The organism is Paraburkholderia sp. J94 (genome assembly GCF_905220285.1).
Taxonomy (GTDB): Bacteria; Pseudomonadota; Gammaproteobacteria; order Burkholderiales; family Burkholderiaceae; genus Paraburkholderia; species Paraburkholderia tropica_A.
In genome coordinates, this window is record NZ_CAJMZH010000020.1 from 1 (window position 1) to 56651 (window position 56651).

At 64.0% G+C, this 56651-nt stretch carries 51 protein-coding genes (1 of these 51 running past the window's edge); 34 read left to right on the forward strand and 17 right to left on the reverse strand.

The window, feature by feature from the left end; genetic code table 11:
• The 5 genes from U4Y88_RS32455 to U4Y88_RS32475 form a co-directional block, all read left to right on the forward strand.
• Positions 1-1426: DUF2345 domain-containing protein (locus U4Y88_RS32455; protein WP_321788946.1), on the forward strand; the 1426-nt coding region annotated here is incomplete at its 5' end.
• Between the two features lie 80 nt (positions 1427-1506).
• Entirely contained in the window at positions 1507-2307 is an 801-nt protein-coding gene (locus U4Y88_RS32460; RefSeq protein ID WP_321788948.1) for a hypothetical protein, read from the forward strand.
• A 3-nt stretch (positions 2308-2310) separates the two neighbouring features.
• Positions 2311-2559, forward strand: coding sequence for a PAAR domain-containing protein (locus U4Y88_RS32465; RefSeq protein ID WP_321788950.1), 249 nt, complete (start codon positions 2311-2313; stop codon positions 2557-2559).
• Between the two features lie 47 nt (positions 2560-2606).
• Entirely contained in the window at positions 2607-3662 is a 1056-nt protein-coding gene (gene tssG, locus U4Y88_RS32470) for a type VI secretion system baseplate subunit TssG (protein ID WP_321788952.1), read from the forward strand.
• Positions 3659-3937: a hypothetical protein gene (locus U4Y88_RS32475; RefSeq protein ID WP_321788954.1), complete on the forward strand. Its 279-nt coding sequence runs from the start codon at positions 3659-3661 to the stop codon at positions 3935-3937. Before tssG ends, U4Y88_RS32475 begins: the two co-directional genes overlap by 4 nt.
• Positions 3938-4266: 329 nt before the next feature.
• Here the strand turns inward: U4Y88_RS32475 and U4Y88_RS32480 are convergent, their stop codons facing one another.
• The gene (locus tag U4Y88_RS32480; RefSeq protein ID WP_321788956.1) at positions 4267-4557 is read right to left on the reverse strand and encodes a hypothetical protein; all 291 of its coding nucleotides are present in this window, start codon (positions 4555-4557) and stop codon (positions 4267-4269) included.
• Positions 4558-5187: 630 nt separating this feature from the next.
• On the opposite strand from U4Y88_RS32480, the gene U4Y88_RS32485 reads away from it, so the two are divergent.
• A complete protein-coding gene (locus tag U4Y88_RS32485; protein WP_321788958.1) occupies positions 5188-6555 on the forward strand; it encodes a sugar efflux transporter in 1368 nt (455 codons plus the stop codon).
• A gap of 111 nt (positions 6556-6666) precedes the next feature.
• On the opposite strand, the gene U4Y88_RS32490 is transcribed toward U4Y88_RS32485, so the two are convergent.
• Positions 6667-8172 carry an MFS transporter gene (locus U4Y88_RS32490; protein ID WP_310633420.1) on the reverse strand — a complete coding sequence of 502 codons (1506 nt, stop codon included), beginning with the start codon at positions 8170-8172 and terminating at the stop codon, positions 6667-6669.
• A 186-nt stretch (positions 8173-8358) separates the two neighbouring features.
• The gene (locus U4Y88_RS32495) at positions 8359-8838 is read right to left on the reverse strand and encodes a hypothetical protein (protein WP_224014925.1); all 480 of its coding nucleotides are present in this window, start codon (positions 8836-8838) and stop codon (positions 8359-8361) included.
• A gap of 799 nt (positions 8839-9637) precedes the next feature.
• On the opposite strand from U4Y88_RS32495, the gene U4Y88_RS32500 reads away from it, so the two are divergent.
• The 5 genes from U4Y88_RS32500 (at position 9638) to cyoD (ending at position 15438) form a co-directional block, all read left to right on the forward strand.
• A complete protein-coding gene (locus U4Y88_RS32500) occupies positions 9638-11212 on the forward strand; it encodes an NADH-quinone oxidoreductase subunit M (RefSeq protein ID WP_321788960.1) in 1575 nt (524 codons plus the stop codon).
• A gap of 356 nt (positions 11213-11568) precedes the next feature.
• On the forward strand, positions 11569-12456 hold the full coding sequence (gene cyoA, locus U4Y88_RS32505; RefSeq protein WP_224015216.1) for a ubiquinol oxidase subunit II: 888 nt from the start codon (positions 11569-11571) through the stop codon (positions 12454-12456).
• 7 nt (positions 12457-12463) lie between these two features.
• Entirely contained in the window at positions 12464-14497 is a 2034-nt protein-coding gene (gene cyoB, locus U4Y88_RS32510) for a cytochrome o ubiquinol oxidase subunit I (protein ID WP_224014921.1), read from the forward strand.
• On the forward strand, positions 14497-15108 hold the full coding sequence (cyoC, locus tag U4Y88_RS32515) for a cytochrome o ubiquinol oxidase subunit III (protein WP_224014919.1): 612 nt from the start codon (positions 14497-14499) through the stop codon (positions 15106-15108). Before cyoB ends, cyoC begins: the two co-directional genes overlap by 1 nt.
• Complete coding sequence (gene cyoD, locus U4Y88_RS32520; protein WP_310631508.1) at positions 15109-15438, forward strand: cytochrome o ubiquinol oxidase subunit IV; 330 nt, start codon at positions 15109-15111, stop codon at positions 15436-15438.
• Positions 15439-15594: 156 nt separating this feature from the next.
• On the opposite strand, the gene U4Y88_RS32525 is transcribed toward cyoD, so the two are convergent.
• Positions 15595-16245 (reverse strand): SGNH/GDSL hydrolase family protein, encoded by a 651-nt coding sequence (locus U4Y88_RS32525; RefSeq protein ID WP_224014915.1) that lies wholly within the window; start codon positions 16243-16245, stop codon positions 15595-15597.
• 187 nt (positions 16246-16432) lie between these two features.
• On the opposite strand from U4Y88_RS32525, the gene U4Y88_RS32530 reads away from it, so the two are divergent.
• From U4Y88_RS32530 to U4Y88_RS32545, 4 genes are all read left to right on the forward strand, one after another.
• Positions 16433-17035, forward strand: coding sequence for a TetR/AcrR family transcriptional regulator (locus tag U4Y88_RS32530; protein WP_310631509.1), 603 nt, complete (start codon positions 16433-16435; stop codon positions 17033-17035).
• Between the two features lie 207 nt (positions 17036-17242).
• Entirely contained in the window at positions 17243-17926 is a 684-nt protein-coding gene (locus U4Y88_RS32535) for a type 1 glutamine amidotransferase domain-containing protein (RefSeq protein WP_321788962.1), read from the forward strand.
• A 242-nt stretch (positions 17927-18168) separates the two neighbouring features.
• Positions 18169-19263 (forward strand): NADH:flavin oxidoreductase/NADH oxidase, encoded by a 1095-nt coding sequence (locus U4Y88_RS32540; protein ID WP_321788963.1) that lies wholly within the window; start codon positions 18169-18171, stop codon positions 19261-19263.
• Positions 19264-19325: 62 nt separating this feature from the next.
• Complete coding sequence (locus U4Y88_RS32545) at positions 19326-19625, forward strand: putative quinol monooxygenase (protein ID WP_321788965.1); 300 nt, start codon at positions 19326-19328, stop codon at positions 19623-19625.
• Positions 19626-19722: 97 nt separating this feature from the next.
• Here the strand turns inward: U4Y88_RS32545 and adhP are convergent, their stop codons facing one another.
• On the reverse strand, positions 19723-20751 hold the full coding sequence (adhP, locus tag U4Y88_RS32550) for an alcohol dehydrogenase AdhP (RefSeq protein WP_224014905.1): 1029 nt from the start codon (positions 20749-20751) through the stop codon (positions 19723-19725).
• Between the two features lie 328 nt (positions 20752-21079).
• Here adhP and U4Y88_RS32555 point away from each other — a divergent pair, with 328 nt between their 5' ends.
• The 4 genes from U4Y88_RS32555 to U4Y88_RS32570 all read left to right on the forward strand — a co-directional run bounded on the left by U4Y88_RS32555 (position 21080) and on the right by U4Y88_RS32570 (position 31190).
• Positions 21080-23473: a tetratricopeptide repeat protein gene (locus tag U4Y88_RS32555; RefSeq protein WP_321788967.1), complete on the forward strand. Its 2394-nt coding sequence runs from the start codon at positions 21080-21082 to the stop codon at positions 23471-23473.
• Positions 23474-23680: 207 nt separating this feature from the next.
• On the forward strand, positions 23681-29680 hold the full coding sequence (gene uvrA, locus U4Y88_RS32560; protein WP_415774529.1) for an excinuclease ABC subunit UvrA: 6000 nt from the start codon (positions 23681-23683) through the stop codon (positions 29678-29680).
• 299 nt (positions 29681-29979) lie between these two features.
• Entirely contained in the window at positions 29980-30210 is a 231-nt protein-coding gene (locus U4Y88_RS32565) for an H-NS histone family protein (RefSeq protein WP_224014899.1), read from the forward strand.
• 401 nt (positions 30211-30611) lie between these two features.
• Entirely contained in the window at positions 30612-31190 is a 579-nt protein-coding gene (locus U4Y88_RS32570) for an NnrU family protein (protein WP_224014897.1), read from the forward strand.
• Between the two features lie 212 nt (positions 31191-31402).
• On the opposite strand, the gene pcaG is transcribed toward U4Y88_RS32570, so the two are convergent.
• On the reverse strand, positions 31403-31993 hold the full coding sequence (gene pcaG / locus U4Y88_RS32575) for a protocatechuate 3,4-dioxygenase subunit alpha (protein ID WP_310633512.1): 591 nt from the start codon (positions 31991-31993) through the stop codon (positions 31403-31405).
• Entirely contained in the window at positions 31993-32697 is a 705-nt protein-coding gene (pcaH, locus tag U4Y88_RS32580; protein ID WP_224014895.1) for a protocatechuate 3,4-dioxygenase subunit beta, read from the reverse strand. Before pcaH ends, pcaG begins: the two co-directional genes overlap by 1 nt.
• A gap of 141 nt (positions 32698-32838) precedes the next feature.
• On the opposite strand from pcaH, the gene pcaQ reads away from it, so the two are divergent.
• Positions 32839-33876, forward strand: coding sequence for a pca operon transcription factor PcaQ (pcaQ, locus tag U4Y88_RS32585; protein WP_321788970.1), 1038 nt, complete (start codon positions 32839-32841; stop codon positions 33874-33876).
• Positions 33877-33910: 34 nt separating this feature from the next.
• Here pcaQ and U4Y88_RS32590 read toward each other — a convergent pair whose 3' ends face one another.
• The gene (locus U4Y88_RS32590; RefSeq protein WP_321788972.1) at positions 33911-34585 is read right to left on the reverse strand and encodes an XRE family transcriptional regulator; all 675 of its coding nucleotides are present in this window, start codon (positions 34583-34585) and stop codon (positions 33911-33913) included.
• Positions 34586-34923: 338 nt separating this feature from the next.
• On the opposite strand from U4Y88_RS32590, the gene U4Y88_RS32595 reads away from it, so the two are divergent.
• The 4 genes from U4Y88_RS32595 (at position 34924) to U4Y88_RS32610 (ending at position 37975) form a co-directional block, all read left to right on the forward strand.
• Positions 34924-35127 (forward strand): DUF6900 domain-containing protein, encoded by a 204-nt coding sequence (locus tag U4Y88_RS32595; protein WP_224014890.1) that lies wholly within the window; start codon positions 34924-34926, stop codon positions 35125-35127.
• 300 nt (positions 35128-35427) lie between these two features.
• Positions 35428-35559, forward strand: a complete 132-nt coding sequence (locus U4Y88_RS32600) for a hypothetical protein (RefSeq protein WP_321788974.1) — start codon at positions 35428-35430, stop codon at positions 35557-35559.
• A gap of 88 nt (positions 35560-35647) precedes the next feature.
• Entirely contained in the window at positions 35648-36154 is a 507-nt protein-coding gene (locus U4Y88_RS32605; protein WP_321789114.1) for a hypothetical protein, read from the forward strand.
• A 321-nt stretch (positions 36155-36475) separates the two neighbouring features.
• Positions 36476-37975, forward strand: coding sequence for an aldehyde dehydrogenase family protein (locus U4Y88_RS32610; RefSeq protein ID WP_321788976.1), 1500 nt, complete (start codon positions 36476-36478; stop codon positions 37973-37975).
• A gap of 110 nt (positions 37976-38085) precedes the next feature.
• Here U4Y88_RS32610 and U4Y88_RS32615 read toward each other — a convergent pair whose 3' ends face one another.
• The 4 genes from U4Y88_RS32615 to U4Y88_RS32630 form a co-directional block, all read right to left on the reverse strand.
• Positions 38086-38592, reverse strand: coding sequence for a metal-dependent hydrolase (locus tag U4Y88_RS32615; RefSeq protein ID WP_224014885.1), 507 nt, complete (start codon positions 38590-38592; stop codon positions 38086-38088).
• Positions 38593-38704: 112 nt separating this feature from the next.
• A complete protein-coding gene (locus U4Y88_RS32620) occupies positions 38705-39058 on the reverse strand; it encodes a sugar ABC transporter ATPase (RefSeq protein ID WP_224014883.1) in 354 nt (117 codons plus the stop codon).
• Positions 39055-39426, reverse strand: a complete 372-nt coding sequence (locus tag U4Y88_RS32625) for a hypothetical protein (protein WP_321788978.1) — start codon at positions 39424-39426, stop codon at positions 39055-39057. Before U4Y88_RS32625 ends, U4Y88_RS32620 begins: the two co-directional genes overlap by 4 nt.
• A 38-nt stretch (positions 39427-39464) precedes the next feature.
• A complete protein-coding gene (locus U4Y88_RS32630) occupies positions 39465-40631 on the reverse strand; it encodes a porin (protein ID WP_321788980.1) in 1167 nt (388 codons plus the stop codon).
• 765 nt (positions 40632-41396) lie between these two features.
• Between U4Y88_RS32630 and U4Y88_RS32635 the strand changes: the two genes are divergently transcribed.
• On the forward strand, positions 41397-41921 hold the full coding sequence (locus U4Y88_RS32635; RefSeq protein WP_224014879.1) for a hypothetical protein: 525 nt from the start codon (positions 41397-41399) through the stop codon (positions 41919-41921).
• A gap of 116 nt (positions 41922-42037) precedes the next feature.
• Here U4Y88_RS32635 and U4Y88_RS32640 read toward each other — a convergent pair whose 3' ends face one another.
• The gene (locus tag U4Y88_RS32640; RefSeq protein ID WP_321788982.1) at positions 42038-42484 is read right to left on the reverse strand and encodes a hypothetical protein; all 447 of its coding nucleotides are present in this window, start codon (positions 42482-42484) and stop codon (positions 42038-42040) included.
• 237 nt (positions 42485-42721) lie between these two features.
• Between U4Y88_RS32640 and U4Y88_RS32645 the strand changes: the two genes are divergently transcribed.
• The 7 genes from U4Y88_RS32645 to U4Y88_RS32675 all read left to right on the forward strand — a co-directional run bounded on the left by U4Y88_RS32645 (position 42722) and on the right by U4Y88_RS32675 (position 50494).
• Positions 42722-43420, forward strand: coding sequence for a CDP-alcohol phosphatidyltransferase family protein (locus U4Y88_RS32645; protein ID WP_321788984.1), 699 nt, complete (start codon positions 42722-42724; stop codon positions 43418-43420).
• Positions 43417-44256 carry a 2OG-Fe(II) oxygenase gene (locus tag U4Y88_RS32650; RefSeq protein WP_321788986.1) on the forward strand — a complete coding sequence of 280 codons (840 nt, stop codon included), beginning with the start codon at positions 43417-43419 and terminating at the stop codon, positions 44254-44256. Before U4Y88_RS32645 ends, U4Y88_RS32650 begins: the two co-directional genes overlap by 4 nt.
• Complete coding sequence (locus U4Y88_RS32655) at positions 44253-45263, forward strand: flippase-like domain-containing protein (RefSeq protein WP_224014871.1); 1011 nt, start codon at positions 44253-44255, stop codon at positions 45261-45263. Before U4Y88_RS32650 ends, U4Y88_RS32655 begins: the two co-directional genes overlap by 4 nt.
• Positions 45264-45284: 21 nt before the next feature.
• Positions 45285-46064 carry an NTP transferase domain-containing protein gene (locus U4Y88_RS32660; protein WP_224014868.1) on the forward strand — a complete coding sequence of 260 codons (780 nt, stop codon included), beginning with the start codon at positions 45285-45287 and terminating at the stop codon, positions 46062-46064.
• A 181-nt stretch (positions 46065-46245) separates the two neighbouring features.
• The gene (locus U4Y88_RS32665; RefSeq protein WP_310631727.1) at positions 46246-47649 is read left to right on the forward strand and encodes an MFS transporter; all 1404 of its coding nucleotides are present in this window, start codon (positions 46246-46248) and stop codon (positions 47647-47649) included.
• A 155-nt stretch (positions 47650-47804) separates the two neighbouring features.
• Positions 47805-49535 carry a gamma-glutamyltransferase gene (ggt, locus tag U4Y88_RS32670; RefSeq protein ID WP_321788988.1) on the forward strand — a complete coding sequence of 577 codons (1731 nt, stop codon included), beginning with the start codon at positions 47805-47807 and terminating at the stop codon, positions 49533-49535.
• 422 nt (positions 49536-49957) lie between these two features.
• Positions 49958-50494, forward strand: a complete 537-nt coding sequence (locus U4Y88_RS32675; protein WP_321788990.1) for a helix-turn-helix transcriptional regulator — start codon at positions 49958-49960, stop codon at positions 50492-50494.
• A 40-nt stretch (positions 50495-50534) separates the two neighbouring features.
• Here U4Y88_RS32675 and U4Y88_RS32680 read toward each other — a convergent pair whose 3' ends face one another.
• From U4Y88_RS32680 to U4Y88_RS32690, 3 genes are all read right to left on the reverse strand, one after another.
• A complete protein-coding gene (locus U4Y88_RS32680; protein ID WP_405045027.1) occupies positions 50535-50753 on the reverse strand; it encodes a hypothetical protein in 219 nt (72 codons plus the stop codon).
• A 20-nt stretch (positions 50754-50773) separates the two neighbouring features.
• Positions 50774-52516 (reverse strand): FAD-dependent oxidoreductase, encoded by a 1743-nt coding sequence (locus U4Y88_RS32685; protein WP_321788991.1) that lies wholly within the window; start codon positions 52514-52516, stop codon positions 50774-50776.
• 191 nt (positions 52517-52707) lie between these two features.
• Positions 52708-53526 (reverse strand): helix-turn-helix transcriptional regulator, encoded by an 819-nt coding sequence (locus U4Y88_RS32690; RefSeq protein ID WP_321788993.1) that lies wholly within the window; start codon positions 53524-53526, stop codon positions 52708-52710.
• A 317-nt stretch (positions 53527-53843) separates the two neighbouring features.
• Here U4Y88_RS32690 and U4Y88_RS32695 point away from each other — a divergent pair, with 317 nt between their 5' ends.
• On the forward strand, positions 53844-54869 hold the full coding sequence (locus U4Y88_RS32695) for a VTT domain-containing protein (protein WP_224014855.1): 1026 nt from the start codon (positions 53844-53846) through the stop codon (positions 54867-54869).
• Between the two features lie 81 nt (positions 54870-54950).
• Here the strand turns inward: U4Y88_RS32695 and U4Y88_RS32700 are convergent, their stop codons facing one another.
• Positions 54951-56390 (reverse strand): DHA2 family efflux MFS transporter permease subunit, encoded by a 1440-nt coding sequence (locus tag U4Y88_RS32700; RefSeq protein ID WP_224014854.1) that lies wholly within the window; start codon positions 56388-56390, stop codon positions 54951-54953.
• Between the two features lie 240 nt (positions 56391-56630).
• Here U4Y88_RS32700 and U4Y88_RS32705 point away from each other — a divergent pair, with 240 nt between their 5' ends.
• Positions 56631-56651, forward strand: the beginning of a protein-coding gene (locus U4Y88_RS32705) for an aldo/keto reductase (protein ID WP_321788995.1). Its footprint extends 1011 nt past the window's final position; the window shows 21 of its 1032 coding nt (coding positions 1-21); it begins with the start codon at positions 56631-56633; its stop codon lies beyond the right edge, outside the window.

Below are 56651 nucleotides of genomic sequence, written 5' to 3' on the forward strand. Positions count from 1 at the left end.
GATCACAGTGGGACGAGACTACAGCCTGTCCGCAGGGCGCTCGATGTATGCGTCGGTGGTGGGTTCGATATCGCTGTTTGCCTACCGGGATGGCATGAAATTTTTCTCGGCGCAGGGGCCGGTGCAGATACAGGCACAGGGTGGGCCGATGTCGTTCAAGGCGCTGGGAGATGTTGAAGTGACTAGTTCTGAAGGCCGCATCATCATCAACGCAAAGGACGAACTCTGGCTCGGTGCGGGCGGTTCGTTCATCCAGATCAACGGTCGCGGAATCGTTAACGGCTCGCCGGGACCGATCTTGGAAAAGGGGGCGAACTGGAAAAAGGCCGAGGCGGCGACCATGTATCCGCGCCTAACGGCTTTCGCGACGCACCCTATCACCTTCAGTTGCGATTCCATGGCTGCCCTGGAACAGGGAACTGCTACGGTGCCGCCTGTGCCGATGGGGGCAGCCGCGGCGCCAGGAGGTTCTCCCTCCTCGCCTTCTGCCGGTGGCGGCGGAGGAACTTCGGGTGTTCTCGAACAAGGCTGTACTTGGCATCAAGCTAGCGTCGTAGCCGATATGAGGCCACTCAATGTTCAAAGTGGCGATTATTGGGCAGTTAAGAGAAATGGAAGCCCTTACGTGATTGGCGGTCAGCAACTTTTCGTCAGCTATTCCGGGTACGCCGGTAGGGCTGAGTTTCGATACGACGAAGCAGGAACAGAAATCATCGCCACGGTCAGGATTTTGATTTTGCCAATGGATATGAAGGAGTCTGATGCAACGGGATCTTCTGTGTCAGTTCCATATAGTGCTGACAAGGATCAGTATCCCAATTTATATCCATCGCGGCAGAGAGTTCCGAGGCCAGTTCAGGCTATAAGTGGATTTTTGATGAGCGCAAAAACAAAAATCGAGCGAGTTTTTAATGATCGGAGTCATAAAATTACGACGGCAGATTGCCCAAAGGGTAACGCTTGCCAATGTCGAATACCGGTCAAATTTATTGTTGAATTTTTGACTGATGATCCAGGTGGGATTGCTCATGCAACTGTACATCTTTATCCGAAAGCACTACGCGCAGATGCTGGGAGCTGGGGGGAGAAGGTCACGTATCTCGATGGAAACAACGTTGAGCATGATTATCCTCAGACTCAAGAGTATGTTCATGCTCACGAGGTTGGGCATTTGTTTGGGTTTCCGGATGAATATTATTGGGATGCTGGTGCGGTGCATAAGGATTATATAGATCAATCTCGCCACTTGAAATTGACGTTGGCGCAAAGCAATCCACGCACTGATGTTTGGCAAGGATGTACTCCGGATACACTCATGGGTAGTGGCGTGTATGGCAACTCGATACCAAAACTTCCCAAGTACTATCTTTCACAGATATGCAAGTGGTTTGGCGAGGTCAATCAATACACGTGGAAGGGGGCCTAATTATGCGATCAAAATGCAATAAATATAGAGTTGTCAGGAAATTATTGCTTGTTATACATTTTACTCTGGGCTTTTCGAATATGTCAGACGCAGCTGATGTATCTTTCACTACACGTGGTTATATTCAGGGCGAAGATGCCCTCACTGATTTGCGGATTTCAAGTGGTTCGTACACGCTGATAATGCGTGGTGATGTCATGGACCCTGGGATGCCGGGCGCAGGAGTCTTTGTGGGCACGCTGACGAATAGCGAAAGCGCAGGGCTTGAGGATGTTCTGAGGGAGAGCAAGAAGTATCCGGGTTTTACCCCGGCTCCTTTGATCGATAAGTATGTCAGAGCGTTCTATGCCAAGGGAGAAAAGCTAGCCAAGTTAGACGCAAGCATAAATTTGAGCACAGGCGATGGGCGATTAATTGTCGATGTGACGTTAAAAAATTCTGGTCGCGAACGTATATGTTTAAAAAGTCCTTCAACTTGGGAGGGGCACTATAACCCAATGTCAGGTTCATCTTTTGTTCGGATTAGTGCGATACGCAAGGGCACAAATGGGAAAGGTCTCGGGCAGAGTTTTCGGACACGGGAGTTCGGTGGTTCAAACATGATTCCCATGTCCAATGATCCTGGTGCGGAAATTTGTATTCCCTCGATGCAGGAACATGCTGTGCGATTCTGGGCGTTTCCCGATGGCGAAATTAAGAGCGGAACATATTCAGTCGGTGCCTCTTTCGTTATTCGCGATGTCCTGGAGCCCAAAGAACTAAGCGATGGCTTGGAGTTCTTCGCGATTAATAAAGAAATTGTTATTCCCAGAGACTATCCCTCGACGCCCGAGGAAACGCGAGCTTTCGCTGCATACCTCAAGACGCACGCACAGGAGTAGTACATGGATCTGATTCGACTCGGTGACACGACCGACCACGGCGGCGCGGTCGTGACTGGTTCAAGCACGATGGACTACGACGGCAAGCCAGTCGCCCGTAAGGGCGACCTAATTGAATGTCCTCTGCATCCACAGATACAACCGAACGTTATCCTGGAAGGTGATGAGGAAATTAGCGACCACGGTATCCCAGTCGCTCGCCACGGCCATCACGCCACGTGTGGGTGCAGTCTGATATCGAGCCTCATCTGAACATCGGGGCCGCTCGTGCGGCCCTATCATCAACCGGGAACGAATCAATGGAACAGGTAGCACAACGCACCGGACTGTCAGCACAACTGATCGATGGGCTGCTTGCCTCACCGTGGAACCACGGTTTCCTTGCCCTCATGCGCCGCATCGGCGCAAATCCGGCTATCGATCCAGTCGGCACAGCCATGCGTCCGCACGCGGAACCGTTTCGCGTCGGCCAGAAACCGAGCCTGATCTTCGCGCCGAGCGAAGTGGCGGAAGCAAAGATCAGGAACGGCAGACTGCATATCCGGCTTTACGGCCTGGGCATGCTCGGACCCAACGGGCCGTTGCCGATCCATGTCACCGAGATTGCACGCGAGCGTGAGGAACATCGCGGGGACGCCACGCTCAGTAACTTTCTCGATATCTTCCATCACCGCTCGCTGACGATCCTGTATCGCGCCTGGGCGGTGGGGCAGGCGACAGCGAACCTCGACCGCCCCACGCATGACCGGTTTTCGTTCTACGTGGGCTGTGCTTCAGGCCTGTCGCCCAGACGTGGCCGAACGGTATCGCTGCCTGCGCATGCACGGCTCGCGGCAACCCCGCTCCTTGTGAGCGAGTCGCGTAATAGCGAGGGACTGTGTAACTGGATTGCCCATCACTTCAGCGTTCCGGTCAGCATGGAGGAATGGGCGCTGTACTGGCCGGTGCTGCCGCCCGAGCTTCAATGCCGGTCGGGAGAGGAGCGCAGGTCCGCGACGCTCGGCGGCGGCGCAATCCTCGGTGAGTGTGTACCGAGCAGAACGCAGCGGTTCTGTCTCATCCTCGGGCCGCTGGACATTCAGACGTATCACCGCTTCACGCCGCAGGGGGACGACCTGCTGCGGCTGGTCGCACTGGTGCGCAGCTATATGGGCCTGGAGTATGAGTGGGTACTCGAACTGCGGATCAGGCCCAACGAAGCGACACCGGCGATCCTTGGCGGCACCCAGCAGATCGGATGGTCGAGCTGGCTCGGCGAGTCGCCCAGCGGCGAGCCGATCGTCGGGATGCGCTTCGAACCGGAGCGGTATGTGGAACAGCTCGTACACAAAATGCGGGAGAGCAGCAGGCAATGAACATTGAAATGCTCAACGAGTTGCACAGCGAGCTTGCGTCGATGGTGCCGGCGTTCGAGGCGAAGCACGGCTGTGCGCCTACGGTCGCCGTCATCAGTACCGCGTGGATGCACAGACTGGTCGGTGAAATCCCCAACTGCGTCGTTTATGTGGGTGGCCTGGTGCTGCTCGCAGACCCGACGGAAAGGGCCATGCGGCTGACCGCGCTGGAGATACCCGACTCGCTCAGGCCGTCGCCGCTGCGGTCGGCACCGGATTCACGTGCGCTTCATTGAGCCACGAAAATCACACCGTGTGATCTCCCTAACATCGGGGCGTGGGGGAGCAGTGGTTTCTCCGCAGCGCAACGTGCGCGGAAACGCGGGGGAATGTACGTTGGGAGCCGATGGGATCGAATTTTCCCCTCATGCAGCCAGTAAAGTCTTGTGGGCCGGACGTGCGCGATATCGCGAAGAATTTACTTTTATCCTTGCCAGCAAAAGCGATATGGAACTTTGATTGGTGGTGTGCGGGGTGGTGAGCATTTGCGCAGATAGTCACGGTGGGGACGAGCTATCTCTCTGCGCGAGCCTTCCGGCATTGCCGCCGGAAGGCGACCAGGGCCTCAGGCGTCAGCCGCCTGCCAGACGAGCGCGACCGTTTGCAGAACGATCAGCATGCGCGACGTTGGCGTCCAAACCGACGTTTTGACATTCGGCGCACACCGCCAGGCACAGACCATCCACAAAAACAGCCCGGCGGCGTAAAGCATGACCACGGCCAGCAACATGAGCGTGGATACCTCGGCCTGCACGCACGCGCGCAGGATGAATCCGGCGATGAGGCCATAGGGGAGTCCCATGAGCCACCATACCTTCCAGCACCGCTCCTGACCACGCCACGCCTTGATAAGCATCTTTGCCTCCTGTGCAAGTGGTCTTCAAGCGTAACCCGATCTCAAAACTTCCGATTGCCAGGCACTGCGTAGGGTGCGGATGGAGCGCTATGAACGGAAGTCAACGCCGGGGAGCCTGAAACTCGATAGCGGTCAATATCGCGATAGCCCGTGGTTCTAAGCTTTCCGTTTTCTCCCCACGAGCGAGGTTCGCCATGCGCCTGACACCCGGGTTGGTATTTCTGGTTTGTTGCGGTGTACTGATTGTTTGCAGCGTCCTGTCGATCACTGCTACCGCCATCGTTCCCATTTTCCTGACAACGGTTGCGGCCGGGACAATCGGTGTCGGCTGTTTGTTCTGGCTGAAGTATGTACGCGGCGGTCGCTGGTTCTAATCGCTGAGCACGCATAGTCCCGGTGATAGGTGACAGCCCGCCACCGGGGCAGGCAAGAGATTTGTAAAAAACAACCTTGTCTAAATGCATGTTTGCAAATATTTCAACTTGCTCGCTCCCATCAACCCACCCAAACTCTGATATCGGTAACACCCGAGTTGCGCGCATCCGCGATTCCACCCGATAATCTCGTTCGATACGCCTGACGACGCACCCCGCGCGTCGCGGCCTTTCCCTCGCCACTCTCCATCGCGCCGTGCTCAAGAACTCGCGCTTTGTCGGTCTCCTGCATATCCCCGGTTTCCTGCCGCTTGCCGGCGCCACCCTGATGCTCGGCGTGGCGATGTCGTTCACCGCGCCTTATCTCTCGCTGTTCGGCGTCGAGCGCGCGGGTATGACACCCCTGCGGCTCGGCCTGTTCATGACGACGATCGCCATGAGCGGCGTGATCGCCAGCACGGCGGCCGGCCGCTGGAGCGACGCCACGGGCAAGCATCGTCCGCTGCTGCTCGCCTCGTTATGCGCGGCGACGCTCGGCTATATCTGTCTATGCATCGTGCGTGACTACCGCCTGCTGCTGGTGGTCGGCATCGCGTTCATCGGCGCGGGCGGCTGCGCGCTGTCGCTGGTGTTCTCGTTCAGCCGCGCGGCGCTGCCCTGCGCCGACGACGCCGAGCGCACCTTCGCCAGCGCGACGCTGCGCACGATCCTCTCGGCGGCGTGGGTCTTCGGCCCGGCGGTGGGCGCGCTGGTGCTGGCGGCCACGAGCTTCTACGGCCTCTTTCTGTTCGCGGCGGCGAGCTTCGCGGCGTGCGGTTTCATCGTCTGGCGCATGCGCGAGCCGCGCGCCGACGAGCACGCCACCCAGCATCTGATGACGCGGCCCACGGCGCAGGAGGTGGCGCAGGAAATCGCCGAGGAGGCCATCGCGCCGTACGAGGGCCAGCCGCTCACGCAGGCCGAAGTGCAGCCCGCCGTGACGCAGCGCGTGCATCCGAGTACGCCCGAGGCCACGCAGAAGGACATCATGCGCGCCGTCGTGGCGCTCACGCTGATCGGTCTCGCGGCCAACGCGACGATGATCGTGCTGCCGCTCTACATCGTGCACGGGCTGGACGGCACGCGCATCGACGTCTCGATCATGCTCGGTCTCGGCGCGTTCATGGAGATCCCGATGATGCTCGCGCTGGGCGCGAAGGCGTCGAAGCTCAACAAGCCGAACTGGCTCGCGGCCTGCGCGGTGGTGCACGCGGTCTACTTCGCGTCGATGGCGGCGGCGCCTGGCGTGAACGCGCTCATCCCGATGCAGATTCTCAACGCCTTCGTGGTCGCCGTGACCTCATGTCTCGGCATGACTTACGTGCAGGATCTGATGCCCGAATCGCCGGGGCGCGCGACGGCGCTGTTCTTCAATGCGTCGCGGCTCGGTTCGATTCTCTCGGGCGTGCTGTCGGGCATGCTCGTGCAGGCTTTCGGTTATCGCGGCACGTTCCTGTTTTGCGGCGTGCTTGCGCTGTGCGCGCTCGTGCTGTTCGCGGTGCCGGGCGAACAATATCCGAAGATGGCGCGCGCGATGCAGCGGTTTCTGCGTGAGCGGGTGATGTCGCGCACGCGTCGCGATTGAATCGGCGTGCTGGTGTGAGTTGCCTGATCGATCAGGCATCCGAAACAATGTTCTGCCAATAAAAAACGGCGCGATGAACGCGCCGCGTTTCAAACCTTATTTCATGCGGATTTACTGCACCGTTTCCGCCACGCGAACCGCGTTCGTGCTGGCCGCGTCATCGGCGAAATCTTCGGCATCGACGTCGTAGCCCGACGGTTCCCAACGCACCGCGAGCAGCGCCGCGAGTCCGGCGAGCGGCGCGATCGCGATGATCCAGAACACGCGCGTGCTGAGCGCGGCGGCGAGCACGGGGAACAGGAACAGCGATACCGTCGAGCTTGCGCGCATCAGCGTCTGGTTCAGGCCCACGCCCACGCCGCGCAGCGAGGTCGGATAGCCGAGCGACGCGAACGTCATGCTGTGCGAGCCGGGCCCGATGCCCTGGCCGAACAGGAAGGCGGCGAGCAGCGCGACCGCGCTCACGACTTCCGGCGTCGTCGCGGGCTTGCCGACAACCGCGAGACCCACGAGCGCGCAGAACTGGATCGTGTAGCCCCAGACCGTCATCTTCCACGCGCCGAAGCGCGGCACCGTGCGCACCGCGATCAGCCCGCCGACGAACGCAAAACCCAGGTTGAGCGCGAGCGAGGCGAGGATGGTGGTCAGCATCGACTGAGCGAGAAAGCTCGAAATGATCACGGGCAGGCCGAACGCGACCGCGTTGTACGCGAACGAGGAGGCCACGCCGATCACCGTCGCGAGCGCCGTGCGTCGCGCGTAGACGCCGCGCATCAGCGCGCCGTAATTCTTCAGCGACGCCACGCGCGCGGGCTTCGCGGCGGCGGCCTGCAGTGCTTCGGGCGCGACTTCGGCGTCGATGCCGTAGGAGCGCTTGAGGATGCGCGCGGCATCGGCGAGATCGCCCTGGTTCGCGGCCCACACCGGCGACTCGCTGATATAGCGGCTGCGGATCGCGATGATGACGAGCGCGGGTACCGCGCCGAAGCCGAGCGTCAGGCGCCACAGCAGATGCGAATGCGAGGCGGGCAGCGTCGAGTACAGCGCGAGCACGAGCAGATAGGAGACGCTGATCGCGGCGTACCAGACAGGGCACCACATCGCCACCCGCGCGGCCTTGTTGCCGCGTCCCGCGAGGCGCGAGAACTCGGCGAGGAATGCCATCGCCACGGGCAGGTCGATGCCGACGCCGAGGCCCATCACGAAGCGCGCGCCGCCCAGCACCCACGCGTTGGGCGCGAGCGCGCAGGCGATCGCGGCGATCACGAAGAAGAACATGTCGGCCATGAACACGCGGTAGCGGCCGATGCGGTCGGTCAGGAAGCCGCCGAGGAACGCGCCGACGATCGCGCCGAAGGTGATCGCCGAGGCCACGAAGCCGGTGCCGGCGGGCGTCAGCGAGAATTCGCGCGCGACGTCCTTGAGGCCGAAGGCGAGGGCGCCCAGGTCGTAGGCGTCGAGGAACACGCCGCCCAGCGCGATCGCGACGACGATGCGCGCGTTGCTGCCGGGCGCGCCGCCTGCGTTGACGAGCCGCGAGACGTCGGCGGCGCTGCGGATGAGCGGCCGGCCGGCGGACGAGGAGGAAGGAGAAGCGGAAGCGGACGAGGCGGACATGCGAAGCGGCTACGAGGAACAACGAAAACGGCGGGCGGCGCAATGCCGGACGAAGGCGCAGATGCTACCGGTGGCGGCGCGCGCGCCCAAATCGTTTTTCGTTATGAGCTCATACCCCGCGGCCGGTGTCCGGGCCGGGCGCGCAGGGCCGGCGCTTCTGGCGCGCCGGCGGGGCCGTGCATCGAGTCAGTGCATATAAGTCACGCGGCGCGCGCGGTCGCTCAGTTGCACGCCCGCGTCGAGCAGGGCGATCGCGAACCAGCGCGCGGTCTTGAGCATGCCGCTCACGCTCGGCATCGGCAGCCAGTCGTTGAGCAGCTGCACGGCGGCTTCGCTGCGCGTCGATTGCAGCAGCGCGATCACCTGGAGCAGCGAGCCTTCGTCTTTGGCCAGCTCCGAGGCGCAGCGGCAGCGCGTGTCGAGCGGGCGGCACGAGGCGCGGCACAGCGTGCCCATCAGCAGGTCGAAGTGGCCGATGCCGTCGACGGCGAGGCCGGCGTCGGCCAGCACGCCGCGCCAGCTTTCGTCCTTGCCGTAGGCGTCGCAATGCGGGCGCAGCCAGGTGCGCACGGCGCGCAGCACGGTTTGCTCGGCGGTGTCGGGATGATGGACGAAGGTATCGTCGATCAGGGTGTCGTTTCTCGTGAACGGGGCGGTGTAGTTCATGGGGCCTCCGGCGAACGGTCAAGCGTGGCGCGGACGCTCCGCGCTCACAGCATTCGGTGCCGGTCTCGCCGGCATGGGCTCCATGATGCGGCAATTTTTTATCAAATGCAAATGATTCTCATTTGATATTTAATGCGCATGGCGTCCGAGCTTCGCTGGATTGCGCACGCACGGAAAGGACTCTTCCAGGCGGCCCGCTTAATTCGGGGGCCGCAACCCGCTACAGTGGGTCCATGCGTGTTCCAGCGTCGCTGGCGCATCGTGAGAGTTTCGCCCCTGCCCGCATACGGCCGGGGCTTTTTTTTGCGCTGCGCAAGCGTCCGACAAGCGTCCGACAACTGCCCGGAAGACGGGGCCGGATGCGGTTTTCGGCGAGCGTGAGGGTGGGGCTCGCGCGTCTAAGTAATTGAAACGAAAGATACAAGTAATGTATTATTCAGCCCGCGCTGCGCGACAGCATGCCGCGCCTGACGGGCCTTGCGAGGTCGAAACGGGTGATTTCGGAGTGAAAAACGGCCTTGAGCGACCGTTTCGTTGTTTTTCTTCGTAGTATAAACTCGAATAAAAACAATGACTTGTATCAATCTTCGATCCGGCTCGCATTGTTGCGCTGCAAAAGTTCCGTATTCCGTTTACGCTCGTTAACCCTTGAACGTGTGTTGCATTTCGCCGCTCAGCTGACAAATACATTACAGCCGGCCCGGTTCGATTTTCACCCCGCGTCAATCTTTCAAATTGCTTGCGCCCGGGCGGCGCGCTGACGAAGCTATTTGCTCCGCATTTTTAAGGTCCTGTTGAAATGCAATCCGTTCCATTTCTGAGTCTGGCGATCTGGATTCCCATCCTGTTCGGCGTGGCTGTGCTGCGCCTCGGGTCGGATCGTCATCCGCAGCGCGCGCGCTGGCTTTCGCTGATCGGCTCCATCGTCGGTCTGCTGCTGACGCTGCCGCTCATCAGCGGCTTCGACAACCATCAAGCCGGCATGCAGTTCGTCGAGTTCCGCAACTGGCTGCCCGAGTTCGGCGTGGCCTGGCGTCTGGGGATCGATGGCATTTCGATGTGGCTGGTCGTGCTCACCGCGTTCACGACGCTGGTGATCGTGATCGCCTCGTGGGAGTCGATCACCGTGCGCGTCGCCCAGTACTTCGGCGCGTTCCTGATCCTCTCGGGCCTGATGGTCGGCACCTTCGCGGCGACGGACGGCATGCTGTTCTTCGTGTTCTTCGAAGCCACGCTGATTCCGCTGTACCTGCTGATCGGCACGTGGGGCCATGCGCGCCGCACGTACGCCGCGGTCAAGTTCTTCTTCTTCTCGTTCGGCGGCTCGCTGCTGATGCTGCTGTCGATGCTGTACCTGTACAGCCAGTCGCACACGTTCGACATGTCGGCGTGGCATAACCTCACGGCGCTCGGCTTCGTGCCGCAGCTGCTGGTGTTCATCGGCTTCTTCGCGGCCTTCGCGGTCAAGGTGCCGATGTGGCCGTTCCACACCTGGCTGCCCGACGTCCACCTCGAAGCGCCCACCGGCGCGACCGTGCTGATGGCGATGCTCAAGCTCGGCGGCTACGGCTTCCTGCGCTTCACGCTGCCGATCACGCCGGACGCCGCGCACTTCTTCGCGCCCGTGATCATCACGATGTCGCTGGTGGCGGTGGTGTACTCGAGCCTGCTCGCGCTCGCGCAGACCGACATGACCAAGCTGCTCGCGTACTCGACGGTCGCCCACATGGGTCTCGTCACGCTCGGCCTGTTCCTCTTCAACCAGATCGGCACCGAAGGCGCGATCGTCCAGATGATCTCGTACGGCTTCGTCTCGGGCGCGCTGCTGCTGTCGGTCGGCGTGCTGTTCGACCGCACCAAGACGCGCACGATCGCGGCCTACGGCGGCGTCGTCAACGTGATGCCGCGCTATGCGGCCTTCATGATGCTGTTCTGCATGGCCAACGTCGGCCTGCCGGGCACCTCGGGCTTCGTGGGCGAGTTCATGGTCATCGTGGGCGCGATCCGCGTGAACTTCTGGATCGGCGCGATCGCCACGACCACGGTCGTGCTGAGCGCCGCGTACACGCTGTGGATGTACAAGCGCGTGATCTTCGGCGCGGTGGCGAACAAGGGCGTCGCGAAGCTGACCGACATCGGCCGCCGCGAAACGCTGATCTTCGCCTCGCTGGCCGCGCTGGTGCTGGCGGTGGGCATCTATCCGAAGCCCATGACCGACGCGATCGAGCTGTCGGCCGCGAACCTCGTGGCGCAGGCCGGCCGCACCAAGCAGCCGACCGACGAAGCCGCCAACGCGAGCACGGATGCCGTGCGCGCCGGTTCGGCGGGTGCGGACGTTCGTGCTGTTTCGCTCACCGAGCGTTCGCCGACGTAAGCAGCACGTTCACTGTAGTTAAAGAATGACGACGCAAGCGCGCGCCGTCCCGCGAGTGTTCGCGGCACGGCGCGCGTGTGCGTTCAAGAGTTTCCGAATCTCTCAATTCGGAAAAAAAGCCGCGGCGAGTCTGCGTTGAAATGAGGGCAGGGCATGACGTGCGTGTGTTGATGAGGCGCGACGAACCTCGCGAACACATGTGACAAAGTGTCTCACTTTTGTTTTGACAAAGATCATTTTCAACATTCATTGATTGTTATTGATCAAAGCGGCTGTATGATGCGGTCGCGCTTCCTTTGCGTGATGTCAGGGGTAGTGCCCGGAACTATTCAATGAATGAAATTCAGGCAAACGTGATGAAAAGAACAACCTTTCAAAGGTTATTGCTTCCCGTCAGCGCCGGATTGGCCATGTGTCTTTCCGGCTGCAATCTGGAAGTCCTCGACCCCAAAGGGAGCGTGGGCATGGCGGAAAAGTCGCTGATCGCGACCTCCACCTGGGCCATGCTGATTGTGGTGGTCCCCGTGATCATCCTGACGCTGTGGTTCGCGTACCGCTACCGCGCTTCCAACCGCAGCGCCACCTACGCACCGAAATGGTCGCACTCGACGGCGATTGAAATCGTCGTCTGGACGGTCCCCTCGCTGATCATCCTGTTCCTCGCCGTGCTCACGTGGAAGACCACGCACGAGCTCGACCCGTACAAGCCGCTCGAATCGAACGTCAAGCCGATCAACGTCGAAGTTGTGGCGCTCGACTGGAAGTGGCTGTTCATCTATCCGGATCTGGGTATCGCGACGGTGAACCAGCTGGCAGTGCCGGTCGGCACGCCGGTGAACTTCAGCATCACGTCGGATTCGGTGATGAACTCGTTCTTCATCCCGCAGCTGGGCACCCAGGTCTACGCGATGGCAGGCATGCAGACCCGTCTGCACCTGATCGCCGATCAAGCTGGTGATTACGCCGGCCTTTCGGCGAACTTCAGCGGCAAGGGTTTCTCGGACATGAAGTTCCGCACGCTCGCCACGAGCCAGCAAGACTTCGACGCGTGGGTTCAGAAGGTCAAGGCGTCCTCGACGCAGCTTTCGATGGACCAGTACGCGACGGTCGCGCAGCCGAGCGAAAAGGCGCCGGTTGAGTACTTCTCGACGGTGGATCCGAAGCTCTTCAACAACATCATCGCGAAGTACAACAACGGCCACGTCACGAATTTCAGTGACCCGTCCTGCGTGACCAAGGGGTAATCCAAGCATGTTCGGAAAACTTACACTGGACGCCATTCCGTATCACGAGCCGATTATTCTCGGCACGATGATCGGCATGGCACTCATCGGCGCATTCGTGCTCGGTGGCATCACTTACCTCGGTAAGTGGAAATATCTGTGGACGGAGTGGCTGACGAGCGTCGACCACAAGCGTCTGGGCGTGATGTACATCGTTCTCGCCCTCATCATGCTGCTGCGCGGCTTCGCCGACGCAATCATGATGCGTACCCAGCTGGCTCTCGCGTACAACGCGCCGGGCTATCTGCCGCCGCACCACTACGACCAGATCTTCACGGCTCACGGCGTGATCATGATCTTCTTCATGGCCATGGCTTTCATGGTTGGCCTGATGAACATCGTGGTGCCGCTGCAGATCGGTGCACGCGACGTCGCGTTCCCGTTCCTGAACTCGCTGTCGTTCTGGATGACCGCCGTTGGCGCAATCCTGCTGATGATCTCGCTGGTCGTCGGTGAATTCGCCATGACGGGCTGGCTCGCGTATCCGCCGCTTTCGGAGCTGGCATACAGTCCAGGCGTCGGGGTCGACTACTACCTGTGGGCGCTGCAGATCTCGGGTGTCGGCACGCTGCTGACCGGCGTGAACTTCTTCGTCACCATCATCAAGATGCGTGCTCCTGGCATGACGCTGATGAAGATGCCGGTGTTCACGTGGACGGCGCTGTGCACGAACGTGCTGATCATGGCTGCGTTCCCGATCCTGACCGTCACGCTCGCGCTGCTCGGTCTGGACCGTTACATCGGTACGCACTTCTTCACGAATGACGGCGGCGGCAACGCCATGCTGTACCTGAACCTGATCTGGGCATGGGGTCACCCCGAGGTGTACATCCTGATCCTGCCGGCGTTCGGTATCTTCTCGGAAGTCGTGGCGACCTACGCCAAGAAGCCGCTGTTCGGCTACAAGGCGATGGTGTACGCAACCTGCGCGATCATGGTGCTGGCATTCGTTGTCTGGCTGCACCACTTCTTCACGATGGGTTCGGGCGCCGACGTCAACGCGTTCTTCGGTATCGCCACGATGATCATCTCGATCCCGACGGGCGTGAAGATCTTCAACTGGCTGTTCACGATCTACCGCGGTCGCCTCGAGTTCAACTCGTCGGTGCTGTGGACGCTCGGCTTCATGGTCACCTTCACCATCGGCGGCATGACCGGCGTGATGATGGCGATCCCGGGCGCGGACTTCGTGCTGCACAACTCGCTGTTCCTGATTGCTCACTTCCACAACGTGATCATCGGCGGCGTGCTGTTCGGCTACCTGGCCGGCTTCAACTACTGGTTCCCGAAGGCGTTCGGCTTCAAGCTGAACGAAAAGCTGGGCAAGCGCGCGTTCTGGTTCTGGCTCGTGGGCTTCTACGTTGCCTTCACGCCGCTGTACGTGCTGGGCTTCATGGGCGCAACGCGTCGTCTGAACCACTACGACAATCCGGCATGGCATCCGTGGATGATCATCGCCTGGGTTGGCGCCGTGCTCGTGGCAATCGGTATCGCTCACCAGCTGATGCAGCTGTACGTGTCGATCCGCGACCGCAACCTGCCGGAAAACCGCGACCTGACGGGCGATCCGTGGGGTGGCCGTACGCTGGAATGGTCGATGTCGTCGCCGCCGCCGGTCTACAACTTCCCGGTTATCCCGAACGTGTCGGAACTCGATGAATTCCAGCACCTGAAGGAAACGGGCCGCGAAACGCCGGACGTCGCGAACACGCATTACACCGATATCCACATGCCCTCGAACACGAGCGCAGGTCTGTTCATCGGTTTCTTCAGCCTGGTGCTCGGCTTTGCTGGCATCTGGCACATCTGGTGGCTCATGATCGTCGGCTTCGTCGGTATTCTCGGCACGGCCATCGCTTATAGCTTCCAGAAGAACGAAGGCTATTACATCCCGGCCGCCAAGGTTCGGGCAGACGAAGAAGCGCGTAGTCGCGCACTGGTCAAGGCGTTTGCTGACAAGCAGCGCGGTGGCAAGGTTGAAGAAGCACTGGAGGCCAACTGATGTTGACGAAAACTGGTGCGGCCGCACTCGCGGAGCACGATCACCACGATCACCCGCCGTCACACTCGGTGTTCGGTTTCTGGCTGTACCTGATGACCGACTGTATTCTGTTCGGCACGCTGTTCGCAGTGTTCGCCGTGATGCAGAATCAGTTCGCAGGCGGCCCGACGGGCAAGGACCTGTTCGACATCCAGGGCGTCGCGATGGAAACGGCAGTGCTGCTGCTGTCGTCCATTACGTACGGCTTTGCGATGATCGGCGCGCACAAGCAGCGCAAGGGTCAAGTGCTGGTCTGGCTGGCGATCACCTTCCTGCTCGGCGCGACGTTCCTGTACTTCGAACTGCATGAGTTCGCGAACATGATCGCCGAAGGCAATGGTCCGCAGCGCAGCGCGTTCCTGTCGTCGTTCTTCACGCTGGTTGCCACCCACGGTATCCACGTGACGATGGGCATGATCTGGATGATCGTGCTGATGGTTCAGGCCGTGAAGGCACCGGTGCTGGGCGAGCGTGAAATCCGCCGCCTGGCTTGCCTGAGCCTCTTCTGGCACTTTCTGGACATCGTCTGGATCTGCGTGTTCTCCTTTGTTTATCTTGCGAGCGTGATCTAAATGAGTGCTCATTCCATCCATGAAGAAGAAAGCCATGGCAGCGTAGGCAGCTACGTGGCCGGTTTCGTCCTGGCGGTGGTGCTCACGGCCGCTTCGTTCTGGCTCGTGCTGCATGGCGGCTTCCCGCGCGAAACCGCGCTGCTCGGCCTCGCCGTGCTGGCTGTGGTGCAGATCGTGGTTCACCTCGTGTTCTTCCTGCACATGAACACGTCGTCGGGCCAGCGCTGGAACGTGACCGCGTTCGGCTTCACGGTGTTGACGGTCCTGATCGTGGTCGTCGGTACGCTGTGGGTCATGCACAACGTCAGCATGAACATGATGTCGCGTTGATCGTTCGATCAGCGATATCGGCTTGAACCGCATCCGGCGTCAGCGCCGGATGCGTCAACAAGCAAAACGCCGCCTGGGCTCGCGCCCGGCGGCGTTTTTCTTTTGGGGCGTGCCCGCGTGCGTTTTATTCGTGATTGCTGTCGCGATGTCGCGCGTTCAGGTGCCGAAGCGCTGCCGCACGATCCCGGCGACCGCGCGGCCGAGTTTGTGATGCTGATCGGCTTCGTAGTGGATGCCGTCGGTCGGGCTGACCGTGGCGAACTCGCCCGCGTCGAGGAACGCCGAGCCGTACTTCACCGCGACGCGCTCGTAAAGCGGCGCGAGCAGCCGCGATTTCGCCGCGCCGCCCGTGAAGATCGCGCCGAGAAAACCCACTTCCTCGATCGGCACCGGCGCCATCAGCAGCACGTGCGGGGTAGCGCCGCCCGGACCCGCGCGGCAGGCCAGCAGCGTGTCGAGCAGGACGTCGACCGAATTGGCGATGTCGGCGGGCGTGACCGAGAAGCGCGTCTTGAGGTCGTTGGTGCCGAGCATCAGCACGACCACGTCGACGGGCAACTGGCTTTCGAGGCATGGCCGCAAATAGGCGAGGCCGTTCTTGTGGCGGCCCTCGATCGGGTCGTCGTGCACGGTGGTGCGCGCGGGCAAGCCTTCCTCGATGATTTTCCAGCCGCCGCCGAGCGTCTCGGCCAGCACGCCGGGCCAGCGGTCGGCGGGGCCGAAGCGTTCGAGCACGCCGGGGAGATTGAGCGGCTTGGTGCCGTGCGTGTTGGAATCGCCGTAGCAGAGCAGGGTGCGTGTCGTCATGGGTCTACGCTCCAGATTGAGTGTGCGGGAGGAGAGGGTTTCCGATCGGAAACATTCGTGTGACTCGACTGCGTAATGTGTAGCAACCAGGCGTTGCAACCCGGTGCGGCAGACCGGCGCTATAACCACGTTGGCCATCGGGAGAAGCCTAGACGACTGGTCTAATCGGCCTGTAACATGCCCTCCCATGAATGCAGCGCCAGCCGCGGAAGTGCGGCAACACATCCTCGATACCGCCATGCCCATTTTGCTGGGCAAGGGCTTTTCGGCCGTCGGTCTCAACGAGATCCTCGCGGCGGCCGGCGTGCCCAAAGGGTCGTTCTATCACTATTTCGGTTCGAAAGAGTCGTTCGGCGAAGCCTTGCTGACGTTCTATTTCTCCGAGTATGCAGAACGCCTGGAGGCGCAGCTCGTGCGCGCGCCCGGCACGGCGCGCGAGCGCCTGATGCGCTACTTCGAGGAATGGCGCGCGATGCAGTGCGCGGACGGCCCCGACGGCAAATGCCTCGCGGTGAAGCTGGGCGCCGAAGTCAGCGACCTCTCGGAGCCGATGCGCGCGGTCCTGCGCCGCGGCACCGACGAAATCATCGCGCGTATCGCGGCCTGTATCGACGAAGGCCTCGCGGACGGTTCGCTCGAAGGCGTGCGCAACGCCTCGGGCACGGCGGCGACGCTCTACGAACTCTGGCTGGGCGCGACGCTGATGGAAAAAATCCGCCGCGACCGCAGCCCGCTCGATTCGGCGATGGCGACGACGCTCGCCTTGTTGAACCTGCCGCCCGCGACGTGATCGAACGCGCAGCGGCGCCATCGTAGCGCCGCGCCGCGAACCCAATCCATCGAGACAGAGACAGCGCCGCTTGCCGGGCGCAGCAAAGAGGGCCGCTTGATGCGGCGAAGGTCTAGGCGACCGGTCTAATAACGTGCGCGATCACGCGCATGGGCCGGTTTCGCACGGACGCGCAAGCGCCCGGACATCACCGAACAAGGAACGCCGATGAAGGTACTGATCGTTTTGACTTCGCACGAAGACCTCGGCAACACGGGCAAGAAGACGGGCTTCTGGCTCGAGGAATTCGCCGCGCCGTACTACGCGCTGCGCGACGCCGGCGCGCAACTCACGCTCGCTTCGCCGAAGGGCGGCCAGCCGCCGCTCGACCCGAAAAGCAGCGATCCGTCCGCGCAGACCGACGCCACGCGCCGCTTCGATGCGGACGCCGCCGCGCGCGCCGAACTGGCCAGCACGAAGCGCCTCGCCGATATCGACGCGAGCGCTTTCGACGCGGTGTTCTATCCGGGCGGCCACGGTCCGCTCTGGGATCTCGCCGAAGATCCGGTCTCGATCGCGCTGATCGAAAAGACGCTCGCGGCGGGCAAGCCGGTCGCGGCCGTGTGCCACGCGCCGGGCGTGCTGCGCCACGTGAAGGGCGCCGACGGCAAGCCGCTCGTGGCCGGCAAGTCGGTCACCGGTTTCGCGAACAGCGAAGAAGCCGCCGTGGGATTGACCGATGTGGTGCCGTTCCTCGTCGAGGACATGCTCAAGGACCACGGCGGCCTCTACACCAAGGGCGCCGACTGGGCGCCGCACGTCGCCGTCGACGGGCTGCTCATCACGGGCCAGAACCCGGCTTCCTCGGAGCCGGTCGCCGAAGCCTTGCTCGCGGCGCTCAAGCGCCAGTGAGCCGGTAACGAAGGCGGCGCCTGATTCGTCCGCGCGCCGCCTTCGACCTCGATTTCCCTTTTGTTTCGGCAACGCCATGTGCCGCGCGCGACGCGGCGGGGCGTTTGCGTGTTTTTCGCTTTGATAGCGGGTGAGCGCCGCGCCCCTCGCACCCGTTGCGAGCCGCGCCCGGTTGAGCCCATTTTTCATGTGACCCGCAGCGGCGCTCGTGCGCCGGCCGGGTCGACACAGGAGAGCTGTTGATGTCTGCATTGTTCGAACCGTTCAAGCTCAAGGACGTGTCTCTGCGCAACCGTATCGCCGTGCCGCCGATGTGCCAGTACATGGCCGACGACGGCGTGATCAACGACTGGCACCACGTCCATTACGCGCAGATCGCGCGCGGCGGCGCGGGCGTCGTGATCGTCGAAGCCACGGCCGTGTCGCCGGAAGGCCGCATCACGCCGGGCTGCGCGGGCATCTGGAACGACGAGCAGGCCCAGGCGTTCGTGCCGACCGTGAAGGCGATCAAGGCGGCCGGTTCGGTGCCGGGCATCCAGATCGCGCACGCGGGCCGCAAGGCGAGCGCGAACCGTCCGTGGGAAGGCGACGACCATATTCCCGAAGGCGATGCGCGCGGCTGGCAGACCATCGCGCCGTCCGCGATTCCGTTCGGCGCGAACCTGCCGAAGATCCCGCAGGCAATGACGCTCGACGACATCGCACGCGTGTGCGAGGACTTCGTCGCCGCCGCGAAGCGCGCGCTCGACGCGGGCTTCGAATGGCTCGAACTGCATTTCGCGCACGGCTATCTGGGCCAAAGCTTCTTCTCGGAACATTCGAACCAGCGCGACGACGCCTATGGCGGCAGCCTCGAAAACCGCAGCCGTTTCCTGCTGGAAACGCTCGCCGCCGTGCGCAAGGTCTGGCCGGAACATCTGCCGCTGACGGCGCGTTTCGGCGTGATCGAGTACGATGGCCGCGACGAGCAGACGCTCGCTGAGTCGATCGAACTCGCGAAGAATTTCAGGCGCGAAGGCCTCGATATGCTGAGCGTGAGCGTCGGTTTTTCGACGCCCGCCGCGCAGATTCCGTGGGCGCCCGCGTTCCTCGCGCCGATCGCGCAGAAGGTGCGCCGCGCAACCGGCCTGCCGGTCTCGTCGGCGTGGGGCATCGGGACGCCGGAACTGGCCGAGCGTTCGGTGGCGTCGGAGCAACTCGATCTCGTGATGGTCGGCCGCGCGCATCTGGCCAACCCGCATTGGCCGTACTTCGCCGCGCAGCAGCTCAACGTCGAGCGCGCGGCCTGGACGCTGCCCGCACCGTACGCGCACTGGCTCGAACGCTACAAGGCCTGAGCGCGCCTCGCACCGGTCGGCAATGTGCCGATCGGAAACTTCGTTGACGACAGGAAACAACGATGAGCATCTACATCTTTGCAAGCATTACGCCGAAGGCCGAACACGTCGGCGACCTCGAAGCGGAACTGCGCAATATGGTGGTTCATTCGCGCCGTGAGCCGGGCAATCTGCGCTACGACCTGCTGCGCCGCGCGGACGGCACGCCGGGCTTTCACGTCTACGAAACCTATGCGGACGAAGCGGCCATCAAGGCGCATCGCGACAGCCCGCATTACGTGGCGTTCCGCGCGAAGATCGGCGATTGGCTGGCCGAACCCGTGGACGTCAAGTTGCTGAATGGCGTGGATATCGCGGCTTGATATCGCTGCGCTGAAATGAAAACGCCGGGCTTTCGTGCCCGGCGTTTTTTTATTCGCGAACGCTTTAACGTAGCGAATGCGTGCGTCGCGTGTTCACTCAACTCGCGAAATCGAGCACCACGCGGCCTTCAATCGCGCCGCGTTCCATACGCGCGAAAATGTCGTTGATGTTATCGAGCTTGTCGGTGCTCACGGTGGCCTTGACCTTGCCTTCCTGCGCGAACATCAGCGACTCTTCGAGGTCGAGGCGCGTGCCGACGATCGAGCCGCGCACGGTGACGCCGCTCAAGACCATGTCGAAGATGGGCAGCGGGAAGTCGCCGGGCGGCAGGCCGTTCAGCGACACCGTGCCGCCGCGCCGCACCATGCCCAGCGCCTGCGAGAACGCGATGGGCGACACCGCCGTGACGAGCACGCCATGCGCGCCGCCGATTTCCTTCTTCAGATACGCCGCCGGGTCGGTGGTTTTCGCGTTGACGGTGACGGTGGCGCCGAGACGCTTCGCGAGTTCGAGCTTGGCGTCGTCGACGTCGACGGCCGCCACGTTGAGCCCCATCGCGCGCGCGTATTGCACCGCCATATGGCCGAGCCCGCCGATGCCCGAGATGACGACCCAGTTGCCGGGCCGCGTGTCGGTGACCTTGAGGCCCTTGTAGACTGTGACGCCCGCACAAAGCACCGGCGCGACGTCGATGAAATCGACGCCCTTGGGCAGCAGGCCGACGTAATTGGCGTCGGCTTTTGCATATTGCGCGAAGCCGCCGTTGACCGAATAGCCCGTGTTTTTCTGCTGTTCGCAGAGCGTTTCCCAGCCGCCGAGACAATGTTCGCAATGGCCGCAAGCCGAGTAGAGCCACGGAATGCCCACGCGGTCGCCTTCCTTCACGTGCTTGACGCCGCTGCCCACGCCCACGACGTAGCCCACGCCTTCGTGCCCCGGAATGAAGGGCGGTTCCGGCTTCACGGGCCAGTCGCCGTGCGCGGCGTGCAGGTCGGTATGGCAGACGCCGCACGCTTCGATCTTCACGAGGATTTCGCCGGGGCCCGGTTCGGGAATCGCCACTTCCTCGATCACGAGGGGTTTTCCGAACGCGCGAACCACCGCGGCTTGCATAGTCTTGCTCATCGTCGGGCTCCTGTTGATGGGGGTAAAGCGCGAAAGCGGTGCATGCATCGTGCATGCGTGCCTGCGTTTTGCCATGGCGGACACGCTTTCAACACGTAGGCAGTGTGCCGAAAAGCACAATGCAATGCGTTGAGCTTGCGCATGCGAAATCAACGAAATTCGAATTCGATGTTTATTAACGAAAGTGAATAGGAAATTTATGGCGGTGATATTTGAATCGGATTCCGAATTAAATTGCCGGCGCTGAAAATTGTCATTCCGGCGGATTCCTGAGCCGCCACGGCGTCCGATTACAATCGAGGCATTGCACATCGACTGGCTTACCTGGATGCAGACCGAAGAACTTTTTCAGCGCGCGCATGAACAGCATATTGCGGGCCAGCTCGCACAGGCGCGCGAGCTTTACACGCAGATCGTCGGCATCGATCCGGCGCATGGCGCCGCGCAATTCCGGCTTGCGGTCATCGGCATTCAGGAAAATCGCTTTCAGGACGCTATCGAGCGGCTGACGAAAGCGCTTGAGATCGAACCTGGCAACCGGCGTTATCGCGAGGCGCTGGGGCAGGCGCTGGCGTTCGCGCAGCGGCATGCCGAGGCCGCGTCGACCTATCGCGGCCTGATCGACGAAGATGCCGCCGACGCCGACCACTGGTTCGGCCTCGCCAGCGCGTTGCAGGCGCTGGGCGCCGTGCGCGACGCCGCGCTCGCGTGGGAAGGCGTGGCGCAGCGCGATCCGCAGCGCGCCGACGCGCTCAACAATCTCGGCAATTGCCGCCGTCTGCTCGGCGAACCTGCGCTCGCGCAGGCCGCGTACGCGCGTGCGCTCGCGGCGCAGCCCGGCAACGCCGATGCGCTCACCAATCTCGGCACCTTGCTGCAAGCGCAAGGTCAACGCGCGCAGGCGCTGCCCTTGCTGCGCGAGGCGGTGGCGGTTGCGCCCGGATCGGCGGCCGCGCTCGTCAACCTCGGCGCGCTGCTGATGGACGAGGCGCAGACCCAGGAAGCCGCCGACGTGCTCGCGCGCGCGGTGGCCCTCGCGCCCGATTTCGCGCCGGCGGCTTACAACTACGGCAACGCGCTGCACGCGCTCGGGCAGCAACGCGAGGCGCAGGCGCAGTATCGGCGCGCGCTCGCGCTCGACCCCGCGCACGCGGAGGCCGCGAACAATCTCGGCAACGTGTGCCGCGAGCTCGGCGAGCACAAGGCCGCGATGGATGCGTTCGAAACGGCCATTCAGGCTCGGCCCGATTTCGTCGATGCCTATAACAACGCGGCCAATCTGCATCGCGCGCTCGGGCATCAGGACGCGGCACGCGCGCTGTTGAGCCAGGCGCTCGCGCTCGCGCCGCGGCATTCGCCCACGCTCAACAATCTCGGCAACGTGTTCAAGGATTGCGGCGAACTGGACGAAGGCGTCGCGTGCTTCAGGCAGGCGGTGGCGAGCGATCCGGGCAATCTCACCGCGCATAGCAATCTGCTGTATGCGTTGTCGTTTCAATCGTTCGACGGCGAGGAAATTGCCGCCGAAGCGCGCCGCTTCGCCGCGCAGCACGAAGCGCCGTTGCGTGCCGAACGCATTGCGCACGCGCCGCGCAGCGCGCAAGGGCGGCGGCTGCGGATCGGTTATGTGTCGTCGGATTTTCGTGAGCATTGCCAGGCATTGTTCATGACGCCTTTGCTCGCGAATCACGATAGAAGCCGCTTCGAGATTCACGCGTATTCGAGCGTCGTGCGCCCGGACGACACCACCGCGCGTCTCGCGGCACACGTGGACGTCTGGCACGACGTTCGCCCGCTCGACGACGCGGCGCTCGCGGCGCGCATTCGCGCGGACGGCATCGATATCCTCGTCGATCTCGCGATGCATATGGCCGATGGCCGTCCCTTGCTGTTCGCGCGCCAGCCCGCGCCGGTGCAGGTCGCGTGGCTCGCGTATCCGGGCACGACGGGGCTCGATGCGATCGGTTACCGGCTCACCGATCCACATCTCGATCCGCAAACCGGCGACGTCGCGCACGGCCAGTCGCACGATCAGCCGCACGAACACCACTACACCGAACGCACGCACCGTCTGCCCGACACGTTCTGGTGCTATGACCCGCTCACGAGCGAGCCCGCCGTCAACGCGCTGCCCGCCGCGCAGGCGGGACACCTCACGCTCGGCAGCCTGAACAATCCGTGCAAGCTCACCGAGGCGACGCTCGCGCTCTGGTCCGGCGTGTTCGCGGCCTTGCCGCAGGCACGTCTGCTGCTGATGGCCGCGCAAGGCGAGGCGCGCGAGCGTTTGCTCGCCCGTCTCGCGCGTCACGGCATCGAGGCGTCGCGCGTGCGTTTCGTGCCGTTCCAGCCGCGCGACGCCTATCTGCGCACGTATCACGAGATCGATCTGGCGCTCGATACGCTGCCGTACAACGGCCACACCACGAGCCTCGACGCCATGTGGATGGGCGTGCCGGTGGTCACGCGCGTCGGCACGACCTGCGCCGGACGGGCGGGACTGTCGCAGCTGGCGAATCTGGGTCTCGACGAACTGGCCGCGTTGTCGGACGCGGCGTTCGTGCAGATCGTGGCCGATCTCGCGAGCGATCTGCCGCGCCTGGCGAACCTGCGGGCGGCCTTGCGCGCGCGCATGGAGGCGTCGCCTCTCATGGACGGCGCGCGATTCGCGCGCGGCATGGAGTCGGCTTACGAGACGATGTGGAGCGCGACGCAACGCAACTAAACCGAGCCGCCCGGCCTACGCCGATTCAAACGGCGTAGGCCGTTCGGCAGGCTTGACGCGCCACAAACCGGGCCTGGCGGCGCCCCCGGCGCGCGTCCAGCATGCTGTATAAATATACAGTAGAATCTCAAACACTCAGCCCGCTGCGTCGGGCTGCAAGCTGCCGGGCCGCGCCGCCGCCCGGCCCCCGCGAGTGATCCAGCCGGAATGCCAGCGCAAGTGAGCGATAACCGATCCATCCGTATCCGCGGTGCCCGCCAGCACAATCTCAAGAACCTCGATCTCGATCTGCACACCGGCGAAATGACGGTCGTCACCGGGCCGTCCGGCTCGGGTAAATCGAGTCTCGTGTTCGACACCCTTTACGCGGAAGGCCAGCGCCGTTACGTCGAAACGTTCAGCGCCTACGCGCGCCAGTTTCTCGACCGCATGGACCGTCCGCAGGTCGATCGCGTGGACGGCGTGCCGCCCGCCATCGCCATCGACCAGACCAATCCGGTGCGTAGCTCGCGCTCGACGGTCGGCACGATGACCGAGCTGAATGACCACCTGAAGCTGCTCTACGCGCGCGCCGCGAATCTGTTCGACCGCGTGACCGCGCAGCCCGTGCGCCACGACACGCCCGAAACGATCTACGCCGAACTGCTCGCGCGCACGGCGGTGGGCGATCCGCGTCTCGTGGTGACGTTCCCGGTCGAACTGCCGGACACGACCACCGAGGAAGAGGTCGCGCAATGGCTGTCGGCGAGCGGTTACACGCGCGTGCAGGCGCAGCGCGAAGTGAAGACGGCCGACGGCACGCGCAAGGTGCTCGATGTGGTCGCCGACCGCTTCCGCTTGCAGAACGCTGAAAAGAGCCGCGTGGTCGAGGCCATCGAAGCCTCGCTCAGGCGCGGCGCGGGGCGCGTGAACATTTATGTCGTATCGGAAACGGATGCACAAGCCGAGGTTTCCGATACGAAACCCGAGCCGACGATCTGGCGTTTCTCGACCGGCCTGCATTGCCCGGACAGCGATCTGCGTTATGCCGATCCGCAACCGGCGCTGTTCTCGTTCAACTCCGCCTACGGCGCCTGCGATGCGTGCCGCGGTTTTGGCCGCGTGATCGGCGTCGACTGGGGTCTCGTGATTCCCGACGCGCGCAAGAGCCTGCGCGGCGGCGCGATCAAGCCGCTGCAAACGCCCGCGTGGAAGGAGTGCCAGGACGATTTGATGCGCTACGCCGCGAAGGCGGGCATTCCGCGCGATACGGCGTGGTCGGAGCTGACGCAGGCGCAGCGCGACTGGGTGATCGACGGCGCGCCGGACTGGAAGGGCAGCTGGCAAACGCAGTGGTACGGCGTCAAACGCTTCTTCCAGTATCTGGAATCGAAGGCGTACAAGATGCACATCCGCGTGCTGCTTTCGAAGTACCGCAGCTATACGCCGTGCGAAACCTGCGGCGGCGCGCGCCTGAAGACCGAAGCGCTGCAATGGCGTCTGGGCAGCCAGCAGAACGCCGACGAAGTGCTCGCGCCCGCCGCGCGTTTCATGCCGCACGGCGTGGACTGGACGCGCGCGCAACTCGAAGCGCTGCCGGGCCTCACGCTGCACGATGTCATGCTGCTGCCGATCGAGCGCATCCGCCGCTTCTTCGACGATCTTTCGCTATCCTCAACGTTGCTCGACGACGCGCTGAAGCTGCTGCTCGCCGAAGTGCGTACGCGCCTCAAATATCTGTGCGATGTGGGCCTCGGTTATCTCACGCTCGACCGCCAGAGCCGCACGCTGTCGGGCGGCGAGGTGCAGCGTATCAACCTGACCACGGCGCTCGGCACCTCGCTTACGAAGACGCTGTTCGTGCTCGACGAGCCGAGCATCGGCCTGCATCCACGCGACCTGAACCGCATCGTCGAAGCGATGCAGCGCCTGCGCGACGCGGGCAACACGCTCGTGGTCGTCGAACACGATCCGTCCGTGATGCTGGCGGCCGACCGCCTGATCGACATGGGCCCGGGTCCGGGCGAGCGCGGCGGCTCAATCGTCTACGACGGCACGCCCGACGACATCCGCTCGTCCGGCACCTTGACGGGCGAATATCTGGGTGGCCATCGCGCCGTTGCGGATGCCTCGAACTGGGAGCGCCGCCCCGTCGATGCGAAAACGCCGACGCTGCTGCTCGAAGGCGCGAGCGAACATAATCTGCGCGACGTGACGGTCGAGTTTCCGCTGCAACGTCTCGTCTGCGTGACAGGCGTCTCGGGTTCGGGCAAATCGACGCTCGTGCAGGACGTGCTGTATCCGGCGCTCGCGCGCCATCTGGGCAAGGCCACCGAATCGCCGGGCGTGTTCCGAAACCTGAGCGGCGCCGAGCAGATCAGCGACGCCGTGTTCGTCGATCAGTCGCCCATCGGCAAGACCGCGCGTTCGAATCCGGCCAGCTACGTGGGCGCGTTCGACGAGATCCGCAAGCTGTTCGCCAAGGCGCCGCTCGCGAAGCAGCGCGGCTATACGGCGGGCATGTTCAGTTTCAACTCGGGTGAAGGCCGCTGCCCGACTTGCGGCGGCTCGGGCTTCGAGCACATCGAAATGCAGTTCCTGAGCGACGTGTATCTGCGTTGCCCGGATTGTGACGGCAGCCGCTATCGCCCCGAAGTGCTCGAAGTGAAGATCGAGCGCGGCGGCCGTGCATTGTCGGTCGCCGACGTGCTCGACCTGACCGTCAGCGAGGCGGCGCAGTGCTTCAGTCAGGATGCCGAAGTATTGCGCGTGATCCAGCCGATCGTCGACGTGGGCCTCGAATACGTGAAGCTCGGCCAGCCCGTGCCCACGCTGTCGGGCGGCGAGGCGCAGCGTCTGAAGCTCGCGGGTTTTCTTGCGGAAACGGCGCAGTCGCGCGGCAAGGAAAAGAGCGTGGGCGGCCGTCTGTTCATGTTCGACGAACCGACCACGGGCCTGCATTTCGACGACATCGCCAAGCTCATGCGCGCGTTCGGCAAGCTGCTCGCGGGCGGCCATTCGCTGCTCGTGATCGAACATAATCTCGACGTGATCCGCGCGGCCGACTGGCTCATCGATCTCGGTCCCGAAGGCGGCGATGCGGGCGGCGAAGTCGTCTGCGTCGGCAAGCCCGAGGACGTGATCGCCTGCCCGCGCTCGCACACGGGCGCGGCGCTCGAACGCTACGAAGCCGCGCTCGGCAGCGCGAATGGCGTGCTCGTCGCCGAGGAAGAGGGCGTCGCGTTGCAGACGGCCTTGCGTGCCGCGCAGGCGCGCCGCGAGATTCAGGGCGAGGACGTGGTGCGCATCGTGAATGCGCGCGAGCACAATCTCAAGGCGCTCGACGTCGACATTCCGCACGGCCGTTTCAACGTGATTACCGGCGTGTCCGGGTCGGGCAAGTCCACGCTCGCGTTCGACATTCTTTTCCACGAAGGTCAGCGCCGTTACCTCGAATCGCTGAACGCCTACGCACGTTCGATCGTGCAGCCCGCGGGCCGTCCCGAAGTGGATGCGGTCTACGGCATTCCGCCGACCGTCGCGATCGAGCAGCGTCTGTCGCGCGGCGGCCGCAAGAGCACGGTCGCGACCACCTCGGAAGTCTGGCACTTCCTGCGTCTGCTCTATGTGAAGCTCGGCGTGCAGCATTGCGTGCACGACGGCACGCCGGTCACGTCGCAAAGCGTCGATGCGATCGTCGCGCAACTGCTGCGCGAGCATCGCGGCCAGCATGTCGGTCTGCTCGCGCCGCTCGTCGTGAATCGCAAGGGCGTCTATACGGATCTCGCGAAGTGGGCGAAGGGGCGCGGCAACACGCATCTGCGTGTGGACGGCGAATTCGTGCCGGTCGCGCCGTGGCCGAAGCTCGACCGTTTCCGCGAGCACACGATCGAATTGCCGGTCGGCGATCTCCTGATCGAGCCTGAAAACGAGGCACAATTGCGCGCGCTGCTCGACGCGACGCTCGACGCGGGCAAGGGCGTCGTGCATCTGCTTGCGCCGCTCGACGGTCTCGACGGCGCGCTCGAAAACGGCGGCTCGACGCTCGGCATCGGCGAAGTGAAGGTGCTGTCGACGCGGCGCGCGTGTCCGGTCTGCGGCACGAGTTATCCCGAGCTCGATCCGCGCATGTTCTCGTACAACAGCAAGCATGGCTGGTGCACGACCTGCGTGGGCACGGGCCTCGCGCTCACGCGCGAACAACGCGCGGTCTACGACGATACGGTGATGTCCGCCGACGATCGCGGCCGCGAACAGACCTTGCCGTCGGAGGAGCAGGAGCCGGACGGCATGGTCGACGAACCGTGCCCGGATTGCCACGGCACGCGCCTGAATCCGGTCGCGCGCGCGGTGACGTTCGATGAACAGCCGATCGTCGATGTCGCGCAATGGACCGTGGGCGAAACGCGCCGCTGGATCGAATCGCTCGAACTCAATGGCCGCGACGCGCAGATCGCGCGCGACGTGATCAGCGAAATCCGCAGCCGTCTGCAATTCCTCGAAGAAGTCGGGCTCGGTTATCTGAGTCTCGATCGCGCCGCGCCGAGTCTCTCGGGCGGCGAGGCGCAGCGCATTCGTCTCGCGGCGCAGCTCGGCAGCAATCTGCAGGGCGTGTGCTACGTGCTCGACGAACCGACCATCGGTCTGCATCCGCGCGACAACCAGATCCTGCTCGACGCGCTGCGCAGTCTCAACGACAAGGGCAATACGCTCGTGGTCGTGGAGCACGACGAGGACACGATTCGCCGCGCCGATCACATCATCGATATCGGGCCGAGCGCGGGCAAGCGCGGCGGACGCGTGGTCGCGCAAGGCAAGGTCGCCGACCTCGCCGCGCAGCCGGACTCGCTCACGGGCCGCTATCTCGCGCATCCGATCGTGCATCCGCTGCAACCGCGCCGCGAAGTGAAGGCCGCGCGCGCGGGCCGCGAAGCCGTGCCCGAGCAATGGCTCACGGTGCATGGCGGCAAGCTGCACAATCTGCGCAACGTGACCGCGCACATTCCGCTTGGCCGCCTCGTGGCGATCACGGGCGTGAGCGGCTCGGGCAAGTCGACGCTCGCGCGCGACGTGCTGCTCTCGAATCTGCTCGACGCGGTGGGCCGTTCGGTATTGTCGTCGCCGGCGGTGCGGCGCGCGCGCAAGGCGGCGAAAGAGACTGCGCCGAGCGCGGCGGAGCGCCGTTCGAGCGTGCTCGCGCGCACGAGCGCGAAGCCGAAGCTCGACGTTGCGCATACGTGGCAAGGCTGCGAATCGATCAGCGGATGGGAAAGCATCGACCGCGTGCTCGAAGTCGATCAGACGCCGATCGGCAAGACGCCGCGTTCGTGTCCCGCGACCTATATCGGCGTGTGGGATGCGATTCGCCGCCTGTTCGCCGACACGCTCGAAGCGCGCGCGCGCGGCTATAGCGCCTCGCGTTTCTCGTTCAATACCGGCGACGGACGCTGCCCGGCCTGCGAGGGCCAGGGCGTGCGCACGATCGGCATGAGCTTCCTGCCGGACGTGAAGGTGCCGTGCGATGTCTGTCACGGCCAGCGCTTCAACCCGGAAACGCTCGCGGTGAGCTGGCGCGGCCGCAATATCGGCGAAGTGCTGACGATGGAGATCGACGAAGCCGTCGAGTTCTTCGGCGCGATCACGAGCATCGCGCATCCGTTGCAGTTGATGAAGGACGTCGGACTCGGCTATCTCACGCTCGGCCAGCCGTCGCCGACGCTCTCGGGCGGCGAGGCGCAGCGCATCAAGCTCGTGACGGAACTGTCCAAGGTGCGCGACGACATCACGCGCCGCGGGCAGAAGGCGCCGCACACGCTTTACGTGCTCGACGAGCCGACCGTCGGCCTGCATATGGCGGACGTGGCGCGGCTGATTCGCGTGCTGCATCGTCTCGCGGATGGCGGGCATAGCGTCGTCGTGATCGAGCATGATCTCGACGTGATCGCCGAAGCCGACTGGATCATCGACCTCGGGCCGGAAGGCGGCGTGGGCGGCGGCACGATCGTCGGCGCGGCGGACCCGGAAGGGCTCGTGAAGGTGGCCGCGAGCCATACGGGCGTGGCGCTCAAGCCGGTGCTCGCGCGCGTGGCGAATGCGTCGGCGAACGCGGTGGAAGGCGATGTGGAAAACGCGGTGAAAAGCGAGGCGGCGTCGGCTGGCGAGGCGTCGTCCGAGGCCGATGGCACAGCGCGCAAAGGGGCGCAAAAGCGCCGCGCGTCGGCGTCGTGAGGAGGTGCCTGCGCGTGCCCGCAACGGGCCGCGCAGGCCGGAAACCGCTTGATCTGGGCGGCTCGCGCAAGGTATGATCGGTTCCGCTTGCAGCAAACAGCCGCACACCCATAGCGGCGATTCTGGCGAGCGGAGCAGCGGACCGCAATCCCCTCCGAACCGGTCACGGGTTCCACAGCCCAGACCACCTCATCAGTGCAGCAAGGCTTCGCAGTACGAGCGAAGCCTTTGTCTTTTCAGGGCAGACGAATCGATATCGATCGGCACCTTGCCCTTGGCGATGCGAGAGGAATTAACCGATGTTCGACCTCGACGGTGAGGCGCGCGAACGGCTCATCCTGTGGATTCAACACCGCATGGAAGAGTACGGCATTACGCTCGAAGATCTTGAGTCATCAATAGCCGAAAGCCAACGGCAACCGAAGTACCGGGATGCGTTTGGCAATAGCTGGAACGGGGAAGGCGAAATGCCGAGCTGGCTTCTGCGTTATAAGCACGCAGGCCAGGATATCGAGCATTTCCGCTGCTGATGACGGCCTGTACGGCACGTGGCACGGGCGTTTGCCCGGGGCGGCGTTCGTAATCGCGTTGGTCGATTTTGCCGGATGGCAATCCGGCTTATTGGCCATTTCCGGTATATTTTTCAGCGATGTTTTAATAATACTATTTGGTTCATTATGGCCATTAAAATGGCCGGGCGGATTCGCCGGTTCGGGTGCGTCCGTATTCTGCTTCGTCCGCTTCTTCTGTTAGGCGATTAATGCGGATGCGTCGCGCGGGCCATTTGCATTGGCGGCGCCGGTCAGTTGCGCGACACTGCACGCCGTCTTGTGATAAAGGACGGTGAGCGTTTAAGCGAACCTGGACCGACAGCTTTGCATGGGACCCAAGTAAGCGCTAAAGCGCTAACTTGGGCCGACAGGAGGCGACAATGGCGTTACTGGTGTTGGGTCTTGCGATCTTCATCGGCGTGCATTCGATCCGCATGCTGGCCGGGCCGTGGCGCGCCGCGCAAATCGAACGCTTCGGCATCCGTGCGTGGCGCGGCGTGTTCGCCTTGCTGTCGATACTCGGCGTCGTGCTCACCGTCGCCGGCTACGGGCTCGCACGGCGCTATCCCGTCCCCATCTGGCTGCCGCCGCACGGCATGGCGCACCTCGTCGCGCTGCTCACCGCGATCGCCTTCGTGATGATCGTGGCGGCCTACGTTCCCGGCAATCACATCAAGCGCGCGCTCGGCCAGCCCTTCGTCAGCGGCGTGGCGCTCTGGGCGTTCGCGCATCTGCTCGCCAACGGCACGCTGCACGCCATCGTGCTGTTCGGCGTGTTCCTCGTCTGGTCGCTCGTGGAAGTGCGTGCGGGCCGCCGCCGCGATCGCGAGGCCGGCGTGGTCTATCCGCCCGGCAGCGCGAGCCGCGACGCGCTCGTCGTCGTGATCGGTCTGGTCGCGTGGGCCGTGTTCGGGTTCTGGCTGCACGGCGTGCTGATCGGTGTGCGGCCGCTCGGCTGAGACGCGTTTCAGGCGCACACGGTCACGTCCGCGCACATCCGCGAAACCCAAAAAAAAGAAGCCCGCTCATGGCAGGCTTCATCAAGGTACAGCTCGGAGTTCCGCGATCAGATCGCAGTGCGGGCGATCTTAGGGTACGTTCATGAAAGGCGCGTGAAAGTCATGCGTTTTTCATTCAGTGCGGCGCGCTCCGTGTGTCGTGACATGCGCGATCAGAGATCGAAGAACACGGTTTCGCGTTCGCCCTGCATCACGATGTCGAAGTGATAGACGATGTTGCCCGCCTGCTCGCTGCGTCGCGCGATCAGCGTATCGCGGCGCGCTGCGGGCACCGACGACAGCACCGGATCGGCCGCGTTCGCTGCCGCTTCGTCGTCGAAATAGACGCGCGTGAAGGTGTGCGTGAGCATGCCGCGCATCATCACGATCACGTTCAGATGCGGCGCCTCGCCGGCGTTCTCGACGCCCGGCTTCACGGTGCGCACGATGAAGCGCTGCTCCGGGTCCGTGCCGGTGCCCACGCGCGCAAAGCCGCGAAAACCCGTCTCGGCGATCTGCTCGCGCGACTGCGGATACTGGCCGCTGGCATCGACCTGCGAGAACTCCAGCATCGCGTCGAAGACCGGCTTGCCGTCGCCGTCGATCACGCGGCCGATCAGCGAAATGTGCTCGCCGGGCGTCTGCGTGCCGACGATATCGGCGCTGAACAGGCTCTTGAAATCGAAGTTGTATTGCTGCGGGCAGAGGCCGTAGGCGAAGTACGGGCCAACGGTCTGCGAGGGCGTTTCCTTGAGTGCCATGATCAACGCTCCATCGGGGTTTCGTTGGGGCCGCGCAGCACGATGTCGAATTCGTAGCCGAGTGCGTAGCTGTCTTCGGTGGTGTCGAGCGAGAAGCGCGAAATCATGCGCTCGCGTGCCTGCTCGGGCGTGCCTTGATAGATCGGGTCGAACGCGAGCAGCGGGTCGCCGGGGAAATACATCTGCGTGACGAGACGCGAGCCGAAGTAATCGCCGAACAGCGAGAAGTGAATGTGCTGCGGACGCCAGGCGTTCGGGTGATTGCCCCAGGGATACGCGCCCGGCTTGATCGTCAGGAAGCGATAGCGGCCTTCGTTGTCGGTCACGCAGCGGCCCGCGCCGAGGAAGTTCGGGTCGAGCGGCGCATCGTGCTGATCCTGCTTGTGGACGTAGCGGCCGGCGGCGTTCGCCTGCCAGATTTCCACGAGCGTGTTGCGCACCGGCTTGCCGCCGATGTCGAGCACGCGGCCCGTGACGATGATGCGTTCGCCGAGCGGTTCGCCGTTGCGCACCGCGTTACGCGTGAGGTCGTTGTCGAGCGTGCCGAGATCTTCCGCGCCGTAGACGGGTGCGTGCAGATTGCGCAGTTTGTCCTTCAGGGGGATCAGGGGCAGCGTGGGACCGCGTTTGACCGATGAGCGATACGGCGGATACACGAACGCCGGATGCGAGTCGAAGTCGCGCGGCGACAGGATGGACTCGTCCATGGGGTTGTCTCCTGGCAGATTTGTGGGAAGTGGATTTATGCCGCGCGGCGGACGGTCGCGTTGCGCGGATGACATCCACTTTATCCAAGGGGAAAAGTTATGCAAAATGATGTTTTATCGCATCTCGTATAACGGATCGTTATGGAAAACCGACTTGCGGATTCGCGCGTCAAATTCCGGCATTTGCAGTGTTTTCTCGCGGTGGCGCAGTTCGGCAGCGTGCAGCAGGCGGCGGAAAGCCTGTCGGTGACGCAGCCCGCCGTCTCGAAGACCATCGCCGAGCTGGAGTCGGCGCTGGGCGTGAAGCTGTTCGAGCGCGGCCGCCACGGCGCGGTGCCCACGCACGAGGGGCAGTTGTTCATGCCGCACGCGAGCGCGTGCGTGAGCGCGCTGCGTCAGGGCGTGGCCTTGCTCGCGCGCGACGAGGGCGCGGTGGCGGCGACGCTCGAAATCGGCGTGTTGCCGACGGTGGCCACGGCGCTGCTGCCCGACGCCATGCGGCGCTTCGCCGGCGAGTGGCCGCGCGTGAGCGTGCGGCTGCTGACGGGGGCCAACACGGAACTGCTCGAACGCCTCAAGGCGGGCGCGATCAGCTTCGCGGTGGGCCGTCTCGCCGATCCCGAGCGCATGGTGGGCCTGAGTTTCGAGCAGCTTTACAACGAGCCGATGACGGTGGTCGTGCGCGCGGGCCATCCGCTGTTGCAGGGCGTGGGCGCGGCGCGGCCGCTCGCGCAGTTCCCGACGCAGTTTCCGCTGGTGCTGCCGCCGTTCGGCACGCTGATCCGCCAGGCGGCGGACAGTCTGCTGGCGGCGTGGGGCGCGCCGCCGCTGACGTCGTCGGTGGAGTTGCTGTCGGTGTCGGTCGGGCGCGCGATGGCGCTGGAAAACGACGCGGTGTGGTTCGTGCCGTCGGGCGCGGTGGAGTACGACCTGCGGCACGGCGCGCTCGTGCGCCTGCCCTTGCCGGTGGCGGGCGGCGAGGAGCCGGTCGGCCTGATCCAGCGTACCGACACGCAGCCCTCGGCGGTGGGCCGCGCGCTGATCGACGCCATGCGGGCCGCTGCGCGCGAACGCGATGCGGCGGCGCACGCGGCCGCGTCGGGACGCCGGGCGCGCAAGCGTCAGCCCGAGCCGGTGGTCACGGAAAAACCGGGCCGCGCGAGCCGTTCCAGCGGGTAAAGCCGCCGAAACCGCCGAAGCCGCGCGTGTTTCCTCAAGCCGACGAAAGTTTCCTTTTGGAACGCATCGGCTTCGCGGCGGGCGCCGCTTCTTCTTCCTGCGCGGGCGAGCCGGGCACGGCGGCGCCGGTGGACATCCAGATCACGACGGCGTCTTCCTCGCTGGTCGAGACCGCGTAATGGCCGGTGCGGCTGTCGAAATAGAGACTGTCGCCCGCTTCGAGCTGCGTGGGCGTGTAGAGCTCGGTGTAGAGACACACGCTGCCGCTGAGCACATAGATGAATTCCTCGCCCTCGTGGCGGCCCCAGTCGTCGAAGGCGTCGGTCGAATGCGCGGTGATGCGCACGAGAAACGGCAGCATGGCCTTGTGCGCGAGTTCGGTGGCGAGCAATTCCATCTCATAGCCGCGATACGCATGCGGTTTGCCCGCGCCGCGCCGCGTGAGCGCGCGACGGCCGCCGAAATCGGCCCTGGGCGTGGAGCCGAACAGTTCCACGAGGTCGATGTTCAGACCGGCGACGATCTTCTGCAGCACGTCGAAAGTCGGCGACATCAGGCCGTTTTCGATCTTCGAGAGCGTCGAGCGCGACACGCCGCAGACGCGGCTGGCGTAGTCGATCGTCAGATCCTGGGCGAGACGCGCGGCGCGGACGCGGCGTCCGAGGTCGGCGGTCGACGAGCCGGCCGATGGCACGAGCGGGGTTTCCATGAGCGGGATCTGAAATGGGGACTGGGGCTGGCAGGTTTCCGATCATAGCAAAACGTCGCGTTTAGGAAACTCGGCCAGATGGCCAGTGTCGTGGATTTGCGCGGGGCGCGTCGCGGTCTGGGGCGTCTGCCGTGCGGGCCTGAACGCCGCCGAAATCGTTTAGGGCTTCGAATTGACAATCCTTAAAGATTGCCGCGGATCTTACTGGTGTCGGCGCTGTCTTTCAATGTAGTAAGAATTCGAATAGAGCCTCGATATGCGTCGCGGCGCCGCGTGAAGAACGCTATCCCCGTCCTTATTATTAGATTGGATGAGAAGGATCAAATGGAGTAAAGAAAATGTATGACGAACGCCTCGAATTATTGCTGGCCATCTCGCGTAGAACGCTCGGTATCGAGCGCTTCGAACTGACCGGAAAGCAAACCGCCGACTTTCACCTCGTGAGCGCGGAAGACGTCGGCCGCGCGCTGGAAACCGCCTACGACGCCGGTTTGATCATCGGCCATCGCATGGGGCGCGCGGAATGCACGGAAGAAACGTGAGCACGATGGCTACGCGGCGTGTTCGGGCTGGCCGCTCGGTTGGATACGCTGCGTGCTGGTTTGCCGCCGTCCGCTGCGCGGGCGGCAATGTGCGGTTCAGCGGTTGACCTGACTTCCTCTTTCTCCGCCCAAGCCTCCGATCCCTCTCTGACCCGGGTCCTCGACGTTGGGCATCGGCGCTGCGAATTCTTCGCTTCCTCGCGCTGCTCCGCGATTGTCAGGCGGCTTTTTGCATTCCTCGCGCCGCGCGAGGCCCGTTGCTACGATCCGAGCCCCGCATTCAATCGATCGGAGCAATCCATGAAGTCCATCCTCATCGCACTCGCCGCGCTGGGTATCGTCGCGGCCGGCGTTTCGTCGGCACAGGCCAGCGTGCATCACGACTGCCACAAGGTCCGCGTGCATCACCACTGGGAAAAGCGCTGCCGCTAAAGCGCCGGTGCGGTCCCACGAGCCCCGCAATCGCTGCGGGGTTTTTTGTTGATCGCGAGATCTTTGCGTAACGATTCGAGGAGTAGCGATGCTGAAACTGTGGCTGGCGGCTGGGGCCGCTGTTGCGTTGGCGGGGTGCGTGGTCGGGCCGGGGTATGGGGCGGGTTACGGCTATGGCGATCAGGGCGGCGCTCAGGTTTATCAGGCGGCGCCGGTCTATGGTTCTGCGCCGGCTTACGGGCCAGGCTACGGCGCGGTGAGTTCGGTCGAAATCGCGGTTGGCGGTCGTCGCGATGATGGCGAGCGTCGGGGCGGCGACACTCGCCACGGCCAGCCGCAAGCCGACGATCATCGCGGACGCGGTCCCGACCAGGCGCGGCCCGCCTACGGCCAGCGCGGAGCGGGCGGGCCTGCTGCGAACGCCGCGCCTGCCAGCCGTGACGGCTGGGGGCATGCGCCGGGCTCGAACGGCGCGGCGCAGAATCGCCAGGGCGGCGCCAGCGGGCAGGGCGGCCAAGGTGGTCAAGGCGGTCCGAATCGCTGGCGCGGCGCTCAAGATGCGCAGGGCGGACCGGGCAACGGTTCCGCGCGCTAACGATTTTCCATCGATGCCGCCGCTTCTGGCGCGGACGATCGGGCGGCGGCTTCGCACCGCCACCTCACACGTTTCCCGCGCCCGATTTTTCTCATTTTCCGATAGGAAACGCGTCCCTTCGCTCAAAAGTTTCTGATCGGAAACTCTTTCGCCGCGCCTATCCTTTCTGCTCCAGACTCACGCAATCACGCGCTGTGGCTTGCCATACGGGCATTCCGCCCCCGCGCGCCGTCCATTTTTTCCCGTCTTGATGCGCTATCGGGTGCCGTGTATAGTCGGCGCACGAGAGTTTGTTTCTTATCGGAAATAAAAGGATCGGTCATGAACGCAGCGCGTATTCTTGCCGACCTCGGCATTTCAGAAGAGGCCGGGTCGGGTGACATCGTAGTCAAATCGCCGATATCCGGCGAAGCCATCGGGCGCGTCGCGAGCCAGTCGCCCGCCGATGTAGACGCCGCGCTCATGCGCGCGCACGCCGCATTTCTGCAGTGGCGCAACGTGCCGGCGCCGCGCCGCGGCGAACTGGTGCGCTTGCTCGGCGAGCGCCTGCGCGCCCGCAAGGAAGCGCTCGGCAGCCTCGTCTCGCTGGAAGCCGGCAAGATCCTGCAAGAGGGACTCGGCGAAGTGCAGGAGATGATCGACATCTGTGATTTCGCGGTCGGTCTCTCGCGGCAACTCTATGGCCTGACCATCGCCTCCGAGCGTCCCGGCCATCGCATGGCGGAAAGCTGGCATCCGATGGGCGTGTGCGCGGTGATTTCCGCGTTCAATTTCCCCGTCGCGGTCTGGTCCTGGAATGCGGCGCTCGCGCTTGTCTGCGGCAATCCCGTGATCTGGAAGCCCTCGGAGAAAACGCCGCTCACCGCGCTCGCGGTGCAGAAAATCATGGACGACACGCTGCGCGCCTTCGGCGATGCGCCCGAGGGGCTCGTCTCGCTGGTGGTCGGCGGACGCGACGTCGGCGAAAAACTTGTGGCCGATCCGCGTGCGGCCATCGTCAGCGCGACCGGCAGCACGGAAATGGGCCGCGCGGTCGGCGTCGCTGTGGCGCAGCGTTTCGGGCGCGCGATTCTCGAACTGGGCGGCAACAATGCGGGCATCGTCACCGCGAGCGCTGATCGCGAACTCGCGCTGCGCGGCATTCTGTTCTCCGCCGTCGGCACGGCGGGGCAGCGCTGCACCACGCTGCGCCGGCTGTTCGTGCACGAGAGCGTCTACGAGGCCACCGTCGAGCGCCTGAAACAGCTCTACGCGAAGGTGCCGATCGGCAATCCGCTCACGGCGGGCACCTTGATGGGACCGCTGATCGACGCGCGCGCATTCGAGCAGATGCAAGCCGCGCTTGATCAGGCGCGTGCGGAGGGCGGCAAGGTGACGGGCGGCGAGCGCGTGAATGTCGATGGCTTGTCGAACGGCTATTACGTGCGCCCCGCGCTGGTGGAAATGCCGTCGCAAAGCGCGGTCGTGCTCAAGGAAACTTTTGCGCCGATTCTCTACGTCATGAAGTATCGCGAGTTCGACGAGGCCGTGGCCGCGAACAACGCGGCGGCGCATGGTTTGTCGTCGTGCGCGTTCACGACCGATCTGCGTGAGGCCGAGCGTTTCCTCTCGGCGTCGGGGAGCGATTGCGGCATTGCGAACGTCAACATCGGACCGAGCGGCGCGGAAATCGGCGGCGCATTCGGCGGCGAAAAGGAAACCGGCGGCGGACGCGAATCGGGCTCGGATGCGTGGAAGGGCTATATGCGGCGCGCGACGAACACGGTGAATTATTCGTCGGCGCTGCCGCTCGCGCAGGGTATCGACTTCACGCTGGACTGATGTACACAGACGGGCGGCTCAGGCCGCCCGTTTTCACGCTCGGCGGACACGGGCAAGTCACTGAGAAAGTCACCGAGCGCTTCACCGATTTACTTCGGAATCCCGATCAATCAGACGAGTCGGCGCAGCGGTTCCAGCGACCAGCTATGCGGTACGCCGTGCACGGCGAAAAACCAGGCGGCGACCCACGACGCGGCGACCACGATCAGATCGCAATGTCCGCTGCGCCACAAGTTCAGCGAATGACGGCGCACGATCCAGGGCACGCCGAGCGGATTCGGCCAGTCCGCGAACAGATGGATCAGTCCGCCGCACGCGAAGCCGAAGGCGGGCGCGGCCCACATCTGATGGCCCAGTTCGCGATACGAGCCCACCAGCAGCGCGATCCAGCCGATGCCCCAATGCGTGATCGTGCGATGCGTGATCCACAGGCGACGCTTCTTGCTCCACCAGGCGACTTCGAGCCAGTCGGGTGCGGTGCCGCCCGCGACGCCCGCGACGAACGCGAGCGCGGCGTAAAGATGCCAGGGACCGTCGGCTCCCATGCGCGTGACGAGGGCGGCGGCGATGACGCCTGCTGCCCATCCGGTGGCGTGATGTGCGGTCCCTGAAGCCATGAAGCGATGCCGTGCGAAGTCGAAAGGGCGCACATCATCGCAGATGTGACCGCTTCGTGACAGGGGTTCGGCGCAGTAAATAAATCATGCGCCGGCCGTTACGTTCAACGCATCAGGTCGTGCAGCGCGCCACGTCGAAGCGCAGCTTTTCTTCAGGCGGATCGTCGGAGGTGGACGCGCCGTGCGTGACGCGAATCACCGAGCCGTAGTTGTTCGGCGTGAGCGTGACGAAATACGAGGCGTTCGAACGCGAGCCCACCGTGAGTTCGGTGGTGCTGCCCGAGCGCGATTCGTGCACGTTCGAGAGACGGTCTTCGAGGCAATTCGCAATCGACGACGGCGAACGCGCCGAGGACGCGTAGATCATCGTTTCGCCATTCGAGGCGGTGCTGGAGGGCGACGATCCGCAGGCTGCGAGCAGCGCGAAAGGCAGGACGGCGGCGAGGCGTTGCGTAAGCGTATTCATGGCGGTGTGACGAATGCAGATCGAAAGGCAGTGCGGGACTGCGGAAGCTGCATAAGAGTATACGCACGCAGGATGCGGCAGAGGCCTCGCATATCGTAAAAAGATGCAACAGCGAAGAGGGAACACGCGGCGCGCGTCGGCGAGTTGTTGATCGGACGAAGAGAAAGAGGGAAGCGCCCGGCAACGACGAAGCGATTGAAGTATCCGGCGAAGAGGCACGCATCGAGCGCCGCGCTTGCATCGACTCGTGCAACCCGATTCTCGCAACCCGACTCACGCAACCCTTCGCTCAAGAAAAAACGCACATGCGCTTGTGCCGCATGTGCGTTGTGCGTGAAGCGGAACGAGCGGCGGATTGCGCTGCCCATTCCGCTGATCCGCGCTTCGGCGCGCGCCGATGAGCGCGTTAGAAGCGGTGACGCAGACCGATCGTCGCGGCGATCTGGTTGTTCGTCGACGACGGCGACAGCGTGTTGATCGCCGCCACGTTCTGCAGACTCTGGCCCGCGTTGTTCACACCGAGCGAACCTGAAGCGTGCTGGTACACGCCGGCCAGGTAGACGTCGGTGCGCTTGCTGAGCGAGTAGTCGGTGCCGAGCACGACGGTGTGCCACTTCGGGCTCTGGTCGCCCGTCCCCGTGCCCGTGACGGTGCCGTCCGTGAACGTGTACGAACCGATGAACGCGAGCGCCGGTGTGAGGTGGTACGCGCCGTTGATTTCGTAGTTGTCCATGTGCAGGTTCAGGCCGCTCACGCCGGCGAGCGTCGCGCCGCCGCTGCCGAGGCTTTGCAGGCCGTCGATCTGCGAATGCGACCACACGAAGCCGACTTGCGCCGGGCCGTACGTGTAGTTCGCGCCGACGCCGAAGCTGCGTTGCAGGCGCGCCGAGATGTTCGAGTCAGCCGACGCGGCGCCGCTCGTATTGCCGCCCACCGTGCCCGAGTTGTTCAGTTGCAGGTAGCCGGCCGCGACGTTCAGCGGACCGTTGCTATACGATGCGCCCGCGCTCCATGCGCGGCTGTTCGCGAAGCCGTCGGCCTGGTTCGAGAAGCCGTACATGCCGCCGAACTGGAAGCCCGCGTAGTTCGCGCTGGAGTACTTGACCGCGTTCTTGATCGAGAACGTCTGGGCGAAGTTGTCGTTGTCGAACGGGTGGCCCGCGAGGTTGTTGCCGAAGCCCGCGCCGGCTTCGGAGAGCGGCGCGAGGTACTGGTTCATCGAGTCGTACTGGCGGCCGAGCGTCAGGGCGCCGTACTGGTCGCTTTGCAGGCCGACATAGGCCTGACGGTTGAAGATCGTGTCCGATTCGCTGAACGAGCCGTTACCGATGTTGAAGCCGCTTTCCAACTTGAAGATGGCCTTCAGACCGCCACCGAGGTCTTCAGAGCCCTTCAGGCCGAAGTAGTTGTGCGACAGCGCGCCGCTGCCCTGGGCCCACAGGCTGTGGCCACCAGCGTTGTTCGCGTAGACGATGCCGGCATCGAGAGAGCCGTAAAGGGTGACGCTGCTTTGCGCATGCGCGCTCATGGCAAAGGCACCGAGAACGCCAGCGAGGATGAGGGTTTTTTTCATGCTTGTTAACTCCGGGACAGTACTTGGGAATCTCACGAAAGCCGCGTTGCTGCGCTGACATTCGTGGTCTGACGATTCGAGGCCCAGTGTATTCTCGTAAATCAGAACATTCGTACTGTTCGGGGAAACAATACATTCTTAATATTGTAGAAGTCGCACTAATTAACGTAAGTCACTGGGTTATAAGCATTTTTTCATGCTGGAAATAGATGCGACAAAATGTGACGGCGATAAAATCTGTTGCGTCATTACGACGTACCGGGAGGCCCTGTCAGACGGGCGTTACAGAAGATGACGAAATATTCGCTACGGTATTCTGCCGATTTGTGGAAGGTATTGTTCCAGATTATGTGACCCACATCAGCGATGCCCGGCGGTACAATTTCTCTGCCCCTTGACCAAGGGTGGTCTTTTTTCATCTGTTTTTACGCGGCCCCCGGGCCGCGTTTTTTTTGCCCGATTTCCTGCATTTTCCTTTCTTCTAAAATCTGGAAGAGTCTGTTGCAAAATAGGAAATCAGGAACTTTCTCGCTTATTAATGATTTGATTTTGTCGTGAATCATTAATCGAGACGATTTCACGTGACTTTACGTGCCAGTTTTCGGGTGTCCCTCGCGTGTGCCCTCGCTTGCGCCCTATAAAGGCCGAAAAACGGATAAAGCGCCGCCTGAATGGCGTGCCTCGCGGCCGCATCGGCACTTGCGGGTAAAATCCTGCCCCCAGCCCGCTAAAACGGGCCGTCCGCAGAACCCGATGGAACCCGCCATGACCGACGCCTCAACCGAACTCCCCGACGACGCCTTTGACGACCCGACCGCCACCGACGCGGCCGACGAGATCAAGGAAGCGCGCCTGTGGCACAAGGACGGCTGGATGGCGCGCGTTATCAAGAACGAGGACGACGACGGCTGGGCGGTCGAGATGATCAAGGACGGCGAGCCGGAGCCCGCGCTGGTCGGCCCGTGGACGATGGGGCGCGACAAGAAGAATCCGAAGCCGCTCGATACGTCGGCGTTCAATACGCTCGTGAAGACCGCCTCGGAGGTGCTCCGGCGCCACGAGCAGCAGTTGCGCGCGCTGATGCACAAGCGCATCGGCGTGAGCACCGCGGATGGCGATGTCGACGTCACGCTCGACATCGTGCCCGACGAGTACGAGCCCTATGCAACGCTCACGGCCTTCGATGCGTACGGCGAGCAGATTGCGCAGGCGCGCGTCGCGCCGAACTTCAAGCTCACCAAGGCGCGCGCCGAGTCGTGGGCCGAGGGCGGATTCGGCCGTATCGAATAGCGGGGCGCTGGACGGGCGGCGCAGCCTTGCGGGCGCTCCCATTTGATATGCAACTAACAGCCAAACCCGCACGACGCCGCCCAACGCGCCGCGCGAGTGCGCTTAATCCATCGCGCTTAATCCTGCTGACAGAAGATCGCCGTCAGAAGCGGGCCCGCATGATGGACGATCGCATGATTGCCGGCCGCGTTGAGCGCCGCCTGCACCCGGCTCTGCGTGGCGACCACGACCGCGCCATAGGCCGAACGGCCGATGGGCTTGCCGTCGCCGGTCTTGAACAGCGGATCGTCCTGCTGGAAGCCCACGATGGCGAACACGCTGAAGCCGTAAGCGGTCAGACGCTGGCCGTGAGCGGGCCAGAACGCGTTGATCGAGTTGCTTTCCACGCGCATGGGTTTCGCGTCGATCAGCTTCTGGTCGATCAGGCCCGACACGAAATCGTGCGCGGATTCCTGGCAGGTCAGCGCGTCGTCGAGGGTGGCGGCGCGGGACGTGAGGGGCGCGAAAGCGAGCGCCGTGGCGAGAAGGGCGGCAGCGGGAGCCGCAAAAGTCAGACGTTTCATTGGAATTCTGGCGATTAAGCTGCGCCTGCGTGGCAGGCGTCACCCGATATTCGGTACCGGGCCGGTGCGAGGTCTGAACTCTACGCGGGATCGTTTAATTTTGCTCGCGAGGCCGCCCGGAGCATGTGCGCCGCGCCGCCAACGGGCGCATTCAGGCGGCGTGCGGGCGCGCTTCCAGCGCCCTTCGACTGTCGGAAAACCTGCAAGTTTTCTGGAAGCCGTATATATTTCCCGGTTATGACTGGAAAAGACCAACCTGCAAAAACGGCACCCCGCGCGGTGCCGTTGCCGCGTACCTGGGACGCGCGCGTCGCGCGCTGGCTCGTCACGCCGCTCGTGCCCACCCGCGTTACCCCGAATCACCTGACCACGCTGCGCCTGCTGATCGGTGTCGCCGGCGCCTTCTATCTGGCGCGGGGCGATTTCCTGAACGTCAATATTGGCGCATTTCTGATCGTTTTGTCGAATTTTGTTGATCACACTGACGGTGAGCTCGCGCGCATCAGTGGTAAAACCAGCCGGATCGGCCATTTCTACGATCTCGCTGCCGACGCGCTCACGACCATCCTGCTGTTCTTCGGCATGGGTTACGGGCTCGGCGTGCAGGCGGCCGCCAGTGCGAACTGGCATGTGCCGCCGGCAATCCTCGGCGGCGTCGCCGGTATCGCGGTCGCGGTGATCTTTTTCCTGCGCATGCGTATCGAGGAAATGGCCGGCAAGGCCGGCACCCAACAGGCGTTCGTCGGCGGGTTCGAAACGGAAGACGTTCTCTATCTGTTGCCGCTCGTCACGCTCACCGGTATCGTGGCGCCGTTCGTCGTGGCCGCGTCCATCGGGGCGCCGTTGTTCGCCATTTACGTGGTGCTCGACTATGTGCGCGTAACGCGCCGCACGCGGCCAGGCAAGGAAACCCGTCAGGTTTGGATCAGCAGATGAGTGTGCAAGCAGAAGAGCAGGTGGTCGCGCCGGGTGTGCGCGACAGTAGCGGGGCGAGTGCGTCCATGCAGTCAGGGGACGCGGATGCCGCGGTCGGCCGGGCAACGGGCGACCTGAATACGAATCAGTTGCGAAACGAGTACGTCGATCAAGGCTCGTTCCTTTATCTCTCCGAATTCCTGCCCGCGGACGCGACGCAGCGGCTCATCGACGCCGCCAACGCGTTGATGCCCGAGGTCAACCGCAATTTCATCCCCGGCCACAAGGCGGGTGGCAGCGTGAGCCGCCACACCATCGACCGTCTGCAGCCGTGGATCGCCGAACTGTATCGCTCGCCCAAGCTGATCGCGTGGCTGGAGAACATCACGGGCGACAAGCTCCAGCTCTCGCCGCCCGACGATCCGCACGCGTACGCGCTGTATTACTACACGCGCGCGGGCGATCACATCGGCTGGCATTACGACACGTCCTACTACGACGGCCGCCGCTATACGGTGCTGCTCGGCGTGATCGACGACTCGTCGTGCATTCTCGATTACGAGCTGCACACGCGCGATGAAAACAAGCCCGACGAACCCGGCGCGGTGCAGTATCCGCCGGGCGCGCTCATTCTTTTCGACGGCGACAAGCTGCGGCATCGCGTCACGCCCAGCCGCGAAGGCGAAGTGCGCGTCTCGCTCACGCTCGAATACGTGACGAACCCGAACATGCGCCCGTGGCGCCGCTTCATCTCGAACATGAAGGACGCGATCGCGTACTTCGGTTTCCGTCAGGTGTTCCGCAAGGCGCTGCAATCGGCCACGGGCGGCGCGCGCAAGACCGGGGGATCGGTGTGAGCCGTGCTGCCATCCTGCTGTTGTCGATCGGCACGGCGCTCTTTATCGCGCTGCTCGCGTGGCAGGGCCTCGGCTCGGTCACGGGCGCGCTCGCGGCGGCTGGCTGGGGTCTCGCGCTCGTCGCGGCCTTCCACGTGGTGCCGCTCGCGCTCGACGCGGCTGCCATCGCCGTGCTGTTCAAGAAGGGCGAGCGCGTGGACCAGCGTCACGCGCTGCTCGCGCGCTGGAGCGGCGAGGCTGTGAACAGCCTGCTGCCGGCCGGCCAGATCGGCGGTCCGGTTGCAATGGTGCGCCAGCTTGCGCAGCGCGGCATGCTGATGCGCGACGCGGCCGCCGCCATCACCGTCAGCACCACGCTGCAAGCGGTCGCGCAGATCGTCTTCGCGGTGTTCGGCATCGTGCTCTTTTCGGCTTACGCCGCGAACGGCGCGCCGCGCGATCTCGGTATCGCCGCGCTGATCGCGACCGTCGTGCTCGGCGGTCTCATCGCTCTGTTTTATGTCGCGCAGCGGCGCGGTCTGTTCGGCCGTCTGCTGCGCATCGCGTCGAAGCTGTTCGGCAAGCGCGACTGGTCCTCGCTGGCCACGCGCGCCGACGCCATCGACGCTGCCGTCAAGGCGCTCTACGCCGAACGCGGCCGTGCGGCGGCCAGCTTCACGCTGAGCCTCGCGGGCTGGCTCGTCGGCACCGCGGAAGTGTGGCTCGCGCTGCATTTCCTCGGCCATCCGGTGAGCTGGGTCGACGCGCTGCTGCTCGAAAGCATCGGCCAGGCCATTCGTGGCGCGGCCTTCGCCATTCCGGGCTCGCTCGGTGTGCAGGAGGGCGGCTATCTGCTGCTCGCGCCGCTCGTCGGCCTGCCGCCGGAAGCGGCCCTCGCGCTCTCGCTCGCCAAGCGCGCGCGCGAAATCCTGCTCGGTCTGCCGGGCCTGCTGTATCTGCATTTCAGCGAACGAAGCTGGCAACGCCGGCGCGCCCTGCGTGTGCCCGCTGTCGAAATCGCCGATTGATTTTTTTCTCCCAAGGAACGCATGCGCGCCATCATTCTTGCGGCAGGCCTCGGCCTGCGCCTTCAGCAACGCGCTGGAGAACAGTTTCCGAAATGTCTGCTGCAATTCGAGGGCGTGTCGCTGCTCGAACGCCACCTGCAGATGCTCGAAGCGGCAGGTGTCACCGAAGTCGTGCTCGCGCTCGGCTTCCAGCCTGAACTGGTCGAAGCGGAACTCAAGCGCATCAACTGGCCGCACAAGGTCGAAGTCGTGATGAATCCGCGTTTCGATCTGGGCAGCGTGCTCACCGTGCATCGCACGGCCGAAGCCATCACGCGCGGCGGCGACGTGCTGCTCATGGACGCCGACGTGCTCTACGACGAACGCGTGTTCGCGCCGCTCGTCGCGGGCGAGGCGCCCACGAACCGTCTGCTGATCGACCGCGACTTCGAAGCCGGCGACGAACCCGTGAAGCTGTGCCTGCGCGACGGCGTGCCCGTCGAACTGCGCAAGCAGCTCGCCGTGGGCCTGCAGTACGACACGATCGGCGAATCGGTCGGCTTCTTCCGCCTGAACGAAGCGACCGCGCGCCGTTTCGCGCAGATCGTCGAAGGCTACGTCGATACGGGCCGCGCGAACCTGCCGCACGAAGAAGCGCTGCGCGATCTGCTGCTCGAACGCGGCGCCGAATTCGACACGGCGGACGTGACGGGCGCGCCGTGGATCGAGATCGACTTCCCGAACGATGTGACGCGCGCGGCCGAAGAAGTGCTGCCGCAACTCGCGCCGGTCGTGAGCCGCCTGAAGCAGACGGCAGAGTAAGCGCTCGCGCGAACCGCTGTCGCTGAAACGCCGTAGAAAAGGCCGTGAAGGCCGTGAAGTTCGCTTCACGGCCTTTGTGTTTTTAGCGCGGCTTCATCTGTTGCCGAGCCACCGCGTTTTGCAACACAGTGCCATAATGGTGCCTTTACGCCATCAGCCGCGCTGATCGTCGTTCCTGCCCATGCCCCTTGCCCTCGGCACTTTCATCGTTCCGCTCATCGTCGCGTGCTCGATGTTCATGGAGAACGTGGACGCGACGGTCATCGTCACTTCGCTGCCCGCGCTGGCCCGCGATCTCGGGCAAGATCCCATCACCCTCAAGCTCGCCGTCACGAGTTACGTGATCGGCCTCGGCGTGTTCATTCCGATCTGCGGATGGGTGGCCGACCGCTTCGGTTCGCGCAATGTGTTTCGCACGGCCATCGGCATTTTCATGACCGGTTCGCTGCTGTGCGCGGCGTCGCGCTCGCTCGAAATGTTCGTGGCCGCGCGCTTCGTGCAGGGCATTGGCGGCGCGATGATGGTGCCGGTCGGGCGCATCATCATTTTCCGTTCGCTGCCGAAGTCGGACTTCATTCGCGCGGTCAACTATCTCACGGTGCCCGCGCTGCTCGGGCCGGTCGTGGGGCCGCCGCTCGGCGGTTTCATCACCACCTATCTGCACTGGCGGCTGATTTTTTTCGTGAACATTCCGATTGGCGTGTTCGGCATCTGGCTCGCGAACCGGCATATCGCGAACATGCACGAGGAGCATCCGGGGCCGCTCGACTGGCTCGGTTTTCTGCTCTCGGCGGGTGGCGCGTCGCTGTTCATGCTGGGCTTGTCGCTCGTCGGCGGCCAACTCGTTTCGAATACGAAAGCGGTGACGATGTGCGTGGTCGGCGCGATCCTGCTCGCGATCTACTGGTTCTATGCGCAGCGCGCCGAACGTCCCGTGCTCGATCTGAAATTCCTGCGCATTCCGAGTTTCAACGCGAGCGTGGCGGGCGGATCGCTGTTTCGCATCGGCCTGGGCGCGGTGCCGTTCCTGTTGCCGCTCACGCTACAGGAAGGTCTGGGCATGACGGCGTTCGCGTCGGGCGCGATTACCTGCGCGTCGGCGTTCGGCTCGATCTTCATGAAGTCGATCGTCTCGCGCGTGCTCGGACGCTTCGGTTTCCGGCGCACGCTGATCGTCAACGCGGCGATCGCGGGCGCGGCCATCGCGGTCTGCGGGCTGTTCTCGCCGACCACGCCGGTGTGGCTCATCTGGCTCGTCGTGCTGGCGGGCGGGCTCTTTCCGTCGCTGCAATTCACCGGCCTCAATTCGCTCGCCTACGCGGACATCGAGACGAAGGACATCGGCCGCGCGACCAGCGTCGCGAGCGTGATCCAGCAGGTGTCGCTGGGTCTGGGCGTGACGATCGCCGGGATCGTGCTGGAAGTTTCGCATCGTGTACAAGGCCATTCGACCATCGTCTGGTCCGATTTCTGGCCCGCATTCTTCGTGGTCGGACTCTTCTCCGTGGCCTCGATTCCCGTGACGATGCGCCTGCCCGCCAATGCTGGCGACGAGATCGCGCGCGGCAGCCGCGGCAAGGCCTGATACGCGGTACTTCCATGAATCGGCGCCGTAGCGTTATCGGCGGATCGCCGGATCGCAAACGATTTCTGCGCGTGCTATAAGCGCTGTAACCAGGCCAAAAGCCCGGTGAAAGGTGGTTGACGTTACGCGATGAACCGAATCATGGAGGTCACTCAATGAAGCTGGTCGATAGAACGAAAATTTCCGCAGCCGCTCTCGCACTCATTTCGCTTTCCGCTTTATCGGCGGGCTTTCTCGAAGCCACGCCCGCATTCGCGAAAGACACGCAGCAACATCCGGCGGTCCTCAACGCATCGGCGGTCGCCGTCGCCGACAAATACGCGGCCGACGCCGCCGAGCAGATCTTCAAGGCGGGCGGCAACGCGGTCGACGCCGCGGTCGCCATCGCCTTCACGCTGGCCGTCACGTATCCCGAAGCCGGCAATATCGGCGGCGGCGGTTTCATGACGCTCTACGTGAACGGCAAGCCGTATTTCCTCGATTATCGCGAGCGCGCGCCGCTGGCCGCCACGCGCACGATGTATCAGGACGACAAGGGCAACGTGATTCCCGGCAAGAGCCTTTATGGCTACGACGCCGTGGGTGTGCCGGGCACGGTCGAGGGCATGTGGGAAGCGCAGAAGCGCTTCGGCAAGCTGCCCTGGAAGCAGGTGCTGCAACCGGCGATTCAATACGCCCGCGATGGGTTCGTCGTCGACGAACTGCTGGCGAAGCGCCGCGAGGAGGCGTCGAAGGAATTCGGCGGCAAGACCAATTTCGATCAGTACTTCGGCGACATGAAGGAGGGCGCGACGTTCAAGCAGCCCGATCTCGCCAACGTGCTCACGCGCATCGCCAGTCAAGGCGCGAAGGACTTCTACGACGGCAAGACGGCCGACCTGATCGCGGCGTCGATGAAGGGCCACGGCCTCATCACGAAGCGCGATCTGCAGGAGTACAAGGCCGTGTGGCGTCAGCCGGTCGAGGCGAAGTGGAACGGCTATGAAGTGATCACCGCGCCGCCGCCGAGTTCGGGTGGCGTCGGCCTCGTGCAGCTGCTCAAGATGAAGGCGATGCTCGCGCCGCAATTCAAGGACGTGACGCTCAACTCGCCGCAATACATTCATCTGATCGCGGAGATCGAGAAGCGCGTGTTCGCGGACCGCGCGCAATATCTCGGCGATCCCGACTTCTACAAGGTGCCGGTCGCGCAACTGACCGACGACGCCTATCTCGCGAAACGCGCCGCCGAAGTCGATCCCGACAAGCCCTCGGACACGAAGAGTGTGCAGGCGGGACTCGGCACCTCGATGCCGGAAAAGGCCGAGACCACGCACTTCTCGGTGGTCGACAAGTGGGGCAATGCGGTCTCGAACACGTACACAATCAACGGCTATTTCGGCTCGGGCGTGGTGGTGCCGGGCGCGGGCATCGTGCTCAACGACGAAATGGACGACTTCTCCGCGAAGCCCGGCGTGCCGAACATGTTCGGCGTGGTCGGCAGCGACGCGAATGCGATCGCGCCGAAGAAGCGTCCGCTGTCCTCGATGTCGCCAACCATTCTCACGAAGGACGGCAAGGTGGCGCTCGTGATCGGCACGCCGGGCGGCTCGCGCATCTTCACGTCGATCTTCCAGGTCATCAACAATCTCTACGACTTCAAGATGCCGTTGAAGGATGCCGTGGGCGCGATGCGTTTCCACCATCAACTGCTGCCGCCGAACACGATTTTCTGGGAGCCGTACCAGCCGATCGACGGCGATCTCGCCAAGCAGGTCGAGGCGAAGGGCTATGTGCTGAAGGGCCAGGATTTCAACGGCGACATTCAGGCGATCCGCATCGACGGCCAGACGCCCGAGGCCGCCTCCGATCCGCGTGGCCGTGGCGTGACGCGCGTGATTCCCTGAGCTTGCGCCGACCTTCGTCTGCGTGTGTTCGCGGGGAGGAATTACCGAATCGATGCGCCGTAGCTCTCCGGTATGCAATATTTGCGGGGCATTTTTTCCCACTGCAGACCGGAATGACGGCGCGATTCGGCAAAGCTCGCATGCGATGCACATTTGTCCTCTTTAATGAGGATTCACACCCAGGGAGCATCGCGTAGGATGCAATTTCCGGCGGCCTGAAAGCTGTCGGCGTGTGTTTTTTTTGGGGCGGCGTTGCCGCCCATTTTCTTTTCCGCTCCAGAAGTTTTCTTGAATTCACCGGCCGCGCTGGATAAGCTGAAGCGCGTATCCCGGCTCAGAACGTTGCGAATGCAACGGCGCCTGGGACGTCTTGCAGTCATGAACCCGTACTTCGATCCACCGTTGTCTTCATCCCGTTGCGCATGCATCTGACTAGCCGCGAACTGGTGCTGCTTGCCGACTTCTTCAGGGTGCTGGCGGAGCCTGCGTCGAGCGCGGACGCGCTGCGCGCCGACGCTGCGCAACGCATGCTCGATCTGCTGGGCGCGGACGATTTCGCCGAGACCGCGTGGCGCGACGAGGCGATCGACGGCAACTTGTGGATCGCGCGCGGCGGGCATCGCGATGTCGCGTCCGCGCGCGAACGCGCGTTGTTCGATCTGATTCGGCCCGCGTTCGCGGCGGCGATGGCGCGCGCGAACGGCGAGGTGTGGATCGACGCGCCGCCCGCCACCGCCGACGATCTGCCTCAGCCTGACGGCGATCTGCTCGCGCGCCTCACGCGGCGAGAGCGCGAGGTTGTCGAGCTTGCCGCGGATGGCTTGCTCGACAAGGAAATCGCGCAACGTCTCGGGATTTCCTATACGACCGTGCGTACGCATCTCGACCGTTCCTTTCAGAAACTCGGCATCAGCAATCGGTCGAAACTGGCGCGTCTGCTGCAAACGGCGCGCCGCTGAGCGGCTTTGAAGCGGCGCTAAAGCCGGTTTAAAGCCCGATTCAACGCGTGGCCGATATGTCCATGTCCTCGCGCGCGGCGTCGATCAACTCGAACGCGGCGGCTGCATCGCCGATGCGCTCGACGGCGAGCAGCGCGAAGCGCGCGAGAAAGAGCGGCGTCGCGGCCTCGCCCAAATCCGTCATGGTCTTGCACAGGCGCGTATAGACCGCGTCGAGTTCGCTGTCCGTCATGGCGTGCTTCAAGTGTTGTTCCATCATCGTGTCTCCGGGTGTCGGGATCAGCCGCGCAGTGCGCGATCGACGGCGGCGAGCGCGCGTTGTGCGAACGTGGCGCGTTCGTCGTGCTTGTCGCTTTCCTCGCGTGCGCCTTGCCAGCGTCCGAGCACGTGGCCGTCCGGGCGCACGAGATAGAGCGCCTGTTGCGCGACGCCGTACATCGGAAACAGCTTGCCCGTGTGATCCCAGGCGCTGCGTTGCGCGGTATCGGCGAGAGCGTGGCGCGCGATGGGAATCAGCGCGAATGGCAAGTCGCGCGCCGCGAATTCGGTTTCGAGTGCGGCGAGATCGGCGGGCAACGCGTCATCGTCGCTGAACCAGAACGCCGTGAAGCGCGGCCCGAGAAGATCGGTGAGATGTGCGGTGAGATGCGAGGCTTGCGCGCCGTCGCGATCGACGATCGTCAGCGGACATTCGGGCAGCACGGCGCCGGGCGCGGGGCCGCTCGCGAACGCATCGGATCCGGCGTTGAGCGGCGACTCAAGATACGCAATCGCCGACGTCTGGCGCGGATTGATCAGTGAGCGCACGCCCGGATGCTTGAGCGCGAGGCTCAGCACGGCCTTGCGCATCAGATCGAACGCGAACGACGGCGGCGCCATGAATTCCGTGCTCTTGGTGCCGTAGCTCAGGTTCTCGTGCGCCGCGAACACGCGCTCGTCGGAATAGCTGTCGAGCAGGCTCGCGTGCGCGCGGCCCTGCGTGACGTACGCGAGTTTCCAGGCGAGATTGTCGGCGTCGTCGATGCCCGAATTCGCGCCGCGCACGCCGAAGATCGGCACCAGATGCGCGGCGTCGCCCGCGAACAGCACGCGGCCGTGCCGATAGCGTTCGAGCGTGAGCGCGTTGGCCTTGTAGATCGTGATCCAGACCGGCGACCACGGGGCGGTTTCGCCCATCATGTCGAGCAGGCTTTGCACGCGCGGCATCACGTTTTCGGGCTTGACGGCTTCGTCGGCATCCTCGCCGTCGCGCAGCTGATAGTCGATGCGCCAGACGTTGTCGGGCTGCTTGTGCACGAGCACCGTCGAGCCGGGATTCGACGCCGGATCGAAGTAAGCGAGGCGCTCGGTCGGCTGCGCGCTGTCGAGCAGAATGTCGACGATCACATAGCGGCCTTCGTAGCTCGTGCCCGTGAGCTTCAGGCCCAGCGCCTCGCGCACCGTGCTGCGTCCGCCGTCGGCGGCCACGAGCCAGTCGGTTTGCGCTTCGTAGTCGCCTGCGGGCGTGGAGAGCGTGAGCGTCGCGCCGTGTTCATCGTGGCGGATCGCCGTGACCTTCGTGCGCCAGCGGATGTCGATCAGGTCGGCATGCCGCTCGGCCGCGTCGAGCAGGAATTGCTCGATGTGGTACTGGGCCAGATTGACCATCGGCGGCAGCTTCTGGTTCTCGTCCTGCGGCATCGTGAAGTGCAGCACTTCGTCGTGACGATAGAAGCTGCGTCCGCCGGTCCACGGCAGTCCCTTCGCGAGAAAGCCGTCAAGTGCGCCGAGCCGTTCGATGATTTCGAGGCTGCGCCGCGAAATGCAGATTGCGCGGCTGCCGTAGCAGACCGATTCGTCGGCTTCGATCAGCACCGAGCGCACGCCGTGTTGCGCGAGTCCGAGCGCGATCGCGAGGCCGACCGGGCCGCCGCCGACGATCGTCACGGCGTGGCGCCGGGTTTCGCGGCCATCGGCGCATTCGGGCAGGCGCGCGTCGTAGTGTCGGGCTTCGAACGGGTAGGGCTGGAAGGCGGCGGTCATCGCGCGCGCTCCTGCTGCGATGCGCCGAAGCGGGCGCGCGAAAAATGGGCGTAGTGGGGCATGGTGCGCTGTCTCCAATCTGGATTTATGGCTTCGCGGATCGTTGACACGACCTCGCGGCGATGGAGCCAGTATGGAGCGCGCGGGCGGCGGCGCTGTCCTCATTTTGGGTACAGCGCGCGGGGCGCGTTTCAGCCGTTGACGTGGGCGAGGCAGAGCGCGAACAACTGCCGCTGGCTGGAGATGCCGAGCCGCCGATAGGCGCGCTTCTGGTAGGTCACGACGCTGCTCGGCTTGACGCCCATGTGGTCGGCGATTTCGGCGGCGCTGTGGCCTTCGAGCACGCCGCGCAGGGCGTCGAGTTCGCGTTTCGAGAGATCGGGGCAGAGGCCGCGCAGGCGCGCGAGCATCAGCGGCGCGATGCCGGCCTGACGCTGGCCGTTCAACGCGTAGTGATGCTTCGTGGCCTCGCCGATCAGCGGTGCGAGCGATTCCACGAGTTCGACTTCGGCGGGCCGGAAGTTGCCCGCGTCGCGCTCGCGATAGAGGTTCACGGAGAGCCAGATATCGGCGGCGGGCTGCAACAGCAGCGAGAGCCGGTCGGAGACATTGGGCGTGGCGTAGCAGGCCGTGCGATAGCCGTCGTGCGCGATATCGGCGCTCGTTTGCCAGTGCAGCACGAGCGCGTTGCTGGGCGCGTCGGCGTCGTGGCCCGCGACGATGCGCTGGTTGCCGTCGAGCGCGTAAAAGAGGCGCGCGTAGGTGTCGGCGACGTCGCGCAGAAAGCGCCCGCCGCGATGGTCGGCGACCGAGACCGTGCGCGGACGATTGCCGAACTCGTACGCGAACACCGTGCATTGCGACACCGACGTGGCCGGCCCGAGCAGATTGAGGACTTCGGCGGCGAGCGCATTGGCGTCGTCGTCGCCGATCGAGGCAACGAGGCGGGTGACGCGGGACAGATCGAACTGACCCGTCTGGCTGGGACGGTCGAGACGCCAGTAACGCATGTTTCTTAAAGGAAATCGGGAAAAATATCGGCGCGGCGGCGCGGCGCTCCGGCTTCCCGAGCGTAGCACCGAATCGCTGGCGGGCGAATCGGTGCTATGCCCGTGCACGTGATTTCCCGATCGAAGCCGATCGCGTTCAATCGTTCCCGCTACGAAAAGGGCCGGATCTGCGGCCGCTCAAGCGTCGCGTTTGCGCATCCCGCGCGCGGCTGACCGCGAGCAAGAAATGCGCTGAATGGGTTAATCTCCACCCTTGTGCTGCGCACGCACACATGTTTCCTTTCATACCCAACGTACCCGCGCAGGAAAACCCCGACATGTGGACCCTCCCCACCGCCATCCCGCCCGATTTCGGCACCGGGGCGGTCTTTCTCAGCGTGCTCGTGACGCAGCTCGGCGTGCCGGTTCCGGCCGCGCCCGTGCTCATTCTCGCGGGCACGATGGCGGCGGGCGGCGAGGCGTCGTATCCGAATCTGCTGATCGCGGCGGTGTGCGCGACCTTGCTCGCGGATTCGCTGTGGTTCATGGCGGGCCGTTTGCGCGGCCGCCGGCTGCTCAACGCGCTGGTGCGTTTTTCGCTGTCGCTCGACACGACGATCCGCGTCGCGCGCAACGTCTTCGAGCGTCACGGCGCGCCCATTCTGACCGTGGCGAAGTTCGTGCCGGGCCTCGGCCTGATGTCGGCGCCGCTGCTCGGCACCACGTCGATGGAAATGCGCATCTTCCTGCTCTGGGACGCGCTCGGCGCGACCTTGTGGGCGGGCGTCTACCTGCTCGGCGGCGCGGCGCTGCACGCGGAAATCGCGCGCTTTGCCGTATTCGTGCGCGCGAATGGCGGGACGATTTTCGATGTGCTCGCCGTGGCCGGCGTGCTGTTTCTCGGCTGGCGCTGGGTGCGCCGCCTGCAGTTCCGCCGCTGGCTCGCCACGCACCGCATTTCGCCGGATCAGCTCGACGAGATGATGAAGTCCGCCGCGCCGCCGATCGTGTTCGACGCGCGGCCGCAGACCGTGCGCGAGAAGGAGGCGTACCGCATTCCGGGCGCGCGTCCGCTCGATCTGGATTCGCACGACGAGATCGCGCCCGAACTGGTCGCGCGGCCCATCGTGGTCTATTGCGTGTGCCCGAACGAAGCGACGGCCAAGCGCATCGTCAACCAGTTGCGCAGCAAGCATATTCATCACGCGCATGCGCTCAAGGGCGGGCTCGACGCGTGGGAGCGGCGCGGTTATCCGGTCGAGCCGCTCTCGGCGGAATTCCATCCCGCGTACATTCGCGACGACGACGATTTCGAGCCGGACACCGAGCAGGAATTCACGGTGCGCGCGAGTCTGTCGAAGTAAGCGGCGATGCCGCGACGGTGTTCGTTGCGGCTGCCATTTTTCATCGAACCACCTTCAACGCGCGCTTGAAGCCCCGAAGCTTCACGCGCGCTGCCGCCGCGAGCCGCCTCCCACATTGCGGCCCGCGTCGCGCGCCATCTGTGCATATCCCCACACCGACAGCAGCGTGAGCAGGCCCGCGCCCAGAAACGCGAGGCGGAAGTCGTCGAGCGAGAACGCGTGGCCCGTCGTCTCGCCGTTGTAGCTCGCCGCCATGCGCAGCGCGAGCGCGCCGAACGCAATGCCGAGACCGTTGGTCATCTGCGACGCCGCGCTCCAGAGCGTGCTGGCGGCGCTCATCTGCGGTTGCGCGACGTCGGCGTAAGCGAGCGTGGCGAGCGTCGAGAACTGCATCGAGCGCGTCACGCCGTAGATGAACACCACGATCAGCACGATCGCGAGCGGCACGCCGGGCGTGAGCAGTCCGCACGCGATCATCGAGAGCCCCGCAATCGTCACGTCGACGACCGACACGAGCCGGAAGCCCCAGCGTTCGAGAATGCGCGTCGTGAGCGCTTTCATGCCGAGGTTGCCGAGCGCGCTGGCGAGCAGCAGCAAACCCGACTTGAACGCCGACAAACCAAAGCCGATCTGGAACAGCAGCGGCATCAGATACGGCGCCGCGCCGATGCCGACGCGCGTGACCGAACCCGTCACGACCGTCACCGAAAACGTGGGGATTTTCAGCGTCGATACGTCGATCAGCGGATGCGTGTGGCGCTTCGCGTGGAAGAACGCCATCGCGCCGATCAGCACGCCGGCCACCACGAGCGCCGCCGCGCGCCACGGATTTTCGCCGGGCTGGCTCGCGAGTTCGGCGCCATAGAGGATCGCCGTGAGCGCCGCGCCGCTCAGCACGAGGCCGAGCACGTCGAGCGGGCGGCGCTGCTCGCCGCGCAGGTTCGGCACCATCGCCATGATCGCGACGAGCACCGCGATGCCGAACGGCACGTTGAGCAGAAAGATCCAGCGCCACGACGCGTAGGTCGTGATGAAGCCGCCGACCGGCGGCCCGACCACGGGTGCGGCGATCGCGGGCCAGGTGATCGTGGAGATCGCCTGCATCAAGCGGCTTTTTTCGGTGCTGCGCACGACGATCATGCGGCCGACCGGCACCATCATCGCGCCGCCCATGCCTTGCAGCACACGCGCCGCGACGAACTCCGGCAGGTTCTGCGCGATCCCGCAGAGCACCGAGGCAATCGTGAACGTGAGCACGGCGCCGAAGAACACGGTGCGCGAGCCGCAGCGGTCGGCCACCCAGCCGCTCGCCGGAATGAAGATGGCGAGCGCCAGCATGTAGGCCGTCACGCCGAGACTCAGGCTGTTCGGGCCGATGCCGAACGAATGCGCCATCTGCGGCAGCGCCGTGGCGATCACGGTGGTGTCGAGATACTCCATGAAGAAGGTGGCCGCGACGATGTAGGGCAGCCAGCCGATGAACGACGAGCGCGTCGGGGGCGTGGGCGTCGTGCTCGTCATCGGTGGATCTCGGGGAAGCGGGTGGGGAATGTGCGGCTCATGATGGGAAAGGCTGGGAAGTTGCCGATCGGAAACGAACGTACACGCTGGAAGCGCATGGAAGCGCGCGCGTGTTTCCGATACGAAAGCGCAACTGTACAGCGCGGCCGCCGAATCCGCTGGCGCGGCAAATTACAAAAGACGCGCGTACACTCGTTGACCGGTTGTTTCGTCAAACACTCGACTCGCGGAGGATCGGAAATGGAAACCCGTTTTCTGGGC

Coding starts and splice junctions, on each gene's coding strand:
- U4Y88_RS32460 (WP_321788948.1), top strand. CDS start 1,507: ATGTCAGACGCAGCTGATGTATCTTTCACTACACGTGGTTATATTCAG.
- U4Y88_RS32465 (WP_321788950.1), top strand. CDS start 2,311: ATGGATCTGATTCGACTCGGTGACACGACCGACCACGGCGGCGCGGTC.
- tssG (WP_321788952.1), top strand. CDS start 2,607: ATGGAACAGGTAGCACAACGCACCGGACTGTCAGCACAACTGATCGAT.
- U4Y88_RS32475 (WP_321788954.1), top strand. CDS start 3,659: ATGAACATTGAAATGCTCAACGAGTTGCACAGCGAGCTTGCGTCGATG.
- U4Y88_RS32480 (WP_321788956.1), bottom strand. CDS start 4,557: ATGCTTATCAAGGCGTGGCGTGGTCAGGAGCGGTGCTGGAAGGTATGG.
- U4Y88_RS32490 (WP_310633420.1), bottom strand. CDS start 8,172: ATGTCCGCCTCGTCCGCTTCCGCTTCTCCTTCCTCCTCGTCCGCCGGC.
- U4Y88_RS32495 (WP_224014925.1), bottom strand. CDS start 8,838: ATGAACTACACCGCCCCGTTCACGAGAAACGACACCCTGATCGACGAT.
- U4Y88_RS32500 (WP_321788960.1), top strand. CDS start 9,638: ATGCAATCCGTTCCATTTCTGAGTCTGGCGATCTGGATTCCCATCCTG.
- cyoA (WP_224015216.1), top strand. CDS start 11,569: ATGAAAAGAACAACCTTTCAAAGGTTATTGCTTCCCGTCAGCGCCGGA.
- cyoB (WP_224014921.1), top strand. CDS start 12,464: ATGTTCGGAAAACTTACACTGGACGCCATTCCGTATCACGAGCCGATT.
- cyoC (WP_224014919.1), top strand. CDS start 14,497: ATGTTGACGAAAACTGGTGCGGCCGCACTCGCGGAGCACGATCACCAC.
- cyoD (WP_310631508.1), top strand. CDS start 15,109: ATGAGTGCTCATTCCATCCATGAAGAAGAAAGCCATGGCAGCGTAGGC.
- U4Y88_RS32525 (WP_224014915.1), bottom strand. CDS start 16,245: ATGACGACACGCACCCTGCTCTGCTACGGCGATTCCAACACGCACGGC.
- U4Y88_RS32530 (WP_310631509.1), top strand. CDS start 16,433: ATGAATGCAGCGCCAGCCGCGGAAGTGCGGCAACACATCCTCGATACC.
- U4Y88_RS32535 (WP_321788962.1), top strand. CDS start 17,243: ATGAAGGTACTGATCGTTTTGACTTCGCACGAAGACCTCGGCAACACG.
- U4Y88_RS32540 (WP_321788963.1), top strand. CDS start 18,169: ATGTCTGCATTGTTCGAACCGTTCAAGCTCAAGGACGTGTCTCTGCGC.
- U4Y88_RS32545 (WP_321788965.1), top strand. CDS start 19,326: ATGAGCATCTACATCTTTGCAAGCATTACGCCGAAGGCCGAACACGTC.
- adhP (WP_224014905.1), bottom strand. CDS start 20,751: ATGAGCAAGACTATGCAAGCCGCGGTGGTTCGCGCGTTCGGAAAACCC.
- U4Y88_RS32555 (WP_321788967.1), top strand. CDS start 21,080: ATGCAGACCGAAGAACTTTTTCAGCGCGCGCATGAACAGCATATTGCG.
- uvrA (WP_415774529.1), top strand. CDS start 23,681: ATGCCAGCGCAAGTGAGCGATAACCGATCCATCCGTATCCGCGGTGCC.
- U4Y88_RS32565 (WP_224014899.1), top strand. CDS start 29,980: ATGTTCGACCTCGACGGTGAGGCGCGCGAACGGCTCATCCTGTGGATT.
- U4Y88_RS32570 (WP_224014897.1), top strand. CDS start 30,612: ATGGCGTTACTGGTGTTGGGTCTTGCGATCTTCATCGGCGTGCATTCG.
- pcaH (WP_224014895.1), bottom strand. CDS start 32,697: ATGGACGAGTCCATCCTGTCGCCGCGCGACTTCGACTCGCATCCGGCG.
- pcaQ (WP_321788970.1), top strand. CDS start 32,839: ATGGAAAACCGACTTGCGGATTCGCGCGTCAAATTCCGGCATTTGCAG.
- U4Y88_RS32590 (WP_321788972.1), bottom strand. CDS start 34,585: ATGGAAACCCCGCTCGTGCCATCGGCCGGCTCGTCGACCGCCGACCTC.
- U4Y88_RS32595 (WP_224014890.1), top strand. CDS start 34,924: ATGTATGACGAACGCCTCGAATTATTGCTGGCCATCTCGCGTAGAACG.
- U4Y88_RS32600 (WP_321788974.1), top strand. CDS start 35,428: ATGAAGTCCATCCTCATCGCACTCGCCGCGCTGGGTATCGTCGCGGCC.
- U4Y88_RS32605 (WP_321789114.1), top strand. CDS start 35,648: ATGCTGAAACTGTGGCTGGCGGCTGGGGCCGCTGTTGCGTTGGCGGGG.
- U4Y88_RS32610 (WP_321788976.1), top strand. CDS start 36,476: ATGAACGCAGCGCGTATTCTTGCCGACCTCGGCATTTCAGAAGAGGCC.
- U4Y88_RS32615 (WP_224014885.1), bottom strand. CDS start 38,592: ATGGCTTCAGGGACCGCACATCACGCCACCGGATGGGCAGCAGGCGTC.
- U4Y88_RS32620 (WP_224014883.1), bottom strand. CDS start 39,058: ATGAATACGCTTACGCAACGCCTCGCCGCCGTCCTGCCTTTCGCGCTG.
- U4Y88_RS32625 (WP_321788978.1), bottom strand. CDS start 39,426: ATGGGCAGCGCAATCCGCCGCTCGTTCCGCTTCACGCACAACGCACAT.
- U4Y88_RS32630 (WP_321788980.1), bottom strand. CDS start 40,631: ATGAAAAAAACCCTCATCCTCGCTGGCGTTCTCGGTGCCTTTGCCATG.
- U4Y88_RS32635 (WP_224014879.1), top strand. CDS start 41,397: ATGACCGACGCCTCAACCGAACTCCCCGACGACGCCTTTGACGACCCG.
- U4Y88_RS32640 (WP_321788982.1), bottom strand. CDS start 42,484: ATGAAACGTCTGACTTTTGCGGCTCCCGCTGCCGCCCTTCTCGCCACG.
- U4Y88_RS32645 (WP_321788984.1), top strand. CDS start 42,722: ATGACTGGAAAAGACCAACCTGCAAAAACGGCACCCCGCGCGGTGCCG.
- U4Y88_RS32650 (WP_321788986.1), top strand. CDS start 43,417: ATGAGTGTGCAAGCAGAAGAGCAGGTGGTCGCGCCGGGTGTGCGCGAC.
- U4Y88_RS32660 (WP_224014868.1), top strand. CDS start 45,285: ATGCGCGCCATCATTCTTGCGGCAGGCCTCGGCCTGCGCCTTCAGCAA.
- U4Y88_RS32665 (WP_310631727.1), top strand. CDS start 46,246: ATGCCCCTTGCCCTCGGCACTTTCATCGTTCCGCTCATCGTCGCGTGC.
- ggt (WP_321788988.1), top strand. CDS start 47,805: ATGAAGCTGGTCGATAGAACGAAAATTTCCGCAGCCGCTCTCGCACTC.
- U4Y88_RS32675 (WP_321788990.1), top strand. CDS start 49,958: ATGCATCTGACTAGCCGCGAACTGGTGCTGCTTGCCGACTTCTTCAGG.
- U4Y88_RS32680 (WP_405045027.1), bottom strand. CDS start 50,753: ATGATGGAACAACACTTGAAGCACGCCATGACGGACAGCGAACTCGAC.
- U4Y88_RS32685 (WP_321788991.1), bottom strand. CDS start 52,516: ATGACCGCCGCCTTCCAGCCCTACCCGTTCGAAGCCCGACACTACGAC.
- U4Y88_RS32690 (WP_321788993.1), bottom strand. CDS start 53,526: ATGCGTTACTGGCGTCTCGACCGTCCCAGCCAGACGGGTCAGTTCGAT.
- U4Y88_RS32695 (WP_224014855.1), top strand. CDS start 53,844: ATGTGGACCCTCCCCACCGCCATCCCGCCCGATTTCGGCACCGGGGCG.
- U4Y88_RS32700 (WP_224014854.1), bottom strand. CDS start 56,390: ATGACGAGCACGACGCCCACGCCCCCGACGCGCTCGTCGTTCATCGGC.